The organism is Streptococcus sp. SN-1, assembly GCF_041154385.1.
Taxonomy (GTDB): Bacteria; Bacillota; Bacilli; order Lactobacillales; family Streptococcaceae; genus Streptococcus; species Streptococcus mitis_CT.
This window is the reverse complement of the sequence record NZ_AP028929.1, coordinates 1,440,114-1,497,784: the sequence shown is the minus strand read 5'-3', so window position 1 is coordinate 1,497,784 and position 57,671 is coordinate 1,440,114. Positions and strand designations below refer to the sequence as shown.

The 57,671-nt window shown below is 38.0% G+C and carries 27 protein-coding genes and 1 pseudogene (1 of these 28 only partly in view); 26 read left to right on the top strand and 2 right to left on the bottom strand.

All coding sequences use genetic code 11. The features are described 5' to 3' along the window. Positions 1-152 precede the first annotated feature (152 nt). The 11 genes from vncR (at position 153) to ACAM22_RS06620 (ending at position 17,746) form a co-directional block, all read left to right on the top strand. Entirely contained in the window at positions 153-809 is a 657-nt protein-coding gene (gene vncR, locus ACAM22_RS06670; RefSeq protein ID WP_173267326.1) for a response regulator transcription factor VncR, read from the top strand. Further along, a complete protein-coding gene (gene vncS, locus ACAM22_RS06665; protein WP_261196886.1) occupies positions 806-2,134 on the top strand; it encodes a sensor histidine kinase VncS in 1,329 nt (442 codons plus the stop codon). The genes vncR and vncS overlap by 4 nt, the downstream gene beginning before the upstream one ends. Positions 2,135-2,274: 140 nt before the next feature. Continuing rightward, positions 2,275-3,156, top strand: a complete 882-nt coding sequence (locus ACAM22_RS06660; protein ID WP_261196884.1) for a class II fructose-bisphosphate aldolase — start codon at positions 2,275-2,277, stop codon at positions 3,154-3,156. 260 nt (positions 3,157-3,416) lie between these two features. Continuing rightward, a complete protein-coding gene (locus ACAM22_RS06655; protein WP_261196485.1) occupies positions 3,417-4,397 on the top strand; it encodes an ABC-three component system protein in 981 nt (326 codons plus the stop codon). Beyond that, positions 4,381-4,854 (top strand): hypothetical protein, encoded by a 474-nt coding sequence (locus ACAM22_RS06650; protein WP_261196484.1) that lies wholly within the window; start codon positions 4,381-4,383, stop codon positions 4,852-4,854. Before ACAM22_RS06655 ends, ACAM22_RS06650 begins: the two co-directional genes overlap by 17 nt. Next, positions 4,855-6,741, top strand: coding sequence for an AAA family ATPase (locus tag ACAM22_RS06645; protein WP_261196483.1), 1,887 nt, complete (start codon positions 4,855-4,857; stop codon positions 6,739-6,741). Positions 6,742-7,039: 298 nt separating this feature from the next. Next, positions 7,040-8,032 (top strand): ATP-binding cassette domain-containing protein, encoded by a 993-nt coding sequence (locus ACAM22_RS06640; RefSeq protein ID WP_261196482.1) that lies wholly within the window; start codon positions 7,040-7,042, stop codon positions 8,030-8,032. A 1-nt stretch (position 8,033) separates the two neighbouring features. Continuing rightward, positions 8,034-8,852: an ABC transporter permease gene (locus ACAM22_RS06635; protein WP_369606549.1), complete on the top strand. Its 819-nt coding sequence runs from the start codon at positions 8,034-8,036 to the stop codon at positions 8,850-8,852. Between the two features lies 1 nt (position 8,853). After that, positions 8,854-9,639 (top strand): ABC transporter permease, encoded by a 786-nt coding sequence (locus tag ACAM22_RS06630; protein WP_219967520.1) that lies wholly within the window; start codon positions 8,854-8,856, stop codon positions 9,637-9,639. 741 nt (positions 9,640-10,380) lie between these two features. Next, entirely contained in the window at positions 10,381-16,950 is a 6,570-nt protein-coding gene (locus tag ACAM22_RS06625; protein WP_369606548.1) for a S8 family serine peptidase, read from the top strand. Positions 16,951-17,437: 487 nt separating this feature from the next. After that, complete coding sequence (locus ACAM22_RS06620; RefSeq protein ID WP_261074528.1) at positions 17,438-17,746, top strand: hypothetical protein; 309 nt, start codon at positions 17,438-17,440, stop codon at positions 17,744-17,746. Positions 17,747-17,986: 240 nt separating this feature from the next. Here ACAM22_RS06620 and ACAM22_RS06615 read toward each other — a convergent pair whose 3' ends face one another. Then, a complete protein-coding gene (locus ACAM22_RS06615) occupies positions 17,987-18,346 on the bottom strand; it encodes a DUF3397 domain-containing protein (protein WP_023945634.1) in 360 nt (119 codons plus the stop codon). Positions 18,347-18,437: 91 nt separating this feature from the next. Between ACAM22_RS06615 and ACAM22_RS06610 the strand changes: the two genes are divergently transcribed. From ACAM22_RS06610 to ACAM22_RS06590, 5 genes are read left to right on the top strand one after another with little or no spacing between them, the layout of a single operon-like run. Then, positions 18,438-19,394, top strand: a complete 957-nt coding sequence (locus ACAM22_RS06610; RefSeq protein ID WP_369606547.1) for a TIGR01212 family radical SAM protein — start codon at positions 18,438-18,440, stop codon at positions 19,392-19,394. Further along, on the top strand, positions 19,378-19,935 hold the full coding sequence (locus ACAM22_RS06605) for a class I SAM-dependent methyltransferase (RefSeq protein ID WP_369606546.1): 558 nt from the start codon (positions 19,378-19,380) through the stop codon (positions 19,933-19,935). The genes ACAM22_RS06610 and ACAM22_RS06605 overlap by 17 nt, the downstream gene beginning before the upstream one ends. Further along, positions 19,928-20,182 carry a hypothetical protein gene (locus ACAM22_RS06600; RefSeq protein WP_000361085.1) on the top strand — a complete coding sequence of 85 codons (255 nt, stop codon included), beginning with the start codon at positions 19,928-19,930 and terminating at the stop codon, positions 20,180-20,182. The genes ACAM22_RS06605 and ACAM22_RS06600 overlap by 8 nt, the downstream gene beginning before the upstream one ends. An 11-nt stretch (positions 20,183-20,193) precedes the next feature. Then, positions 20,194-22,248, top strand: coding sequence for a cation:proton antiporter (locus ACAM22_RS06595; RefSeq protein ID WP_369606545.1), 2,055 nt, complete (start codon positions 20,194-20,196; stop codon positions 22,246-22,248). 27 nt (positions 22,249-22,275) lie between these two features. Next, positions 22,276-23,136, top strand: a complete 861-nt coding sequence (locus ACAM22_RS06590; RefSeq protein ID WP_369606544.1) for a YihY/virulence factor BrkB family protein — start codon at positions 22,276-22,278, stop codon at positions 23,134-23,136. Positions 23,137-23,211: 75 nt separating this feature from the next. On the opposite strand, the gene queA is transcribed toward ACAM22_RS06590, so the two are convergent. Further along, positions 23,212-24,240: a tRNA preQ1(34) S-adenosylmethionine ribosyltransferase-isomerase QueA gene (gene queA / locus ACAM22_RS06585; protein ID WP_369607019.1), complete on the bottom strand. Its 1,029-nt coding sequence runs from the start codon at positions 24,238-24,240 to the stop codon at positions 23,212-23,214. A gap of 149 nt (positions 24,241-24,389) precedes the next feature. Here queA and ACAM22_RS06580 point away from each other — a divergent pair, with 149 nt between their 5' ends. The 10 genes and pseudogenes from ACAM22_RS06580 to ACAM22_RS06535 all read left to right on the top strand — a co-directional run. Then, positions 24,390-25,097: a glucosamine-6-phosphate deaminase gene (locus tag ACAM22_RS06580; protein WP_000864592.1), complete on the top strand. Its 708-nt coding sequence runs from the start codon at positions 24,390-24,392 to the stop codon at positions 25,095-25,097. Positions 25,098-25,260: 163 nt separating this feature from the next. After that, entirely contained in the window at positions 25,261-25,437 is a 177-nt protein-coding gene (gene rpsU / locus ACAM22_RS06575; protein ID WP_000048054.1) for a 30S ribosomal protein S21, read from the top strand. Between the two features lie 372 nt (positions 25,438-25,809). Next, on the top strand, positions 25,810-26,745 hold the full coding sequence (gene hprK, locus ACAM22_RS06570) for an HPr(Ser) kinase/phosphatase (RefSeq protein WP_000115148.1): 936 nt from the start codon (positions 25,810-25,812) through the stop codon (positions 26,743-26,745). Beyond that, positions 26,738-27,526 carry a prolipoprotein diacylglyceryl transferase gene (gene lgt, locus ACAM22_RS06565; protein WP_369606543.1) on the top strand — a complete coding sequence of 263 codons (789 nt, stop codon included), beginning with the start codon at positions 26,738-26,740 and terminating at the stop codon, positions 27,524-27,526. Before hprK ends, lgt begins: the two co-directional genes overlap by 8 nt. Beyond that, positions 27,527-27,953, top strand: a pseudogene (locus ACAM22_RS06560) (DUF948 domain-containing protein). Next, on the top strand, positions 27,926-28,321 hold the full coding sequence (locus ACAM22_RS06555; RefSeq protein ID WP_000517368.1) for a YtxH domain-containing protein: 396 nt from the start codon (positions 27,926-27,928) through the stop codon (positions 28,319-28,321). The pseudogene ACAM22_RS06560 and the gene ACAM22_RS06555 overlap by 28 nt, the downstream one beginning before the upstream one ends. Before the next feature lie 503 nt (positions 28,322-28,824). Continuing rightward, complete coding sequence (locus ACAM22_RS06550) at positions 28,825-34,566, top strand: G5 domain-containing protein (protein WP_369606542.1); 5,742 nt, start codon at positions 28,825-28,827, stop codon at positions 34,564-34,566. Between the two features lie 815 nt (positions 34,567-35,381). Then, positions 35,382-46,220 (top strand): YSIRK-type signal peptide-containing protein, encoded by a 10,839-nt coding sequence (locus tag ACAM22_RS06545; protein ID WP_369606541.1) that lies wholly within the window; start codon positions 35,382-35,384, stop codon positions 46,218-46,220. Between the two features lie 487 nt (positions 46,221-46,707). Then, the gene (locus ACAM22_RS06540) at positions 46,708-50,772 is read left to right on the top strand and encodes a YSIRK-type signal peptide-containing protein (protein ID WP_369606540.1); all 4,065 of its coding nucleotides are present in this window, start codon (positions 46,708-46,710) and stop codon (positions 50,770-50,772) included. 371 nt (positions 50,773-51,143) lie between these two features. Next, positions 51,144-57,671, top strand: partial view of a sialoglycan-binding domain-containing protein gene (locus ACAM22_RS06535; RefSeq protein WP_369606539.1) — the 5' portion only. 804 nt of this gene lie beyond the right edge of the window; the window shows 6,528 of its 7,332 coding nt (coding positions 1-6,528); its start codon is at positions 51,144-51,146; its stop codon lies beyond the right edge, outside the window.

The window sequence follows — 57,671 nt, the reverse complement described above, 5'->3', positions numbered from 1 at the left end:
TATTCTAATACTCAATGAAAATCAAAGTGCAAACTAGGAAGCTAGCCGCAGGCTGCTCAATACACTGTTTTGAGGTTGTGGATAAAGCTGACGTGGTTTGAAGAGATTTTCGAAGAGTATAAGAAAAATAAAAAATAGAGAGCAGTTAAAGTATGAAAATTTTAATTGTAGAAGATGAAGAGATGATCCGTGAGGGGATCAGTGACTATTTGACGGATTGTGGCTATGAAACTATTGAGGCGGCAGACGGTCAGGAAGCCTTGGAGCAATTTTCTAGCTATGAGGTAGCTTTGGTTTTACTGGATATCCAAATGCCCAAGCTCAATGGTCTAGAAGTCCTAGCTGAGATTCGTAAAACTAGTCAGGTTCCTGTTTTGATGTTGACTGCCTTTCAGGATGAGGAATACAAGATGAGTGCCTTTGCTTCGCTCGCAGATGGCTATCTGGAAAAACCTTTTTCTCTGTCCCTCTTAAAAGTGAGGGTAGACGCGATTTTCAAGCGCTACTACGATACGGGACGAGTCTTCTCTTATAAGGATGCTAAGGTGGATTTTGAGAGCTACAGTGCAAGCCTCGCGGGTCAAGAAGTGGCCATTAATGCCAAAGAGTTGGAAATACTGGATTATTTGGTAAAAAATGAAGGCCGGGCCTTGACTCGGTCTCAGATAATCGATGCGGTCTGGAAGGCGACAGATGAGGTTCCTTTTGACCGTGTCATTGATGTCTATATCAAGGAACTGCGGAAAAAGCTGGACTTGGACTGCATCCTTACAGTGCGCAATGTTGGTTATAAATTGGAGCGAAAATGAGACGAACAGGTTTATTTACAAAGATATTTATCTATACCTTCTCGATATTTAGTGTTCTGGTTATCTGCCTTCATTTAGCTATTTATTTTCTCTTTCCCTCGACTTATCTTAGTCATCGTCAGGAAAGCATTGGCCAGAAAGCGACAGCTATTGCACAATCACTTGATGGAAAGGATAGAGAAAGGATTGAACAAGTTTTAGAACTCTACTCTCAGACGAGTGATATCAAGGGAGCTGTCAAGGGAGAGATGACCGAGGACAAGTTAGAAGTCAAGGACAGCCTTCCTCTGGATACAGACAGCCAGACCACCTCTCTCTTTATTGAGGAGCGTGAGGTGAAAACGCAAGACGGTGGTACTATGACCCTCCAATTTCTAGCTTCCATGGATTTGCAAAAGGAAGCAGAGCAGATCAGTCTCCAGTTTCTTCCCTATACCTTGCTGGCATCCTTTCTGATTTCCCTCTTGGTGGCCTACATCTATGCTCGGACCATTGTTGCCCCGATTTTGGAAATTAAGCGAATAACCCGTCGGATGATGGAACTGGATTCCCAAGTGCGATTGCGCGTGGATTCTAAGGATGAGATTGGTGATCTCAAGGAACAAATCAATAGCCTCTACCAGCACCTCTTGACTGTCATTGCGGATTTGCATGATAAGAATGAAGCCATTCTCCAGCTGGAAAAGATGAAGGTCGAATTCCTACGTGGAGCTTCTCATGAATTAAAAACACCTCTGGCTAGTTTGAAAATCCTGATCGAAAACATGAAAGAAAATGTCGGTCGCTATAAGGATAGAGACCACTATCTGGGAGTTGCCTTAGGAATTGTGGATGAGCTCAATCACCACGTTCTCCAGATACTCTCTCTCTCGTCTGTGCAGGAATTAAGAGATGATAGGGAACAAATTGACTTATACCAGATAACGCAAAGTCTGGTTGATGATTATGCCTTGCTAGCCAAGGAAAGAGATCTCCAGATAGACAATAGTTTGACTCATCAGCAGGCTTATCTAAACCCATCTGTCATGAAGTTGATTTTGTCTAACCTCATCAGTAATGCTATCAAGCACTCTGTTCCAGGTGGCTTGGTCCGAATTGGAGAAAGAGAAGGGGAGCTCTTTATCGAGAATAGCTGTAGTCCTGAAGAACAAGAAAAACTAGCCCAATCTTTTTCTGATCATGCTAGTCGCAAGGCTAAGGGTTCTGGGATGGGGCTCTTTGTGGTTAAGAGTCTATTAGAACATGAAAAATTATCTTATCGTTTCGAGATGGAGGAGAATCGTTTAACTTTCTTTATAGCTTTTCCAAAAGTAGCCCAAGACTAGGGAGAGAAAGGGTTTACATAGATGGAGCTAGAAGAAATTCAATCGAAACTGCGGGAAAAACTAGCTTTTTTTGTCAAAAAGTGATAAAATGAACAATGTAAATGGGATGACCCATAAAAATATACAGGAGGCCTGATAAAATGGCAATCGTTTCAGCAGAAAAATTTGTCCAAGCAGCTCGTGACAACGGTTATGCAGTTGGTGGATTTAACACAAACAACCTTGAGTGGACTCAAGCTATCTTGCGTGCAGCAGAAGCTAAAAAAGCTCCAGTTTTGATCCAAACTTCAATGGGTGCTGCTAAATACATGGGTGGTTACAAAGTTGCTCGCAACTTGATCGCTAACCTTGTTGAATCAATGGGTATCACTGTACCAGTAGCTATCCACCTTGACCACGGTCACTACGAAGATGCACTTGAGTGTATTCAAGTTGGTTATACTTCAGTTATGTTTGACGGTTCACACCTTCCAGTTGAAGAAAACCTTGAAAAAGCTCGTAAAGTTGTAGAATTTGCGCATGCAAATGGTGTATCAGTAGAAGCTGAAGTTGGTACTATCGGTGGTGAAGAAGACGGAATCATCGGTGATGGTGAATTGGCTCCAATCGAAGATGCTAAAGCAATGGTTGCAACTGGTATCGACTTCTTGGCAGCTGGTATCGGTAACATCCACGGTCCTTACCCAGAAAACTGGAAAGGTCTTCACCTTGATCACTTGCAAAAATTGACTGAAGCTGTACCAGGTTTCCCAATCGTATTGCACGGTGGATCAGGTATTCCTGATGAGCAAATCCAAGCAGCTATCAAACTTGGTGTTGCGAAAGTTAACGTTAACACTGAATGCCAAATCGCATTCGCTAACGCAACTCGTAAATTTGCTCGTGACTACGAAGCAAACGAAGCAGAATACGATAAGAAAAAACTCTTCGACCCACGTAAATTCTTGGCTGACGGTGTAAAAGCTATCCAAGCATCAGTTGAAGAACGTATCGACGTATTCGGTTCAGAAGGTAAAGCATAATCTAGCTGAATAATACATACAGAACCTACCCATTGGGTGGGTTTTTTGGTGTTTTAATAATTTTATGTAAATATTATTTACTAATTATTGATTTTAAAGAAATTTAGATTATAACATTTATTATGGATAATATGCTATTTTTATTGACAAATAAATATTGAGGTTATAATATAGAGTTATGAAGTGAATAAAGTAATAGTACTACTTTTTTATGTTTGATTATTTCTAATTTGAGGATTAATTTTTTAAGGAGTGATTTGATGGAGTATGATTTTAAATATTTAGTCACTAAGTATGAATTAGCAGGAGCAAGGGAAAAATTTGAAAAGATATGTATTGAGGTATTTCAAGAAAAATATGGACCTTCAGCGAAGGAGGCTGCGGTATCACAAGGAGATGATGGCATCGATGTTCTAGTTGGTGACTTAGATAACAGACCATCAATTTATCAGTGTAAATTTTTTATTGATGGGATTGGAGATTCACAGAAACAACAAATTAGAGAATCGTTTAGAAAAGTAATTACCAAGTATCCCAATATTTCTTCTTGGTATTTATGTGTACCAATAGGCCTAAATATAAATGAGCTATTATGGTGGTCAAGATGGAAAAGTAAAATGAAGGCTGAACATAAAATAAAGATAGAGTTGTGTGATGGAGCTTTTTTACTAAAAGAATTTAAGAAATGCAGCAGTTATAAATCAACATTTGATGATGATATCAGAAATGATTTAGAACAGATTAAAATGTCTATTGAAGCCAGTAATAAAAGGGTTTACGAAGAAATATTATATGGAGAAGATGAGATAGAAGAAATCTCAGAAATGTACAATGATACTATATTTATATCAATGTTGAAGAGTGCACAAATAGCCGAAGTTGACGATTTCAAAGTTGATTTTTATAATGCAGAAATTGCTAGACATGAATCTCTTAGCAAAGATGACATCAATGGGAAAAAACAGTATGATAATTTAAGAAAGAAGATACATTCTATTTGGAAGACCCAATATCGTCTATACAAGCAACCTAACGATGGTAATTGTTTAATAAATCAAACTTATCTTAGAATCGAAGATTTAGATTCTAGCACTTTAGGGAGCCCGATAAGTGATTTTAATTTATTAGCTAAAAAGGGCATCTTACATCAGCTTGCTGATGATAAGGAATTAGGTTGGGTTGATAATTTTATAGCAGTGTTGGAAAAATATATGGAGGGAAATGATGTTGGAGATAATTGAGAATATAAGTTTCCAAGAATATTGTTTGACCCGAAATAGGGTTGCGATACTGTTGAATATTTTAGGAAAAGAGCACAAAAAAGATACAACTCAAGAAAAATTGATTATTAGTGATTTTTTTCTAAAATTTCCAGAATTAATATCTGACGAAATAGAGCTTGGAAGATTTGATATAAAGTACTCTTATTTCCATTGGAAACCTAATTATAAACTGTATAATGCAGTTCTTGCGGATCTATTAGCTAGAAATATTATTACATTTAACTCTTTGAATAATAGATATTTCATTACAGATAAAGGAGAGAAATTTGTTATTGAACTATTTAGTGAAGAAGGGATAGATTGGAGCAAGATATTACAGTCTTGTGATTTTATAGTTTCTAAAGTGTTAAATAAAACAGTATCAGCTGGACAGACCATGATACAGAGTAAATTAAATTGTATACGAGGTAATTAAATGAAATTATTGTTAAAGACCCTCAGATTAATAGGTGTGAGAAAAAATTATGAGGTTCATTTTCATAAAGGATTAAATTATATTTCGGGACCAACTTCAACAGGAAAAACTGCAATTTTAGAATTAATAGATTATGCTTTTGGGAAAAAGAATCATAAATCGTATATTGAAATTGGAGAAAGTTGTACGGATGTGGAATTGGAATTTTATATATCAGAGAATCTCTATAAGATTAAAAGACCATTATCAGCTTTTAAAGAACCTGTTCTTTTACAGACTTACGATAGTGTCAAAGAAAAATTTACACAAGCGCGTACCTTGAAAATTGATGTTCCTTCAAATGAAAAATCATTATCTTACTTTTTGTTATCGAAGCTTAATCTAACTAATTTAATCATTAGAGGAGACGATTTTAGTTTTAGAGATTTATTTAAATTTTCATATTTAAAACAGACAAATATTGATAACGAAAACATTCTTAATGAGCAGAACTGGGCGCTTAATGGAAAAGAAAAAGCAACATTTGAGATTATTTTAGATATCTATGATAGTTTACTAGGTGACCTACAACAAAGTCTTAAAATTGAAAAAGAGAACTTAAAGGTAAAAGAAATTAGATACGAAGCTGTAAGAGAATTTCTAAAAACTGCAGAAGTTGAAAATTATGAAACAGTGCAAGTGAAATCTGTTGACATTGATTCTAAATTAGAGGATATTAATTCTAAAATAGAAAACTATAAATCTGATATTCTAAAAACAGAAGTGGGAAATGATGTTAATGAATTGGTAGTACTTATTAGTGACAAAAAAGAAAAGTTAAGTAATCTAAGAAACAAATTTTCAGATCAAGAACAGTATATACAAAAATTACAGTTGTTGGAAAATCAATATTTTGCTGATATTGAAAAAATTAGTGAGCAAATAGCAGGTATTAAAGCTATTAATAAATACGAATATTTATATTGTCCAAATTGCTTACGACCGATTTCACTTCACGAAGAATCAAGTTGCTTATTGTGTCATCAGAATATGGATGATATTGTAATTGAAATCAACGATTTGAAAAAGGAACGAAAAAAACTTACAAAAAAGAAAAATGAGCTTCACACTTATATTGATTCAGAAAAGGAAAAAAATATTAGAGTAGGCCTAGAAATAAATAAGTTACAGGATAATATTAACTCAGATGAAGAGAAATTAGATAATTTAACTAGACAATATATTAATCCGTTAGCTGCAGAAATTAGTTTACTATCAATAAAAAGCGGTCAATTATATGAAGAAAAGAAGTCTTTAAATGAGAGCCTGAAATTTATTGAGGAACTTACAAATTTGGAAATGTTGCTTTCTGAAAAGAGGATAGAAGTTGAGGGGATAGAAGAGCAAATTGAACGCCAAAAACATAAAGCTACCAAAGAGGATAAATTGAAACAACTATCTGAAATATTTTCAACTATATTATTATCTTTTGATTTTCCAAATCTATATGAAGCCTATATTGATACAAAGAGTTACTTACCTCATGTTAGGGGTCGTAAATACAGTGATTTAGGTAGTTTAGGAGCTGTGACTCTGATAACAATGGCATATTACCTATCAATAATGATTTGTTCAGAAGTGAAAACTGGTAACCATTTAGGATTGTTGATGATTGATACTCCTAGGAAAAACTTAGGGGCTTCCTCGACAAGTACAGAGTTTAGAGACGAAAAAATATACGAATCTATAATTAATTATTTTCTTCAGCTTGGAAAAGAATGTAAAAATGATTTTCAGTTAATTATTGTAAATAATGGTTATCCATCAGATTTTTCACCAGATTATATTGTTAAAGAATTTTCTTCTGATGGTCATGATGGGTTGATTGATGATTATGATCGTGTTTAATAGATTTCAGATTGTTAAATTTCAGTCAAATCCCTAGCCTGCCCAATTTGGCAGGTTTTTTGCGTGTTTTAAGGAAACGATTAAACCAGTATTTTTGATTAAAAGTATTATTTTAAGAGAAAAATTTTCAATTTCACAAATTTTAAGCAAACGCTTGCATTCTGGTTTTTATTGAACTATAATAGGTTGGTATAAAGCCTTCTGTAGCAATAAAATGTAGAAGGTGTAGAAAGTAAGGATTTAGAATATTTGTAGTCAAAAATACAATGTTGCTATTCCTTGCGATAGGGAGATAGATATGGCAATGATAGAAGTGGAACATCTTCAGAAAAATTTTGTGAAGACTGTTAAGGAACCGGGCTTGAAGGGGGCTTTGCGTTCCTTTATTCATCCTGAAAAGCAGACCTTTGAAGCGGTCAAGGATTTGACCTTTGAGGTCCCAAAGGGGCAGATTTTAGGTTTTATTGGGGCAAATGGTGCTGGGAAGTCGACAACCATTAAAATGTTGACAGGGATTTTAAAGCCGACATCTGGTTTTTGTCGGATTAACGGCAAGATTCCTCAGGATAATCGCCAAGATTATGTAAAGGATATTGGAGTGGTCTTTGGGCAAAGAACCCAGCTATGGTGGGATTTGGCACTGCAAGAGACCTACACAGTTTTAAAGGAGATTTATGATGTACCAGACTCGCTCTTCCACAAGCGCATGGACTTTTTGAATGAAGTCTTGGATTTGAAGGACTTTATCAAGGACCCCGTGCGGACTCTTTCACTGGGTCAACGGATGCGGGCGGATATTGCGGCGTCCTTGCTCCACAATCCCAAGGTTCTCTTTTTAGATGAGCCGACTATTGGTTTGGACGTTTCGGTCAAGGATAACATTCGTCGGGCTATTACTCAGATCAATCAGGAGGAAGAAACCACCATTCTCTTGACCACTCACGACCTGAGCGACATTGAGCAACTTTGTGATCGAATTTTTATGATTGATAAGGGGCAGGAGATTTTTGATGGAACGGTTAGCCAGCTCAAGGAAACATTTGGCAAGATGAAGACTCTCTCCTTTGAACTGCTACCAGATCAAAATCATCTCGTCTCTCACTATGAAGGATTGCCTGATATGACCGTTGATAGACAAGGGAATAGTCTTAATATTGAATTCGATAGTTCTCGCTACCAGTCAGCTGACATTATCAAGCAAACCCTGTCTGATTTTGAAATCCGCGATTTGAAGATGGTGGATACGGATATTGAGGATATTATCCGTCGCTTCTACCGAAAGGAGCTCTAAGATGGTCAAATTGTGGAGACGTTATAAACCCTTTATCAATGCAGGGGTTCAGGAGTTGATTACCTATCGAGTCAACTTTCTTCTTTACCGGATTGGTGATGTCATGGGGGCCTTCGTTGCTTTCTATCTCTGGAAGGCTGTCTTTGATTCCTCGCAGGAGTCCTTGATTCAGGGCTTCAGCATGGCAGATATTACCCTTTATATCATCATGAGTTTTGTGACTAATCTGTTGACCAAGTCAGATAGCTCTTTTATGATTGGGGAGGAGGTCAAGGATGGCTCTATTATCATGCGTTTGTTGAGACCAGTGCATTTTGCGGCATCTTATCTCTTTACCGAGCTCGGCTCCAAGTGGTTGATCTTTATCTCTGTTGGCTTTCCATTTTTAAGTGTTATTGTCTTGATGAAAATCGTATCTGGACAAGGCATTGTAGAAGTGCTGGGTTTAACTGTCCTTTATCTCTTTAGTCTAACGCTAGCTTATCTGATTAACTTTTTCTTTAATATTTGCTTTGGATTTTCTGCCTTTGTGTTTAAAAATCTTTGGGGTTCCAATCTCCTCAAGACTTCCATAGTGGCCTTTATGTCTGGAAGTTTGATTCCCTTGGCTTTCTTTCCAAAGGTTGTTTCAGATATTCTGTCCTTCTTGCCTTTTTCATCCTTGATTTACACTCCGGTCATGATTATCGTTGGGAAATACGATGCCAGTCAGATGATTCAGGCGCTCGCTTTGCAGTTTTTCTGGCTCTTAGTGATGGTAGGCTTGTCTCAGTTGATTTGGAAACGAGTCCAGTCATTTATCACCATTCAAGGAGGGTAGTATGAAAAAATATCAACGCATGCATCTGATTTTTATCAGACAATACATCAAACAGATCATGGAATACAAGGTGGATTTTGTGGTTGGAGTCCTGGGAGTCTTTCTGACTCAAGGCCTGAACCTATTGTTTCTCAATGTCATCTTTCAACATATCCCCTCGCTAGAAGGATGGTCCTTCCAAGAAATTGCCTTTATATATGGTTTTTCCTTGATTCCTAAGGGATTGGACCATCTCTTTTTTGATAATCTCTGGGCATTGGGACAACGCTTGGTGAGAAAGGGAGAGTTTGACAAGTATCTGACTCGTCCTATCAATCCTCTCTTTCACATCCTAGTTGAAACCTTTCAGATTGATGCCTTGGGCGAACTCTTGGTTGGTGGGATCCTACTAGCGACAACGGTATCTAGCATTGCTTGGACTCTTCCAAAATTCCTGATTTTCCTAGTTTGTATTCCTTTTGCTACCTTGATTTATACTTCCTTGAAAATCGCGACATCTAGTATCGCTTTTTGGACCAAACAGTCAGGCGCCATGATTTACATTTTTTATATGTTTAATGATTTTGCCAAGTATCCCATTTCCATTTACAATTCATTTCTTCGTTGGTTGATTAGCTTTATCGTGCCTTTCGCTTTTACAGCCTATTATCCTGCCAGCTATTTCTTGCAGGACAAGGATGTAATCTTTAACATCGGAGGTTTGATGTTGATTTCTATGGTTTTCTTTGTCATTTCCCTTAAACTTTGGGATAGTGGTTTAGATGCCTACGAAAGTGCGGGTTCTTAGCATAGATGTTATCAAAGCCTTGTCTCAGGACAGGCTTTTTCTAATAAAGATGAAAATTCCTTGACATCTGTTCTCAGAGTGCTATATTGTAAGTGTAATCGCCGATTTAGCTCATACTCTTCGAAAATCTCTTCAAACCACGTCAACGTCGCCTTGCCGTATATATGTGACTGACTTCGTCAGTTCTATCTACAACCTAAAAGCAGTGCTTTTAGCAACCTGCGGCTAGCTTCCTAGTTTGTTTTTTGATTTTCATTGAGTATTAGTTGCTAGAGCAAGACACTCATAAAGCCTAGGTTATAGGTAGATAAACGACTGAAGATTTGAAAAATTAGATATGTAGAAAAATAACCGTTAAGCCAAGTTCTTAGCGGTTTTTTATATTATTTAATAGCGCTGATATTTCATCAATGATGTTTGACTTTGTGATTTTGGTAGTGGTTCAACTTGATTCCTACTATTTTTGATTATGTGAATGTGCTTATAATGTATCCCAGTTAACTACGAATTTTTTTGACTTAACCTTATTTTTAATACGTATTAAAAAATAAATTAATGCATATTAATTTTTCTTGACTTAAATTTTTTTAATTGATATACTATTTTCAGAGAGTTAACAATTATATATAAATGCACTACTCTATTTCCTAGATAATACTTAGTAAAACTTTTTATAACAAAGGCTAGCAAAGTTAAAGTTTTCTATCTATTGGAAGTTAAATAAATATGTAAGGAATTAAAATGAAAAAAAGTACAGTATTGTCATTAACCACAGCTGCAGTTATTTTAGCAGCATATGTCCCTAATGAGGTAATCCTAGCAGATACACCTAGTTCTGAAGATTCTTTAAAAATATCTGATAAAGAAAAAGTAGTAGGTAAACAAAACGAAAACAAAGAAAAACTTGAAGATATTCATAATGCTATAGAAACTTCAAAGGATACTGAAGAGAAGAAAACAACGGTTATTGAGGAAAAAGAAGTTGTTAGTAAAGAATCTGTGAGAGATAATAAAACTAGCAATGAAGAAGAAAAAATCAAAGAAGATTCCAATCAATCCCAAGGAGATAAAGCGGACTCGTCTGCAAGTAAAGACCCAGAAAGTCCCAAAAAAGAGGATAAACTTGTCTATATTGCTGAATTTAAAGATAAAGAATCTGTAGAAAAAGCAATCAAGGAATTATCCAATCTTAAGGATACAAAAGTTTTATATACTTATGATACGGTTTTTAATGGTGTTGCAATAGAAACAACTCCAGATAATTTGGATAAGATTAAACTAATAGAAGGTATCTCATCGGTTGAACGATCACAAAAAGTCCAGCCAATGATGAATCATGCTAGAAAGGAAATTGGAGTTGAAGAGGCAATTGATTACCTAAAGTCTATCAATGCTCCATTTGGTAAAAATTTTGATGGCCGGGGTATGGTCATTTCAAATATCGATACCGGGACAGATTATAGGCATAAGGCCATGAGGATTGATGATGATGCTAAAGGCTCAATGAGATTCAAAAAAGAAGACTTAAAAGGTACTGATAAAAATTTCTGGTTGAGTGATAAAATCCCTCATGCTTTCAATTATTATAATGGTGGTAAAATTACTGTAGAAAAAGCTGATGATGGGAGCGATTATTTTGATCCACATGGGATGCATATTGCAGGGATTCTTGCGGGAAATGATACTGAAAAAGATATTAAAAACTTTAACGGAATAGATGGAATTGCTCCTAATGCACAGATCTTCTCTTATAAAATGTACTCTGACGCAGGATCTGGCTTCGCAGGAGATGAAACAATGTTTCATGCTATTGAAGATTCGATCAAACACAATGTCGATGTTGTTTCGGTATCATCTGGCTTTACAGGAACAGGTCTTGTAGGTGAGAAATATTGGGAAGCTATTAGAGCGTTAAGAAAAGCAGGCATTCCAATGGTTGTAGCTACGGGTAACTATGCGACTTCTGCTTCAAGTTCTTCATGGGATTTAGTGGCAAATAATAATCTGAAAATGACCGACACTGGAAATGTAACACGAACTGCAGCACATGAAGATGCGATAGCAGTCGCATCTGCTAAAAATCAAACAGTTGAGTTTGATAAAGTTAACATAGGTGGAGAAAATTTTAAATACAGAAATATAGGGGCCTTTTTCGATAAGAATAAAATCACAACAAATGAAGATGGATCAAAAGCTCCTAGTAAAGTAAAATTTGTATATATAGGCAAGGGTCAAGACCAAGATTTGATAGGTTTGGATCTTAAGGGCAAAATTGCAGTAATGGATAGAATTTATACAAAGGATTTAAAAAATTCTTTTAAAAGAGCTACGGATAAGGGCGCACGTGGCATTATGGTTGTAAATACTGTAAATTACTACAATAGAGATAATTGGACAGAGCTTCCAGCTATGGGATATGAGGAGGATGAAGGAACTACTAGTCAAGTATTTTCAATTTCAGGAGATGATGGTGTAAAGTTATGGAACATGATTAACCCTGATAAAAAAACTGAAGTTAAAAGAAATAGTAAGGAAGATTTCAAAGATAAATTGGATCAATACTATCCAATTGATATGGCAAGCTATAATTCTAATAAACCGAATGTAGGTGACGAAAAAGAGATTGACTTTAAGTTTGCACCTGACACAGATAAAGAACTCTATAAAGAAGATATCATAGTTCCAGCAGGATCCACATCTTGGGGACCGAGAACAGATTTGCTTTTAAAGCCTGATGTCTCAGCACCAGGTAAAAATATTAAATCTACTCTCAATGTCATTAATGGGAAATCAACTTATGGTTATATGTCAGGGACTAGTATGGCAACTCCAATCGTGGCAGCTTCTACTGTTTTGATTAGACCAAAGTTAAAGGAAATGCTTGAAAGACCTGCCTTGAAAAATCTTAAGGGAGATGACAAAATAGACCTTACAAGTCTTACAAAAATTGCCCTACAAAATACTGCACGGCCTATGATGGACGCAACTTCTTGGAAAGAAAAAAGTCAATACTTTGCATCACCTAGACAACAGGGAGCAGGGCTAATTAATGTTGCCAATGCTTTGAGAAATGAAGTCGTAGCGACTTTCAAAAACAAGGATTCTAAAGGTTTGATAAATTCTTATGGTTCGATTTCTCTTAAAGAAATAAAAGGAGATAAAAAATACTTTACAATTAAGCTTCATAATACATCAAACAGACCTTTAACCTTTAAAGTTTCAGCATCAGCGATAACTACAGATTCTCTAACTGACAGACTAAAACTGGATGAAACATACAAAGATGAAAAATCTCCAGATGGTAAGCAAATTGTTCCAGAAATCCATCCAGAAAAAATCAAAGGAGCAAATATCACATTTGAGCATGACACCTTCACTATAAGCCCAAATTCTAGCTTTGATTTAAATGCGGTTCTAAACGTTGGAGAGGCTAAAAACAAAAATAAATTTGTAGAATCATTTATTCATTTTGAATCAGTGGAAGAAATGGAAGCTCTGAACTCCAACGGGAAGAAAATAAATTTCCAACCATCTTTATCGATGCCTCTAATGGGATTTGCTGGGGATTGGAATAAGGAACCAATCCTTGATAAATGGGCCTGGGAAGAGGGTTCAAAATCAAAAACAATGGAAGGTTATGATGATGATGGTAAACCAAAAATTCCAGGAACTTTAAATAAGGGAATTGGTGGAGAGCATGGTATAGATAAATTTAATCCAGCAGGAGTTATACAAAATAGAAAAGATAAAAATACAACATCTCTAGATCAAAATCCAGAATTATTTGCTTTCAATAACGAAGGGATCAACGCACCATCATCAAGTGGTTCTAATATTGCTAAAATTTATCCTTTAGATTCAAATGGAAATCCTCAAGATGCTCAACTTGAGAGAGGATTAACACCTTCTCCACTTGTATTAAGAAGTGCAGAAGAAGGATTGATTTCAATAGTAAATACAAATAAAGAGGGAGAAAATCAAATCGACTTAAAAGTCATTTCGAGAGAACACTTTATTAAAGGAATTTTAAACTCTAAGAGAAATGATGCAAAGGGAATCAAATCTTCTAAGCTAAAAGTTTGGGGTGACTTGAAATGGGATGGACTCATTTATAACCCTAGAGGTAGAGAAGAAAATGCACCAGAAAGCAAGGATAACCAAGATCCTGCTACTAAGATAAGAGGTCAATTTGAACCAATTGCAGAAGGTCAATATTTCTATAAATTTAAATATAGATTAACTAAAGATTACCCATGGCAGGTTTCCTATATTCCTGTAAAAATTGATAACACAGCCCCTAAGATTGTTTCGGTTGATTTTTCAAATCCTGAAAAAATTAAGCTGATTACAAAGGATACTTATCACAAGGTAAAAGATCAATACAAGAATGAAACCCTATTTGCGAGAGATCAAAAAGAACATCCTGAAAAATTTGACGAGATTGCCAACGAAGTTTGGTATGCTGGCGCCGCTCTTGTTAATGAAGACGGAGAGGTTGAGAAAAATCTTGAAGTAACTTATGCAGGTGAGGGTGAAGGAAGAAATAGAAAACTTGACAAAGATGGAAATACCATTTATGAAATTAATGGTGCAGGAGATTTAAGAGGAAAAATCATTGAAGTCATTGCATTAGATGGCTCTAGCAATTTCACAAAGATTCATAGAATTAAATTTGCTGATCATGCTGATGAAAAGGGGATGATTTCCTATTATCTAGTAGATCCTGATCAAGATTCATCTAAATACCAAAAGCTTGGCGAGATTTCCGAATCTAAATTTAAAAATTTAGAAAATAGAAAAGAGGATAGTCTTAAAAAAGATACAACTGAGGAAGAAAATCATCAAGACAATGAAGAGTCTATCGAAGAAAAATCTAGCTTGACTATTCATAAAACGATTTCAACAATTAGAGAGTTTGAAAGTAAAGACTTGAAGAAACTCATTAAAAAGAAATTTAGAGAAGTTGATGACTTTACAAGTGAAACTGGTAAGAGAACAGAAGAATACGATTATAAATACGATGATAAGGGAAATATCATTGCTTATGACGATGGTAGCGCCTTAGAATATGAAACTGAAAAACTTGATGAAATCAAATCAAAAATTTATGGTGTTCTAAACCCGTCTAAAGATGGACACTTTGAAATTCTTGGAAAGATAAGTAATGTTTCTAAAAATGCCAAGGTATATTATGGAAATAACTATAAATCGATAGAAATCAAAACGACTAAGTATGATTCACATTCAAAAACGATGACATTTGATTTATACGCCAATATTAATGATATTGTGGATGGATTAGCTTTTGCAGGAGATATGAGATTCTTTGTTAAAGATGATGATCAGATAAAAGCTGAAACGAAGATTAGAATGCCTGAAAAAAATAAGGAAACTAAAACAGAATATCCCTATGCATCAAGTTATGGGAATGTAATAGAATTAGGAGAAGGAGATCTTTCAAAGAACAAACCAAATAATTTAACTGAAATGGAATCTGGTAAAATCTATTCTGATTCAGAAAAACAACAATATCTATTAAAGGATAATATCATTCTGAGAAAAGGCTATGCACTAAAAGTGACTACCTACAATCCTGGAAAAACGGATATGTTAGAAGGAAATGGAGTCTATAGCAAGGAAGATATAGCAAAAATACAAAAGGCCAATCCTAATCTAAGAGTCCTTTCAGAAAAAATAATTTATGCTGATAGTAGAAATGTTGAAGATGGAAGAAGTACTCAATCAGTATTAATGTCGGCTTTGGACGGCTTTAACATTGTAAGGTATCAAGTGTTTAGATTTAAAATGAACGCTAAAGGGGAGGCAATCGATAAAGATGGAAATCTTGTAACAGATCCTTCTAAACTTGTATTATTTGGTAAAGATGATAAAGAGTACACTGGAGAGGATAAGTCCAATGTAGAAGCTATAAAAGAAGATGGCTCTACGTTATTTATTGATGCAAAACCAGTAAACCTTTCAATGGACAAGAACTACTTTAATCCGTCTAAATCTAATAAAATTTATGTACGAAATCCAGAATTTTATTTAAGAGGTAAGATTTCTGATAAGGGTGGTTTTAACTGGGAGTTGAGAGTTAATGAATCTGTTGTAGATAATTATTTAATCTACGGAGATTTACACATTGATAACACTAGAGATTTTAACGTTAAGCTTAATGTTAAAGACGGTGACATCATGGACTGGGGAATGAAAGACTATAAAGCAAACGGATTCCCAGATAAGGTAACAGATATGGATGGAAATGTTTATCTTAAAACTGGCTATAGCGATTTGAATGCGAAAGCGGTTGGAGTACACTATCAATTTTTATATGATAATGTCAAACCCGAAGTAAACATTGATCCTAAGGGAAATACTAGTATTGAATATGCTGACGGAAAATCTGTAGTCTTTAACATCAATGATAAAAGAAATAATGGATTCGATGGTGAGATTCAAGACAAACATATTTATGTAAATGGAAAAGAATATAAATCATTTGATGATATTAAACAACTAACAGATAAGACACTAAACATTAAGATTGTTGTAAAAGATTTTGCAAGAAATACGACCGTAAAAGAATTCATTTTAAACAAAGATACGGGAGAGGTGAGCGAATTAAAAGCTCATACGGTGACTGTGACCATTCAAAATGGAAAAGAAATGAGTTCAACGATAGTGTCGGAAGAAGATTTCATTTTACCTGTCTATAAGGGTGAATTAGAAAAAGGCTATCAATTTGATGGCTGGGAAATTTCTGGTGTCGAAGGGAAAAAAGACGTTGGCTATGTTATTAATGTGTCAAAAGATACCCTTATAAAACCTGTATTCAAGAAAATAGAGGAGAAAAAGGAGGAGGAAAATAAACCTACTTTTGATGTATCGAAAAAGAAAGATAAGGTGCAAGCAAATCATAGTCAATTAGATGAAAGTCACAGAAAAGAGGATTTACAAAGAGAAAATCATTCACACAAATCTGATTCAACTAAGGATGTCACAGCTACAGTTCCTGTACAAGTAAATTATAGTCAATTAGATGAAAGTCAAAGATCTGATTCAACTGAGGATGTCAAAGTTACAGTTCCTGATGAAAATGATAAAAACTTTGAAAATAAGAAGGAAGTTTATCTTAATGAACCAGAGAACATAGCTAATAAACATACCAATATTGATAGTAAATCAACTACTAACAATGATAAGTTGCCAAAAACCGGAACAGTTAGCGAAGTCTTCACGTCATTAGTTGCCGGAATAATGTTTACTGTAGGTGCATTTCTTGGATTGAAGAAAAAAGATCAAGATTAAGACAAAAGCTATAGAAAAATGGTTTGTGTACTGAGATTAGATAGTGTGATGATGAAACAATTTTGTGAAAATATCCATTTATAACTCAATTATTTAGTTTACTTTACTATTGATACTCTTTTTGGATTTATTAATAGACTTAGTTTCGACAACTAATGAATTGATTGAAAGGGTTAGTATTGACAATATTGGTCATATTAATTAGAAAATAGAGTCTATCAAAATTTAAAGGTTAATGGAGGTGATGAGACAATTTCAAGGAATTAAGTAGCGTTTGGTTGCTTAATTCCTTTTTATTTGGAAGGAAGTTTTTCACCTGCTTCCTTATTTTATCGCTATTATTCAACCACTTAGACCGATATAGAGACCAGATAGGCAAAAGAACTTGTTCTTGAAGCTGACCTTTGCTATAATGATTTTTGTAAGGGACGTGAAGCGTCACTATCAGATAACTCAAGTTCCTAAAAACGAAATTGGAGATAAAGAAATGAAAAAAATATTGGGGATTGTATTTTTAGTGGCAGCAGCGACAGTATTGTATTTTGGTTCTGTTGGCTGGCCAACTTTGGACATTAACCTCTGGTCATTGATTCCGGTAGGCTTGTTCCTCTATTTCACTCTAGAGAATCTTTTGAAAAAAGACTACAAGGCTAGTCTGATGTGTTTGATTATTGCCTTTATCATTGCCAATGCAATTTTGGACCTGTTACCAATTTCAAGTGGATTGGTAATTGGAGCGGGCGTACTAGCTTGTGTAGGTATTGGATTTATTTTTCCTGATAAAGAAGGGAAATAATACTCTTCGAAAATCTCTTCAAACCACATCTGATTCCATCTGCAACCTCAAAACAGTGTTTTGAGCTGACTTCGTCAGTTCTATCTACAACCTAAAAGCAGTGCTTTTAGCAACCTGTGACTAGCTTCCTAGTTTGCTTTTTGATTTTCATTGAGTATAAGAATTATTAAAAAAGATATAAAGAAAAAACACTTCAATCACTGTATTTCAGTTTGATTGAGGTGTTTTCGATTTAGTTTTCTATTTCTGAGCCATCAATTCAACAATCATCTCGATATACATGACAAGGGTTAATAAGAATCCTGCACGCCAGAAGAATTTGATGAATTTAGGATAGTAAAAGCTGCGTTTTTTCAAAAGGAAGAAAAAAACGAGAATAATGGCTAGGACTGAGAGGGCTAGGCCTAGTCTAGGGAGGAAATTATGGGTAAAGGTTTTAGCTGTGATCAGGTAGTACTCAAATACCAAGACTGGAAAAGCCAAATCCGCAAAGTTTCGTCCTAGTTTTTTTAATCTAAAAAGTTTGGTTATGATAATGCAGACTACCAAGGTCAGTATCAATAATAAAATAGATGCTAATTTCATTAAAATCATACCCATATTGTATCATAAAAAAAGGCTAATGGAAACGAGAAACAGAGGAATTTATAGGAAAGTCAGGCTTTTGAGATTGTGGGTGTTTTTTGTTATAATGAAAATTATGAAATCTTATAATACCTTGAATGATTATTATCGAAAACTCTTTGGAGAAAAGACCTTTAAAGTCCCTATTGATGCGGGATTTGACTGTCCCAATCGTGATGGAACTGTGGCTCATGGGGGCTGTACTTTTTGTACGGTTTCTGGTTCTGGAGATGCCATTGTGGCACCGGATTCGCCTATCCGTGAGCAATTTTATAAGGAAATTGACTTTATGCACCGCAAGTGGCCAGATGTTCAGAAGTATCTGGTTTATTTTCAAAATTTTACCAACACCCATGAAAAGGTGGAAGTCATCCGAGAGCGTTATGAGCAGGCTATCAATGAGCCAGGTGTAGTAGGAATCAATATCGGAACACGGCCAGACTGTTTACCAGATGAAACCATTGAGTATTTGGCTGAGTTGTCGGAACGCATGCATGTGACGGTTGAATTGGGCTTGCAGACCACTTATGAAACAACCTCTGATCTGATTAACCGTGCCCATTCCTATGAGTTGTACGTGGAAACGGTCAAGCGTTTGAGAAAGTATCCCAAGATTGAGATTGTTTCCCATCTTATTAATGGCTTGCCTGGTGAAACCCATGAGATGATGATTGAAAATGTCCGCCGCTGTGTTACGGATAACGATATTCAAGGGATTAAATTGCACTTGCTTCACCTAATGACCAATACGCGTATGCAACGAGATTATCACGAAGGACGTTTGCAATTGATGAGTCAGGAAGAATATATCAAGGTCATCTGTGACCAACTGGAAATCATTCCAAAACATATCGTCATCCATCGAATTACAGGAGATGCACCTAGAGATATGCTGATTGGACCTATGTGGAGCCTCAATAAATGGGAAGTGCTAAATGCTATTGAAACTGAAATGCGACGTCGTGGAAGTGTTCAAGGATGCAAGGCTGTAAAACAGGAGTTTGAAAATGAAAAGACCACTTGAGATGGCACATGATTTTTTGGCTGAGGTAGTGACAAAAGAGGATATCGTAGTGGATGCGACTATGGGAAATGGTCATGACACGCTTTTTCTAGCCAAGCTAGCTAAGCAAGTCTATGCCTTTGATATTCAGGAACAAGCCTTGGAAAAGACCCAAGAGCGTTTGCATCAGGCTGGCCTGACAAATGCCCAGTTAATCTTGCAAGGCCATGAGACACTGGACCAGTTTGTGACAGAAGCAAAGGCAGGGATTTTTAATCTGGGCTATCTGCCGTCAGCTGATAAGTCTGTCATTACCCGACCTCAGACTACCATTGAAGCCTTAGAAAAGCTGTGTAGCTTGCTGGTCAAAGGGGGACGGATTGCTATCATGATCTACTATGGTCATGAAGGAGGCGACATCGAGAGGGATGCTGTCTTGGATTTTGTGAGCCAGTTGAACCAACAAGAGTACACAGCTGCCATTTACCGAACTCTTAATCAAGTTAACAACCCACCATTTTTAGTAATGATTGAAAAATTAGAGAGATATAGACATGGATAAACAATACCTACGTGAAAAGCTGGATGCCATGCGCCAGAATTTTGTTGAATCAACCCACCACGAACGAGCGGTGGGTGTGTTAGACCAAGCACATATGAGCAAAAAAATGCTTAAAATCAAGAAAAAATTAGTTGCTCTTGAAATGGAACGGTGCCAGAGAAAAATTGAGCACAAGGATTGTTCCAAGATTGACCAAAAAATCAAAGAGCAGAAGGAGATATTTGAATCCTGTTGTAAAAAAGATTAAGGAGGTCGTGCGTGGAATTACTGATTTACCTCATCCTATTTTTACTGGTCTTGATTGTCTCAAGTACAACCAATAAGCTCCTGCCCTTTTTGCCTCTTCCTTTGGTGCAAATTCTTTTGGGAATCGTGATTGGTCTCTTTTTACCCAATACTGACTTTCATCTCAATACGGAGTTGTTTTTGGCCCTGGTTATCGGACCCTTGCTTTTCCGAGAGTCGGAAGAAGCAGATATTACGGCTATTTTAAAACACTGGCGAATCATTGTTTATCTCATATTTCCAGTGATTTTCATCTCGACCCTGAGTTTGGGTGGCTTGGCTCATCTTCTTTGGCTCAGCCTTCCCTTGGCAGCTTGTTTGGCTGTTGGGGCGGCCCTTGGACCTACGGACTTGGTGGCCTTTGCCTCTCTTTCGGAGCGCTTTAGCTTTCCTAAGCGCGTGTCCAATATTCTTAAGGGTGAAGGACTCTTGAATGATGCTTCTGGCTTGGTGGCTTTTCAGGTAGCTTTGACAGCCTGGACAACTGGAGTCTTTTCCCTTGGACAAGCGAGTAGTTCGCTCATCTTTTCAATCCTAGGCGGTTTTTTAATTGGCTTTTTAACAGCCATGATCAATCGTTTCCTCCATACCTTCTTATTAAGTGTGCGAGCAACGGATATTGCTAGTGAACTCCTTTTGGAATTGAGTTTGCCCTTGATAACCTTCTTCCTAGCAGAAGAAGTCCACGTTTCAGGGATTATTGCCGTTGTAGTTGCTGGGATTTTAAAGGCAAGCCGTTTTAAGAAAATTACGCTCCTAGAAGCCCAAGTGGATACGGTGACCGAGACGGTCTGGCATACAGTTAACTTTATGCTCAACGGTTCTGTCTTTGTGATTTTAGGGATGGAGCTGGAAATGATAGCAGAGCCTATCTTGACCAATCCAATCTATGATCCCTTACTGTTATTGGTATCTCTTATAGCCCTTACCTTTGTCCTCTTTGCCATTCGTTTTGTCATGATTTATGGCTACTATGCCTATAGGACTAGACGTCTCAAGAAAAAGCTAAATAAGTATATGAAGGACATGCTTCTTTTGACCTTCTCAGGTGTCAAAGGAACGGTGTCGATTGCTACAATCCTTCTGATACCAAGTAATCTAGAACAGAAGTATCCTCTCTTGCTTTTCCTTGTTGCAGGTGTGACGCTTGTAAGCTTTTTAACAGGCCTCGTGGTCTTGCCTCATCTTTCTGACGAACAGGAAGAAAGCAAGGATTATCTCATGCATATCGCCATTTTGAATGAAGTAACGATAGAGTTGGAAAAAGAGTTGGAAGATACCAGAAATAAACTTCCCCTCTATGCGGCTATTGACAATTACCATGGACGAATAGAGAACCTTATCCTGAATCAAGAAAACAAGGGGGCTCAAGAAGACTGGGAGGCCTTGAAACTTCTTATCCTCAGCATTGAAAGTGATGGTTTAGAACAGGCTTACGAAGAGGACAAGATGAGTGAGCGTGCCTATCGAGTCTACCAACGTTATTTGAAAAACATGGAACAAGGTATCAATCGCAAGTTTGCTTCACGATTAACCTATTATTTCCTTGTTTCCTTGCGGCTTCTACGTTTTCTCCTTCACGAAGTCTTTACTCTTGGCAAGACTTTTCGCAGTTGGAAAAATGAAGAATCACAGAAACTCAGAGCCCTTGACTATGATCAAATTGCAGAGCTTTATCTAGAAAATACAGAGATGATTATCGAAAGTCTGGAGAACCTTAAAGGGGTTTATAAGAGTTCCTTGATTAGCTTCATGCAAGATTCTCGCCTCCGAGAAACAGCTATCATCACTAGTGGTGCCTTTGTCGAACGGGTTATCAATCGTGTCAAACCCAACAATATTGATGAAATGCTGAGAGGCTATTATCTGGAGCGCAAGTTGATTTTCGAATACGAAGAAAAACGATTGATTACGACCAAGTATGCCAAGAAGTTACGACAAAATGTCAATAACTTAGAGAACTATTCCTTGAAGGAAGCTGCCAATACCCTCCCTTATGATATGGTGGAATTGGTAAGAAGAAATTAATCAAGATTATAAGTGAAGGAGTGTGACATGAAGAAGTGGTGGAAAGAGCTGACAGACAAGCCTTTAGTAAAAGCTTTTTTGCATTATTATCAAGCATCAGATAGTGAGTTGACCAGTGTCGCAGTAGCCTACTATTGGTTGATTTCGATTTTCCCCCTGCTCTTGGTGGTGGTCAATATCCTTCCTTATTTTCAGATTCCAGTTTCTAATTTTTTAAAAGTCGTCAATGAATTCTTGCCCGATACCATGTATGATGTGGTTGCAAAGATTATTACAGAAGTACTGACCCAACCGTCAACGGGTTTATTGAGTTTTGCGGTTTTGTCAGCTCTCTGGACCTTTTCAAAATCCATGAATTTCCTACAGAAAGCCTTTAATAAAGCTTACGGAGTAGCAAAAAATCGTGGAATGATTTCCCATCAGCTCATGAGTTTGTTTGTCAGTTTTGGTCTGCAGATTCTCTTTGCCTTAGCTCTTTTTCTAAGTGTCTTTGGTCGCATGCTTCTCAAACTTATCAAAAGCTACTGGAAATCGGATAGTCCTCTCTTTGATTATCTGCAAGATCTAACAGGCCCTTTGGTCTATGCCTTGATTTTTGCTATCTTGGTCATGCTTTATTATTTTCTGCCTAATGTTAAGGTCCGACGGATTCGACATGTATTTCCAGGTAGTGCCTTTGTCTTGTTAACCCTGGTCTTACTACTTAATATCTTTTCAGTCTATGTCAACAATTATGTCAATCACCTAGTGGACGTGCGTTTGTTCAGTTCCGTCGTCGTGGTAGTCATGATGTTCTGGTTTATTCTCATCGCTAAGATTTTGATTGTCGGCGCGGTTATCAATGCTAGTGTCCAGAGTTTGAAAGATCCGAGCTTTAGAATAAATTAATTCTTTATCTATTACAAAACGCATACTATCAGTCTTTAAAACCTTGATAATATGCGCTTTTTTTGATTATGAAAATTAATAGATAAACATGGCATCACCGAAACTGAAGAAGCGGTAGTGTTCTTGGATGGCATGGTAGTAGGCATCTAAGACTAATTCACGGCCTGCAAAGGCAGAAACCAACATGACCAGAGTTGATTTTGGCAGGTGGAAATTGGTTGAGAAGGCATCCACCACCTTCCATTCATAGCCAGGTTTGATAAAGATATTGGTCCAGCCAGAATCTGCTTGGATTTGCCCATCAAACTTGGAACCAATAGTTTCCAAGGTGCGGATAGAAGTGGTTCCGACAGCGATGACGCGACCACCATTTTCCTTAACAGAGCGAAGGGTGGCAGCAGCATCCTCAGAAAGTTGGTAGAATTCTGAGTGCATTTCGTGTTCGTCCAGATTGTCAACTGAAACGGGTCTAAAGGTTCCGAGTCCGACATGAAGAGTCAGATAGACTAGATGAACACCCTTAGCTTGGATTTCTGCTAGCAGTTCTTTGGTGAAGTGAAGACCAGCAGTAGGTGCTGCAGCAGAGCCACTTTTCTTGGCGTAGACGGTTTGATAGCGTTCACGGTCATCCAATTTTTCGTGGATATAAGGTGGCAGAGGCATTTCTCCTAGACTTTCCAAAACTTCTAGGAAAATTCCTTGGTATTCAAAGCGGACAATGCGGCCCCCGTGAGTCAATTCTTCCGTAACAACAGCGCTGAGACGGCCATCACCAAATCTGACACGAGTGCCAACCTTGAGGCGTTTGGCAGGTTTTGCCAGAACCTCCCACTCATCTCCAGCAGTATTTTTGAGCAGGAGCAGTTCCACATGACCTCCAGTTTCTTCCTTTTGACCATAAAGGCGGGCAGGGAGAACACGGGTGTCGTTCATAACAAGGGCATCACCGGGTTCCAGCATATCAATAATAGAGTGGAAGTGTTTATCCTGCATTTCTCCAGTTTCACGGTTGACGATGAGGAGTTTAGAGGCATCTCGTTTTTCAAGGGGCGTTTGGGCAATCAATTCCTCTGGCAAGTGGAAGTCAAAATCAGCTGTATTCATATATCTGTTCATTCTTTCTAAGTTCTAATCCTATCCATTATAACATGTTTCAAGTTTGGACGCTCTTTTTTAGAAATTAAATCGTTTTCACTTGACAAAAATTGGTCTATACCATATAATAAATATAGATTAAAACGGAGGATGAAAAGATGAAAGTTATTAAAGTTGAAAACCAAATCGAAGGTGGAAAAGTTGCTTTTGAGATTTTGAAGGAAAAATTGGCCAACGGCGCTCAAACCCTAGGACTTGCAACAGGAAGTAGTCCACTTGAATTTTACAAGGAAATTGTTGAGAGCGACCTTGATTTTTCAAATCTAACCAGTGTCAACCTAGATGAGTATGTAGGGCTTGATGGGGACAACCCACAGTCTTATCGTTACTTCATGCAAGAAAACTTGTTTAACCAAAAACCATTTAAAGAAAGTTTCTTGCCTCGTGGGGTTAAGGACAATGCTGAAGCTGAAGTTGAACGCTACAACCAAATTTTGGCCGACCATCCAGTTGACCTTCAAATCTTGGGAATCGGTCGCAATGGACATATCGGATTTAATGAGCCTGGGACTCCATTTGACAGTCAAACACACCTTGTAGAGCTTGACCAGTCTACTATTGAAGCCAATGCGCGCTTTTTTGACAAGATTGAAGACGTCCCAACCCAAGCCATTTCAATGGGGATTAAAAATATCTTGGATGCCAAGTCAATCCTTCTCTTTGCTTATGGTGAATCAAAAGCAGAAGCCATTGCCGGAACAGTGTCTGGACCAGTGACTGAGAGTCTACCAGCAAGTAGCCTCCAAAATCACCCTGATGTGACTATTATCGCAGATGCTGAAGCGCTCAGCTTACTTGAAAAATAAAAAAATGAACTCTTTCAGTTTCTCTATTTAATTGATGCTTTCAAGACTTGTATAACTTGTATAAATTGAAGAAAAAATCAAAATTAATCCGCATTTTTTCTTGACAATTATTCCTTTTACGTGTAAAATAGAATAGATCTTGAACTTGAAGGGAGTGAAAAAAATGTCTAAAACAGTAGTACGTAAGAATGAATCTCTTGACGACGCACTTCGTCGTTTCAAACGTGCGGTTACTAAAGCTGGTACTCTTCAAGAAACACGCAAACGTGAATTCTATGAAAAACCTTCTGTAAAACGTAAACGTAAATCAGAAGCAGCTCGTAAACGTAAAAAATTCTAATTAGAAATGAAAGGCTAGAGAAATCTAGTCCTTTTTCTTTTAATACTCTTCGAAAATCTCTTCAAACCTCGTCAACGTTGCCTTGCCGTAGATATGGTTACTGACTTCGTCAGTTTCATCTACAACCTCAAAGCAGTGCTTTGAGCTGACTTCGTCAGTTCCATCTACAACCTCAAAACAGTGTTTTGAGCTGACTTCGTCAGTCTTATCTACAACCTCAAAACAGTGTTTTGAGCAACCTGCGGCTAGTTTCCTAGTTTGCTCTTTGATTTTCATTGAGTATAAATAAATACTTCAAAGCCTGCAAAAATCTGAAACTTCTAAGGACAATTTGATATAATAGTAAAAAGAACTCGATTGAAGGAGGAAATGATGTCGGTTTTAGTAAAAGAAGTGATTGAAAAGCTCAGACTAGACATTGTCTATGGCGAACCAGAATTGCTTGAAAAGGAAATCAATACAGCGGATATTACGCGACCTGGTCTTGAAATGACAGGTTATTTTGACTATTATACGCCAGAGCGGATTCAACTTTTGGGGATGAAGGAGTGGTCTTATCTGATCAGCATGCCTTCCAACAGCCGTTATGAAGTTTTGAAAAAAATGTTTCTACCTGAGACACCAGCGGTCATTGTTGCCCGTGGTTTGGTGGTTCCAGAGGAGATGTTAAAAGCTGCTAGAGAATGTAAGATTGCCATTTTAACCAGCCGTACGGCTACTAGTCGTTTGTCTGGAGAGTTATCTAGCTATCTGGATTCACGTTTAGCAGAACGTACCAGTGTTCATGGTGTCTTGATGGATATCTATGGAATGGGTGTCTTGATTCAGGGCGATAGTGGAATCGGTAAGAGTGAGACAGGTCTAGAGCTTGTCAAACGTGGTCACCGCTTGGTAGCTGATGACCGGGTCGATATCTTTGCCAAGGACGAGATTACTCTTTGGGGTGAACCAGCTGAAATCTTGAGACACCTGATTGAAATTCGTGGGGTTGGGATTATCGATGTTATGAGCCTCTACGGTGCCAGTGCTGTCAAGGACTCTTCACAAGTTCAGCTGGCTGTTTATTTGGAAAATTACGATACACATAAAACTTTTGATCGTCTGGGAAACAATGCAGAGGAACTTGAAATTTCTGGCGTATCTATTCCTCGTATTCGTATTCCAGTTAAAACAGGTCGTAATATCTCTGTCGTGATTGAGGCTGCTGCCATGAATTATCGTGCTAAGGAAATGGGCTTTGATGCGACGCGTTTGTTCGAAGAACGTTTGACAAATCTTATTGCTCAAAACGAGGTGCCTAATGCTTGATCCAATTGCTATTCATCTAGGTCCTCTAGCCATTCGTTGGTATGCCTTGTGTATTGTGACAGGCTTAATTCTTGCGGTTTATTTGACCATGAAAGAAGCGCCTAGAAAGAAGATCATACCAGACGATATTTTAGATTTTATCTTGATAGCCTTTCCCTTGGCTATTTTAGGAGCTCGTCTCTATTATGTTATTTTCCGTTTTGATTACTATAGTCAGAACTTGGGAGAAATTTTTGCTATTTGGAATGGTGGTTTGGCCATTTACGGTGGTTTGATAACTGGGGCTATTGTGCTCTATATCTTTGCTGATCGTAAACTTATCAATACTTGGGATTTTCTAGATATTGCGGCGCCTAGCGTCATGATTGCCCAAAGTTTGGGTCGCTGGGGTAATTTCTTTAACCAAGAAGCCTATGGTGCAGCAGTGGATAATCTGGATTATCTACCTGGCTTTATCCGTGACCAGATGTATATTGATGGGAGCTACCGTCAACCGACCTTCCTTTATGAGTCTCTATGGAATTTACTTGGATTTGCCTTGATTTTGATATTCAGACGAAAATGGAAGAGTCTCAGACGAGGTCATATCACTGCTTTCTACTTGATTTGGTATGGTTTTGGTCGTATGGTCATCGAAGGTATGCGGACAGATAGTCTCATGTTCTTTGGCCTTCGAGTGTCTCAATGGCTATCAGTTATCCTTATCGGTCTCGGTATTTTTATCATTCTTTATCAAAATCGAAAGAAGGCCCCTTACTATGTTACAGAGGAGGGAAACTAAATGTTAGAAGTTGCATATATTCTTGTTGCCCTAGCTTTGATTGTCTTTTTAGTCTATCTAATCATTACTGTACAAAAGCTTGGTCGTGTTATCGATGAAACAGAGAAGACGATTAAAACCTTGACTTCAGATGTGGATGTGACCTTGCATCATACCAATGAATTGCTGGCTAAGGTCAATGTCTTGGCAGATGATATCAATGTCAAGGTGGCAACGATTGATCCACTCTTTAATGCTGTCGCAGATTTATCTCTATCTGTTTCAGACCTCAATGACCATGCGCGTGTCTTGAGCAAGAAAGCTTCCTCAGCTGGTTCAAAAACACTCAAGACCGGTGCAAGTTTGTCAGCTCTTCGTCTTGCAAGTAAATTTTTCAAAAAATAAAAAAGGAGAATCCTTATGGGTAAACTATCCTCAATCCTTTTAGGAACCGTTTCAGGTGCAGCTCTTGCCTTGTTTTTAACAAGCGACAAGGGCAAACAAGTTTGCAGTCAGGCTCAAGATTTTCTAGATGATTTGAGAGAAGATCCGGAGTATGCCAAGGAGCAGGTCTGTGAAAAACTGACAGAAGTTAAGGATCAGGCTACAGATTTTGTTCTGAAAACCAAAGAACAGGTAGAGTCAGGTGAAATCACTGTGGACAGTGTACTTGCTCAAGCCAAATCATGTGCTCGTCAAGCAACAGAAGCATCAAAAAATCAATTCAATAACCTCAAGGAGCAATGGCAAGAAAAGGCAGAAATTCTTGACCAAGCAGAAGAGATTGTGATTGATATCAAAGAAGAAAAAATCTAGATTTGACGAGACTGGGCAAAAACTCAATTCTAGGAAAAAAATGAAGTAAATCTTTTTACAATAAAACACATAATATCAAGTTTTTTCAATACTTGATATTATGTGTTTTTTGATTTTAAAGGCTTTTTAATAAACTTTTTTTAAATACATGAGTGTTATGAATTTTTATGGTATAATGGCAGTGTTGGAAGTGAAATATTTATACTCTTCGAAAATCTCTTCAAACTACGTCAGCTTCACCTTGCCGTACTCCAGTACAGCCTGCGGCTAGCTTCCTAGTTTGCTCTTTGATTTTCATTGAGTATTACATTTTTTTATATTTTACTGATATTTTAGTAATATTAAGCAATCCATTTTCTATGATTAGAAATCAATGTGGTAGTTTATGATGAAGTAGAGGAAAAGCTCTAAAATTTTAGTCAAGAAACGATTTAGTATTCTGTCTATGTAAAATATTAGAAGCCTCTATTTTGTAAAAAATAGTTAGAAAGAAAGTTGGTAAAATGAAAGATATTTTTAATAAACGTCAACGTTTTTCGATTCGAAAGTTTTCTGTTGGAGTGGCTTCTGTATTAATAGGAATTGCCTTGTTTACACCATCTCAGGGAGTGCTTGCTTCTACGGAAAATTCCCCATCTTCTGTGGAGAAAAGAGAAGCAGTTCAACCTATACCAGATAATCAAAATAATCCTGCTTCTGAGTTAGATACCAGAGATGTTCCAATAAGATCTACAAGGACTACAGAACTCGGTACATCTGGGGATAAGGAAAATAATAGCTTGATCACAAGGGCTTCCGTGGCGGGTGAAGACAGATCAAGCACTCCAGAGGTGAGAGCAGCATCCAATCCTTCCGAGGTTAAAAAGTATGAATTAACTGATGAGTATGCTAAGCAAATAAAAGCAGGAGTAATCGGTTCAGAAGGTAATAAGCTTGACAGTTTGTTACTAAACGGCCCTAAGTTAAGTCCAGAAGCTTATACAGATGAAGATTACTTGAAGGATAAAGAAGAACTTTATATTTATGAAAAGGACGGAAAAAAGTATGTAGGCTATAATAGTCATCCTATGTTAGAAGATACTGATGGTGATGGTATTATTGACAGTAAAGAAAAGCCAGATGAAAAATTAAAATGGAATGTCAGTGAGCGCGATATGATTATGTTCATGGAATTGTCTTACCGTGATGATGATTATATTGATAAAGTTTTAAATAATAAGAAGCAATTAACAGAGGCGGATTTATACAAAAAGAAAGGCGAAAGTAAACCACGCTATGAATACATGATGATGAATAGGGAATTAGCTCCTTATTGGAAAAGAAAGAAAAGCTATCATACATCCAGTGGACTAGATGCTGTCTTGTATGAAACTAAGAGTGATTTCTTATATTTACCAAATGGAACTGCACAAGTGTTAGCCTTTCGTGGAACAAGTGATGCCAAAGATATTGTGGCTGATGGAGTACTTGGAGTAGGAAGCAATCCTCAGCAAGGGAACGATGCAGAAAATATCATGCGCGAACTAGCTAAAGATAAGAGTATTACCAATCTTTATTTGACAGGACATTCTTTAGGAGGATACTTAGTACAACGGGCAATGGTTGAAGCCTATCAGTTGGCATATTCTGATAGCAGAGTCATGTCTCCTAAAGAACAGCGGGCTTATAGAAACTTTTATAATAATGTATTAAAAAAAGGAACAACATTCAATGCTCCAAAAGTTGTGACAAGTTGGGTTTCCCGTCGTGAATTTTGGCAAAAAGGTTTAGATAGCAAAAAAATAGCTAAGTCTGGTAAAATGACTCATTATATTGTTGATAATGATTCGACAATAAGAAAAGGTGTCAGCAATGATAGTGATGTTGTTATAAATGTTGGACGGACAAGCGGAGGTCATAGTTCACGTTCTTATTTTGAAGCCGATCTGATTAATAGACGATCAGAGTTTATGTCTGGGAAACGAATTTCCTTAGATGGGACAGGTTATCAAGATAAAAAAATTACAACAGTTAAATCTGTAGAAAAAGTTGGAGAAACTACTGTATACAGTAAAAGCGGAGATGACATCATTAAGTCAACAACTGTGAGTATGAAAGATCCTGATACAGGACAGATTACTAAAAATACACTTGATGAAGTGTTTAAGAAAGATGGTGCCAAGGCTAAGGTTGTCGTTACACCACTTGATCCAAGTGTTCGTTATGAAAAAGACGCCACAAGGGCTAAAGAAGAAGCAAAAGTCACAGTATCTGGTACTCCAGGCACTAGTACAGTAACGACAACTTATACAGTAAATCCAAACAATGGAGAAGCTATTGCACATGTAGGACAACCAGTAGTTAAGCAACCGGCAATAGAAACAGTTGTCAAAGTCGCAGCCAAGGATGAAGTAGAATACATTAAAAAAGGAGCCGACGTTGTTAAGAAGACAACAAGCTACACAGTAAACTCAAAAACTGGCAGTCTTACTTCGACTGAGAAGGAAGAAGTAGTCAATAAAGGTGGCGCGAAGGATTTAGTTGAGTATAATTCAGTTGAACCCAAACCAGTTTATTTAAAAGATGAGAACAGTCCAAAAGGTACTGATACCGTTCAATTTCCAGGGAAATCAGGAAAAACTAAAGTCACCACAACCTATAGCGTAAATCCAGTAAATGGAACCCTAACTCCATCAAAAAGCAAACCAGAAGTCGTAACTATACCAATAGCTAGAGTTGTAAAAGTGGGAGCGAAAGATAAAGTAGAAGTAGAGACAATCCCATCCCCAGTAAAATACGAAAAAGATATTAGTCGAGAAAAAGGCCAAGACAATATTACTGTTGCAGGAAAAGACGGAAGTAAAACAACAACAACGACTTATACAGTAAATCCAAACAATGGAGAAGCTATTGCACATGTAGGAAATCCAGTAATAGTAAATCCAACAGAAACAATAGTTAAAGTTGCAGCGAAGGACAAAGTAGTAGAAACCCCGATTGAACCTGAAGTAGAATACGTTAAAGATGTTGAAGAAAACTTCGGTGCAACATCTCAGCGTACTGAGGGTAAAAAAGGTAAAACAGTTACTACAACTACTTACGATGTAGATCCAAAGGACGGTCATATCACAGAGCACGTTGGCAACCCAGTGGTCACCCCAGCTGGTAAAACAATCGTTAAGGTTGGGGCTAAAACTAAGGTTGAGCGTAGCAAGGATGACCAAGGTCGTGAAGTTATCAACACTACAACTTATGAAGTTGATTCAAAGACCGGTAAGGTGACTCCAACAACAGTAACTACTTACGGAACAAGGAAAGAAGCAACGGTTGAGAAGAAGGTAGTACCATCTCCAGTAGTTTACGAAAAAGATGATACAAAAGAAAAAGGTACTGAAGCAATCACTGTTAAAGGTGAAGATGGTGAAGATACAATCACAACAACGTACAAAGTAAATCCAACAACAGGGGAAATTACCCCAAGTGTAGGAAAACCAGTTCGTACGAAAGAACCAACTAATACGATCGTTAAAGTTCCAGCTAAGGATAAAGTAGACGTAGAAACAATCCCATCTCCAGTAAAATACGAAAAAGATACTAGTCGCGAAAAAGGTCAAGATAATATTACTGTCCCAGGAAAAGCTGGAAGTAAGACCACCACAACGACCTACACAGTAAATCCAAATAATGGGGAAGTTACTCCAAATGTAGGAGAGCCGGTAATAGTAAAACCAACGGATACAATTATCAAAGTAGCAGCAAAAGATAAAGTAGTATACTCTAAAGATGGGGATAACATTGTCAAAGAAGTTACTACATATATAGTAAATCCAACCAATGGAAACATCACAGGGCATACAACAAAAGAAACGTTTAAAGAAAACGGATTGAAGGATAAAGTAGAAGTAGAAACAATCCCATCTCCAGTAAAATACGAAAAAGATACTAGTCGCGAAAAAGGTCAAGATAATATTACTGTCCCAGGAAAAGCTGGAAGTAAGACCACCACAACGACTTACACATTAAATCCAAACAGTGGAGAAGCTATTGCACATGTAGGAGAGCCAGTAATAGTAAATCCAACAACTACTATCGTTAAAGTAGCAGCGAAAGATAAAGTAGTAACTTCTAAAGATGGAAATAACATTGTGAAGACAGCAACTTCATATACAGTAAATCCAGATAATGGAAACATAATAGAGCATACAACAAAAGAAACATTTAAAGAAAATGGATTGAAAGATAAAGTAGAAGTAGAAACAATCCCATCTCCAGTAAAATACGAAAAAGATGCTAGTCGTGATAGAGGTCAAGACAATATTACTGTCCCAGGAAAAGACGGAAGTAAGACTACCACAACGACTTATACAGTAAATCCAGACAATGGGGAGGTTACTCCAAATGAAGGAAATCCGGTAATAGTAAATCCAACAGAAACAATAGTTAAAGTCGCGGCTAAGGATAAAGTAGTAGAAACACCAATTGAACCTACAGTGGTTTATGAAAAAGATGATACTCGTGACTTTGGTACACCAGACGAGCGTACTGAGGGAGAAAAAGGTAAAGCAGTTACTACAACTACTTACGATGTAGATCCAAAGGACGGTCATATCACAGAACACGTTGATAACCCAGTGGTCACCCCAGCTGGCAAAACAATCGTTAAGGTTGGGGCTAAAACTAAGGTTGAGCGTAGTAAGGATGACCAAGGTCGTGAAGTTATCAACACTACAACTTATGAAGTTGATTCAAAGACCGGTAAGGTAACTCCTACAACAGTCACTACTTACGGAACAAGGAAAGAAGCAACGATTGAGAAGAAGGTAGTACCATCTCCAGTACGTTACGAAAAAGATAATACGAAAGAAGAAGGTACTGAAACAATCACCGTTAAAGGTGAAGATGGTGAAGATACAATCACCACAACGTACACAGTAGATCCGAAGACTGGTAAGATAACGCCTATAGTTGGTCAACCAGTTCGTACGAAAGAACCAACGAATACGATCGTTAAAGTTCCAGCTAAGGATAAAGTAGTAGAAACCCCGATTGAACCAGAAGTGGAATACGTTAAAGATGTTGAAAAAGACTTCGGTACACCAGATGAGCGTACTGAGGGTGAAAAAGGTAAGACAGTTACTACCACCACTTACGATGTAGATTCAAAGGACGGTCATATTACAGAGCACCTTGGTAACCCAGTCGTCACTCCAGCAGGTAAGACAATCGTTAAAGTAGGAGCTAAACCTAAGGCTGAACACTCTAAAGATCCTGAAGGTCGTGATGTGATTGATACCACTACCTATGAAGTTGATTCAAAAACAGGTAAGATAATTCCAACAACCGTTCGAACTTATGGGAAAACGAAAGAACCAACAGTAGAGTTAGAACAAGATCCTAAGACAGGTGAAGTTACAGTCACACCGAAGAAACCAGATGGCTCAACATACCCACCAGGAACTACGGTAGAAATTCCAGTTAAAGGTGACAAGCCAATCACAGTCACAATCGGTGAAGATGGTAAAGGCAAAGTACCAAACAGTGAATTACCAGAAGGTAAAGTACCAGGTACAGGTAAGATTACTGAACCAGGTAAACCAGCTGTGGAAGTTCCAGTAGAAAATCCAGCTAAGGTAACAGCTGAAAACGGTGAACTGTCTGGTCCAATCACTTTACCAGAAGTAACTATTGAGGTTCGATGGATTGATGAAGATGGGAATGTATTGAAACCATCCCTTAAGACAGGTAGTGAAAAGGATTCTGAACATGGATCAATTCCAGGATATGAATTTGTACGAACTGTGATTGCTGAAAATGAACCAGTAATGATTCACATTTTCAGCAAAGTAAGTGGAACTCCAACTCCAGTCACACCAGAAACTAATGGAGGTTCTGGTCATGATACACCTGCACCAACAACTCTAACTCCAGTTGCGCCAGTCACAACTGATACTAATGGAAATTCTGGTCACGATACACCTGAGCTAACAACTCCAACTCCAATTCCAGTTGGGCCAGTAATACCTGATGTTAATGGAAATTCTGGTCACGATACACCTACACCAACAACTCCAATTCCAGATTCAGTTATTCCGAATGCAGATCAGGTAGATACTAAAACTACTAATGATAATGGAACTAAATCAAAAGATTCTCAAAATGTATTACCAAATACAGGAACAGAATCAAATGCTGCTCTTGCATCTCTAGGACTTCTTGGTATGCTAGGTGGTCTCGGACTTGCTCTTGCAAAGAAAAAAGAAGACTAAAAATGTAGTCAAAATATGAATGGTTCATTGTTAAGTGGACAATAAATAAAAAAATAACAACAGCCTTGTTCCTCATTTCAAGAGGTGCAAGGCTGTTATTGTATTCTCGAAAAAGTATGATAAACTGAATTTGAAATAGTACGTTATAGATTTTAAATTGGTCTTATAAATTGATTTTAATTCAAGAATCAAGTCGTTCATTTCTTATTTCATTTTACTATAGATATCAATAATCGTACTAAGAGATAGTGGGTTGAAATAAAATGTGCACAAATTGATTAGAGGACTTAGATAAATTTCTAAAATGAATTAGAAGTTGTCTTATACTACTTTAGCTTCAATCTACTATACTCATTTGAAATCAAAGTTCCACTTTTGTTGATAGTCTATTCAAGAAATATCGTTGTATAAGGACATACTTTGAAATGATAGGCATAATGAATAAATGATTGGTTTTTTAATTAAAACTATCATATTTTCGTTTATAAGCCGTAAGTTTATGAATTTTATTTTAAAATAGTATAATTTTGTATTTATATGATATATTTGAAGGATGTTCTAAAATTAAGGGTCGGATATCTATTGTTATGGATACTTATTTTTAATTGTTATAGAGGTGTTGGTTTCGTTTTCTTGAAAATTCTTGAAAATAGTCATATTTATACCATTTTGATTGATTGAATATATCAAAAGTGTTATAATTGAACTATGATAGCTGTGATGTCAAATATCCATCATAGTAGTTTTTATTGTTTTATTCCCAGAGGGAATATTGCTTTTTAATTTGAATTTGTGTTTTAACATAAGGAGGAACAATGGAAAATAAATCAAATTCACTCAATAGAATCAAGCGTCATCAACGTGAAAAAGTTTTGCGCTTTTCTATTCGTAAGTATAGTTTCGGTGCGGCTTCAGTAGCTGTAGCAGCACTGATGTTTTTGGGTGCGCATGCCGTTAGTGCGGATGTTGTAGATGCTAAAAACCAACCTGCCATAGGCGCAGCGAATCCAAATGAGGAGAAATCGCCTCTGATAGAGTCTGCTCCAAAATCAAAAAATGAGGAAACCAAGGAAACTGAAAAAGTTGAGGTAGCCAAGGAAACTAAGGAAAGAGAGAAAACATCTGAAAATAAAGAAGCCGTAGAGGCTAATCCTCTAAATAACGGCACATCTACTAGCACCATAACTGTAACTAAAGATGCTAGTGGTGATAAAGTGACGGAGAAACAAACATTAGATAAGTCTCAGTTACAAGCTAGTATTACAAAAGTTCAAGAACTCTTGGATAAAGTCAACAAAGAAAAAGCTCCAGCTTCGACCCTTGCTGCAATTCAAGCAGATTTAGAAAAAGCTAATAGTGTACTTAATAACAATAGTCTTGAGTTGACACAAGCTGAAATTGATGCAGTAGCTAAAAAGCTTAATGAGAAAATTTTTGTATTATCTTCAATGCCGAAGGCTATTACTCCTGAAAAAGTAGTAAAAGAAGGAAAAAATACGATTGCTAATACTGGATCTCATGACTCACGTAATGGTCAAAGAATGGGTGAAGGGGTTAGTTTTAGAGCAAATGATGTACGCGTAGAAGGTGCGTTGTACAATGTTAAAGAGTATATTTCAGAGCCTTCAGGACACGGTTCGACAGCTGTAGGACAACGTACCCGAACAATTGATAAAACGTTCATGACAGCAAGATATAGTAAAGAAAATGGCATGAAATTTATTACTTATGATGTTTACTTCCAAAATGATGGTAAAGCTTTGGATGGATATTATAGAAATGCATTTTGGTTCTACCCACCTCGTGATCTTTTGCCTGATGTTGGTAGAAATTATCCGATAGGAGTTGTTTCTGAGGCTTACTATGAACGTTATCGAAAAAAAGCAGGAGCGACAGGAATACTTTCTGATAATCCTGATAATTTTACTAGAGAAGGTGAAAGATATACAGTCCCATTGGGGAGATTGGCAAGTAATAGTTATCAGGATTCAGACTCACAAAGACTATGGGGAGCTGCAGGTGGTCTTTTTCAGATGAGTGGTGGTCCAAACAGCAATGATCAGAGACAACAAATGTTAAAACAATTGCAATATAATGAGGACCTAAATCGTATTATTAAATTAAAAAATGATCCTAACGGATCTTATCCTGGTGGCTCTTATTCTCATCTATTAACTGTAGGCATTCAACAAGATTTTGCCTACAAATATCACGTTAAGATGCGTTTAAGAGATGATGTTACTGATGCACAAGCCCAAAGAGCGGGTGCAATGGCTGTAACCGCTAAAGAAGGATTTGCTAAAACTGCGCTTGCAGCATATGTGTATGCTGCTACTGGAACGAAATTGGAAAGTAAACCAGATGCACAATTAAACCCAATTCAAGGATTGACTGTTACAAAAACAGTAGGAGACACTTTAGGAAATCCAGATGATCCTGCAAATTCAGGTTACGTTACACATAAAGAGAGCAAACCATTCCCTGCAGGTATGACTTGGAGTTGGGAAAAGGGTGTCAAGCCAGCAAGTACAGCTACTACAGCTGGAGTATTCAAATATAAAGTAATTGCAAGATATCAAGATGGTACAAGTTCAGAAAATCCAGGTTCTGGTTCAGACGGAACAGTTACATTAAATGTTAAGCCTAAAACACCTGTAATTGACAAAAATTCTGTAAATGAAAAAGCGGGCAAAAAAGGGCAAAATGTAGTAGTGGATGTAAAGGAAGGAGTTCCTGATGGTTCTACAGTGACATTATATAGTGGAGATGAAGTTATCGGAACAGGAATAACAAGGGGTCAAAAAGCTACTATTAATGTTTCTAGAGCATTACCGTCAACAGCGATTAAAGCTAAAACAACAGTAAAAAATACTACAGTAGATTCAGAATTTAGTGCACCTGTAATTCCAACGCCTGAACGTGATACACAGCCACCAACTGTGAAAATTGTCTATAAAACAAGTAATAATGCTGAAACAACATTAACGGATGATATTTCAAAAGCACCAACTATTGATGTTTATCGCGGTGCAAATATTGAGTTGCCTTTAAAATATTACGATAACAATGCAGCTGGTAAAGTAAATATTCAGCATGTTTCTGGAATCCCTAAAGGTGTTTGGTTCAATAAAAATGCTTCTGAACATTCTAATGTAACAATTCAAGAATCAGGTAAAACTGAAAATGCTCAAGGAAGTTATACAGTTCGTGGTCGTGTTGATGCTAATGCTCCATTAGGTATTTCAATAGTTAAATTAAAAGTATCTGATGCGGCAGATGGAAATGTTAACCAAGGTAACCATAAAGAAGTGAAATTCCGTGTTCGTGTGTTAGACCTTGACTTTGAACAAGGTGTTTCTGCACAAACAGGCGTTGCTAAAATTTCTAGAGAAGTGGAATTAAACCGACCAGTAGGAGATGCAAATAATTACTTAACAGTAAATGATGGATCACAAAGAAGTGATAGATTATTCCCAAGTGGTATGACGTTCCGCTTTATCAGAGGTACAGAGTATAAGACAAACTTAACGTATACAGATCCTGGTAAATATACTGTAAAAGCAGCCGCATTCTATCCAACAACATATGTACCAACAAACGGTGAATCAGTTACTGCAACAAATGCGACAGGAGATAATGTCAATGAAATCCGTGGACGTGCTTATATTGCTAGAGATATTGAATTCCGAGTGAAACCAACAGCACCAACTGTAACACCTCAAGAAAATGGGGATGTTACAGTAACACCAGTTAATGAAAAGAATGTAAATTCATTTAATTTCACTTATAATGATCCGAATAATTCTTCAAGAAAAATAACAGCAACAAAAACTAAGGATGGATGGACACTGAATAACGCACCAGATGACGGTGTGACGATTGATAAAACTACAGGGAAAGTAACGATTAAAGATAGAGCTATCAAAGATTCTGCTCCAATTACTGCCAAATCCGAAACAAGTGACCATGTAGAAAGCAATCCAGCAACAGTAAATTCAAAAGCAGGGGAAAAAGAACCGCCTAAATTCGCATTTGATGAAAAGAATACTACTGTTGAGAATGGATTCCGTACAGTTTACGTGACTCCAACAGAAAGTAACAACTTTAGATTAGGAACAGTTACAGATGATTCTAACAAGTTAATCGAATCAAGATTATCATCTAAAGATAATAATACGAATGATTTAGATTATGGACTATCTTATGAAGGAAAATTATTGAAAACAAATAATGGCCCAGAACTAACAGCTCCTAAAGATATTATGGTTACTGGAACTCTTGATAAGACAAATAAGTCTGATCATGGTAACAAATGGACTAATGGTAAAGAAATTGTTACAAGATACTATGTAGCAACAGATGCTGCTGGAAATGAATTAAGAAATCAAGATAATGTCGCATCTAATCCAACACGTGTAGTATTTAAAGTGTTAACACAAGCTGAAAAATATGTTCCAAAAGTAGGAACACAACAGCTAGACAAAGATGTAACTGGTAAAGGCGCAAAACTTAGTGATGCAGAATTTAATGCCATGAAGCCTAAGTTAGATCTTAATTTCACAGCAACTCGTGGCGAAGTGAAAATTAATGGTAAGACAAAAGATCTAGAACTTACAATGAAAGACCGTGGGGAAATTAAGAAAAAACCAGACGGGACATATTATATTGGTGCAACAATTAAGTATCCTGACCTTTCGACTGAAGATATTGAAATTCCAATTAGTAAATCAGACACATCAGCTCCAACAGCTACAATGGATGGATTAACATTGACAAATGATATTAATACAACCGCAAAATTTGTAGTATTCAAAGGGGCAACATTTAATCCAACAATTAGAGTTAGTGATGATAAGAGCAATGTGACTAATCTAAGTATATCTGGTATTTCAAATGGAACAAAAATTGAAAAATCAGGAAACTGGTCTAAAGATGGTGCAGATGTAAAAGTAGAATTAGGAAATGCAACAGCTACGAATACGGCTACTTTAGGAGATCATGAAGGTAGTGTAGTTGTAAAAGATGCTTTAAATAATACAAATACGTATAAATTTAAGTATACAGTTGTAGATGTTGAAGTAAAAGAAACTCCGAAAACAGTTCCGCTAAATACACAATTAGGTGATTCACATTACAATGTAAAAGTAGTAGATACTCCAAATGCCGATGGTAATGATAAATACTATCCAACTGGTATGTCATTCAAATGGAAGAAGGGAAATTCTGAAGTTGCTAATGAAACTGAATTGGCAAAACCTGGGGTGATAACTGACTACAAAGCGCTGGTTAAATTCCCTAATGGAGGAGGGGTTAGAAAATCGATTGATGGTAAGGAGGTAAGAATTTACGCACCGGCTACAGTCGAAAGACCTGTAACATTCCACGTTAAACCGGTAGCTCCAACCATTTCACAATGGCAAAATGGAAATGTTAAAGTAACACCACCAACAGATGGGGACAAAGTAACGATTCCATTAACAGATGGAACTGTAACACTAGTGAAGAAAGATTCTGGATGGGAACTTGAAACTCCAAAAGCAGGTCTAGTATTCCACAATGGTTCACTAGAAATTCCTAAAAAATTAGTAGGAACTAGTGTTACTGCCAAAGCAACAAAAGGTACAGGTGGTTCAGCTGTAGATTCTGATAATACGACATATACACCTAAATCTCATACTGTAACTAAGGTTGATATTGTAAAAGAAGCAGGCTCACCACTTTCAAGAGATGATTTATCAGGAAAAACAGGGGTTACTGGATTAGTAGATGGAACTGAAACTAAAGATTTCGCAGCAACGAAGATTAGGAGTGTAGTGGAAAAAACATCACCATTACCAAATGTAACTCCGGATAGTAAGCAGACAATTCCAGTGACGATTACTTATGAAGATGGTTCAACAGAAACAACAGATGTAATTGTTAAAGTGAAACCACAAGCTCCAACAGTTACACCAAAAGAAAACGGAACTGTAGAAATTACACCGATATTAACTGGAGAAGGAACTACAACTATCACATATACAGGTGAAGATAATACGTCTAAAACAGTAACAGTAACAAAAGCTGGAGATGGAACTTGGACAAGTTCTGATCCAACAATTGCTGTTGATGCAAATGGTAAAGTGACAATTCCAGCAGATAAAGTTAAAGATGGTTCACCAATAACAGCTCAAGTAACAAGTAAATTAACAGGACTACCAAGTCAGCCAGCTAAAGCTACTGTAGGTAAACCGTTAGAAGTTGCATTTGGAAAACCAGAAAATGCAAGAGAAAAAGCTAAGTACACAAGTAAAGTAGTAGTAACACCAAATAAATCAAATAGTACAATTACTGCACCAACAGTAAATGGTTTAACGGTGAATAGTGAAGGAAAAGTTACTGGAACACCAGATATTAAAGACTGGGATAGAATAGAAGAACATCGTGATGTAACTATCAAAGTAACTGTAACTCACGAAGGAGATACGCCAGTTACGAAAGATGTTATTGTGAATGTATTAAGAGATACTGATGGGGATGGAGATCCAGACATTACAGATAAAGATGATGATAATGATGGAATTCCAGATGAGGAAGAGAAGAAAAACGGAACAGATCCAAAAGCTCCTACGACTCAAACTCCAACTATAGGAATTACTCGTAAAGAAAATGGTGATGCAATCGTAACGCCAACGAAACCAGGTGGAGGAACATATCCATCAGGAACTAAGGTAGTTATTCCAGGTGATAATAATACAACAATAGAGGTAGAGATTGGAAATGACGGTTCAGGAACAGTTCCAAATGATAAACTTCCAAAAGGAGAAGTATCAGGTAAAGGTATCGTAAAGGAACCAAATAAAGAACCATCGAAACCTGTGAATGTAACAACACCCGCTCGTAAACCATCAACAATAGAGTTAGAACAAGATCCAAAAACAGGAGATGTTTCTGTAACACCTAAGAAACCAGATGGAACATTATATCCAGAAAATACGAAGGTAGAAATACCGGGTAAAGATAAGGATCATCCAATCATAATTACAATCGGAAAAGATGGAACAGGAAAAGTTTCAAATAACGATTTACCTGAAGGGAAAACACCAGGAATAGGTAAAATTACAGAAAAAGGTAAAACCCCTGAAGAAGTTAAAGTAGAAACACCGAAACGCATTGATCCAACTTTACCAGAAACAGAAGCTCCAACAGATATAGCAATTACTCGTAAGGAAAATGGAGATGCTATTGTAACACCTAAGAAACCAGGTGGAGGAATATACCCGCAAGGAACTAAGGTTGAAATCCCAGGAGAAGATGGAAAAACTATTGAAGTAACGATAGGAAAAGATGGTTCTGGAGAAGTTCCAAATGATAAACTTCCAAAAGAAGCTAAACCAGGTCGTGGAACAGTAACAGAACCGAATAAGAAACCATCACGACCAGTAAGTGTAACAACACCAGCCCGTAAGACACCAACGGTAGAATTACAACAAGATCCAGATACAGGAGAAGTAACAGTAACGCCTAAGAAACCAGATGGAACATTATATCCAGAAAATACGAAGGTAGAAATACCGGGTAAAAATGGAACACCAATCGTTGTAATAATTGGAGCAGGCGGTAAAGGAAAAGTACCAAATAAAGATTTACCAGACGGAAAAATATCAGGAACAGGAACAATTACTGAGCCTGGTACAGGAAAAACACCAGAAAAAGTTACTGTAGAAACCCCAGCTCGCTTAACACCAGCCTTAGTATTAGATCAAGATCCAAATACAGGAGACGTTACAGTAACACCTAAGAAACCAGATGGAACATTGTATCCAGAAAATACGAAGGTAGAAATACCGGGTAAAGATAAGGATCATCCAATCACAATTACAATTGGAAAAGATGGAAAAGGTAAAGTACCAAATAGTGAGTTACCAGAAGAAAAAGTACCAGGCACAAGCAAGATTACAGTACCAGGAAAACCATCAGTGGAAGTTCCGAATGTAACGACTCCATCTAAGCTCATCCCAACAGTAGAATTGGACCAAGATCCAGATACTGGTGAAGTTACAGTAACGCCTAAGAAACCAGATGGAAAATTATATCCAGAAAATACGAAGGTAGAAATACCAGGTAAAGATAAGGATCATCCAATTACAATTACAATTGGAAAAGATGGAAAAGGTAAAGTACCAAATAATGAATTGCCAGAAGGAAAAGTACCAGGCACAAGCAAGATTACAGTACCAGGAAAACCATCAGTGGAAGTTCCTAAGGTAACAACACCATCTAAGCTTATCCCAACAGTAGAATTGGACCAAGATCCAGATACTGGTGAAGTTACAGTAACACCGAAGAAACCAGATGGAACATTATATCCAGAAAACACGAAGGTAGAAATACCAGGTAAAGATAAGGATCATCCAATTACAATTACAATCGGAAAAGATGGAAAAGGTAAAGTACCAAATAATGAATTACCAGAAGGAAAAGTACCAGGCACAAGCAAGATTACAGTACCAGGAAAACCATCAGTGGAAGTTCCGAATGTAACGACTCCAGCTAAGATAACACCAGAAACACCAGTAACTGAAAAACCAGGTAAGATTGAGATTACTCAACAACCAAATGGAAATGCGATTGTAACGCCTAAGAAACCAGATGGCACAACCTACCCATCAGGTAGCAAGGTAGAAATTCCAGGTGAAAATGGAACAACAATCACAGTCACAATTGGCAATGACGGTTCAGGAACAGTTCCAAATGACAAACTTCCAAAAGATGCTAAACCGGGAACAGGAACAGTAACCGAACCGAACAAGAAACCATCACAACCAGTGGATGTAACAACACCATCTCGTAAGACACCAACATTAGATGTGGAACGAGATCCTAAGACAGGTGACGTTACAGTAACACCGCAGAGACCAGGAGGAGGAACATATCCACCAGGAACTACAGTAGAAATCCCAGGTGAAGATGGTCCAATCACTGTTGAAATCGGTCAAGATGGAAAAGGTAAAGTACCAAACGACAAACTTCCTAAGAAAGCTGTCCCAGGTACAGGTAAGATTACTGAACCAAATAAACCATCAGTAGAAGTTCCTAATGTAACAACACCAGCTAAGGTAACACCAGAAACACCAGTAACTGAAAAACCAGGTAAGATTGAGATTACTCAACAACCAAATGGAAATGCGATTGTAACGCCTAAGAAACCAGATGGCACAACCTACCCATCAGGTAGCAAGGTAGAAATTCCAGGTGAAAATGGAACAACAATCACAGTCACAATTGGCAATGACGGTTCAGGAACAGTTCCAAATGACAAACTTCCAAAAGATGCTAAACCGGGAACAGGAACAGTAACCGAACCGAACAAGAAACCATCACAACCAGTGGATGTAACAACACCATCTCGTAAGACACCAACATTAGATGTGGAACGAGATCCTAAGACAGGTGACGTTACAGTAACACCGCAGAGACCAGGAGGAGGAACATATCCACCAGGAACTACAGTAGAAATCCCAGGTGAAGATGGTCCAATCACTGTTGAAATCGGTCAAGATGGAAAAGGTAAAGTACCAAACGACAAACTTCCTAAGAAAGCTGTCCCAGGTACAGGTAAGATTACTGAACCAAATAAACCATCAGTAGAAGTTCCTAATGTAACAACACCAGCTAAGGTAACACCAGAAACACCAGTAACTGAAAAACCAGGTAAGATTGAGATTACTCAACAACCAAATGGAAATGCGATTGTAACGCCTAAGAAACCAGATGGCACAACCTACCCATCAGGTAGCAAGGTAGAAATTCCAGGTGAAAATGGAACAACAATCACAGTCACAATTGGCAATGACGGTTCAGGAACAGTTCCAAATGACAAACTTCCAAAAGATGCTAAACCGGGAACAGGAACAGTAACCGAACCGAACAAGAAACCATCACAACCAGTGGATGTAACAACACCATCTCGTAAGACACCAACATTAGATGTGGAACGAGATCCTAAGACAGGTGACGTTACAGTAACACCGCAGAGACCAGGAGGAGGAACATATCCACCAGGAACTACAGTAGAAATCCCAGGTGAAGATGGTCCAATCACTGTTGAAATCGGTCAAGATGGAAAAGGTAAAGTACCAAACGACAAACTTCCTAAGAAAGCTGTCCCAGGTACAGGTAAGATTACTGAACCAAATAAACCATCAGTGGAAGTTCCGAATGTAACGACTCCAGCTAAGATAACACCAGAAACACCAGTAACTGAAAAACCAGGTAAGATTGAGATTACTCAACAACCAAATGGAAATGCGATTGTAACGCCTAAGAAACCAGATGGCACAACCTACCCATCAGGTAGCAAGGTAGAAATTCCAGGTGAAAATGGAACAACAATCACAGTCACAATTGGCAATGACGGTTCAGGAACAGTTCCAAATGACAAACTTCCAAAAGATGCTAAACCGGGAACAGGAACAGTAACCGAACCGAACAAGAAACCATCACAACCAGTGGATGTAACAACACCATCTCGTAAGACACCAACATTAGATGTGGAACGAGATCCTAAGACAGGTGACGTTACAGTAACACCGCAGAGACCAGGAGGAGGAACATATCCACCAGGAACTACAGTAGAAATCCCAGGTGAAGATGGTCCAATCACTGTTGAAATCGGTCAAGATGGAAAAGGTAAAGTACCAAACGACAAACTTCCTAAGAAAGCTGTCCCAGGTACAGGTAAGATTACTGAACCAAATAAACCATCAGTAGAAGTTCCTAATGTAACAACACCAGCTAAGGTAACACCAGAAACACCAGTAACTGAAAAACCAGGTAAGATTGAGATTACTCAACAACCAAATGGAAATGCGATTGTAACGCCTAAGAAACCAGATGGCACAACCTACCCATCAGGTAGCAAGGTAGAAATTCCAGGTGAAAATGGAACAACAATCACAGTCACAATTGGCAATGACGGTTCAGGAACAGTTCCAAATGACAAACTTCCAAAAGATGCTAAACCGGGAACAGGAACAGTAACCGAACCGAACAAGAAACCATCACAACCAGTGGATGTAACAACACCATCTCGTAAGACACCAACATTAGATGTGGAACGAGATCCTAAGACAGGTGACGTTACAGTAACACCGCAGAGACCAGGAGGAGGAACATATCCACCAGGAACTACAGTAGAAATCCCAGGTGAAGATGGTCCAATCACTGTTGAAATCGGTCAAGATGGAAAAGGTAAAGTACCAAACGACAAACTTCCTAAGAAAGCTGTCCCAGGTACAGGTAAGATTACTGAACCAAATAAACCATCAGTAGAAGTTCCTAATGTAACAACACCAGCTAAGGTAACACCAGAAACACCAGTAACTGAAAAACCAGTTGCACCAGTGACACCTGATACGCCAGTTACACCTGATACTAATGGAGGTTCTGGTCAAGATGCACCAGCACCAACAACTCCAGTTCCAGATGCAGTTACTCCGAATGCAGATCAGGTAGATACTAAGACTACTGTTGATAATGGAGCTAAGTCAAATGGTTCTCAAAATGTATTGCCAAATACAGGAACAGAATCAAATGCTACTCTTGCATCTTTCGGACTTCTTGGTATGCTAGGTGGTCTCGGACTTGCTCTTGCAAAGAAAAAAGAAGACTAAAAATGTAGTCAAAATATGTATTGTTCATTGTTAAGTGGACAATGAATAAAAAAATAACAACGGCCTTGTTCCTCGTTTTAAGAGGTGCAAGGCCGTTGTTGTATTTTTGAAAAGTAGATGCTAATATCTGGACCACAATAAATTGAAACTAGAATAGTACACTCTGGTTGTTAAAACATTTCTAGAAATTAATTTGATTTTAAATCTAGACAGTTAGTTTCACTTAAATATATAACATAATAACATTTTTATGGATAATTAAAAATTTTATCCCTATTTTATGTAATAAATCGGTTTTCTCTTGTTTAAATATATTAAAAATGGTATAATTGAGCTGTGATAGCTGTGATAGCTGTGATAGCTGTGATAGCTGTGATGTTATTTGCTAATAGCGATCATCATAGTGATTTTTATAGCTTAACTCTTTTTAAGGGGTTGAAGTTATGAAGATTGCTTTTTCTATATTATATTGCCCTTAGGAGGACAAATGGAACACAAATCGAATTCATATAAAGTAAATCGACAACAACGTGAAAAAGTCTTGCGCTTTTCTATTCGTAAATACAGTTTCGGTGCGGCTTCAGTTGCTGTAGCAGCGCTGATGTTTTTGGGTGCACGCGTTGCGAGTGCGGATAGTGTAAGCGAAACTACTGCACCATCTACTGCGGGTGTAGTAAGTCCTAAAGATGAGGCCAAGTCGCCTCAAGGTATTGCGGAACCTACTGGAAACAAAGTAGATGAAGTAAATAAATCCTTGGAAACTCAAGTGCCTACAGTTGATAAAACTAAGTTGAGAAAAGTAGTTGAAGAACTAAATTCTCTTCTTTCAACTAAATTAAACCTTGACGCTTCAGTAGTCTCACCTGTTAAAGACAGACTTCAAAAAGGGAAAGAAGCCCTAGAAAATTCTGACCTAGCTCAAAAGGATATTGATGAGCTTGTAGAAGTCTTGTCTAAAGATGTGACAGTTTTATCAGCTGCCAAGGAATCAACTGAGGTTCAAGTAGATAAAACTGAGAAGCAGGCTGAAAAACCAGCGAGCCAACCTTCTTCTGAAGTAAGCGCAATCGAAGAGAGTCAAACTGTATCAGCTAAAAAAGAAGCCTTGAAAGTATCTGTAGATCAATTGCAGGCAGCTGTTTTGGAATTGCCTGAGCATGAGACTAGCAAAGAAGTTCTTGAAAAAGCCAATGAACTATTGGGCTTGGCTCAGGATGTTCTTCAGAATACTACAGTCTCTCTAACAGATGTTGAACAAATGAACAAACTTGTGAAGAGAATGTTTATTTCTGTTAAAAATGCTACAACACGTTTGAGTTCAGGATCTCGTGACTCACGTAATGGTCAAAGTATGGGTCAAGGTTCTGGTCTAAGATCGGCAGCCATTGATAAAACGACTATTCGTGGGCAACTTGGAATCGTTATAGCAAATTCTGGATTTATCACAGGATATGCGACACCATCTTCAACAATTGAAATTAAGCAAAATGGAAAAACATTGGTAACTTCAAAGCTTGATGATTCAGGTGCCTTCAAGTTAAATGCTCCTGGGATTAAAGTTGGAAGCACAGTGACATTGGTAGTGAATGGGAAAACTGTTGATACTGTAGTTGTAAGCGAAGCAAATACAGTTTCCTTCAATGATAGTCTAGCCTATGTTAAACAAGTTGATGGATATACAGCAGCGGAATCTGATGTGGAAATCACAGTAGGAGGACGAAAATATAAAACGAAGTCGCAATCTAATGGATATTTCACTGTTGATGTTGATGCTCAACTGATGACAAAAGGTGCGGAAGTCACAGCTGTAGTAACAAAAGATGGGAAAGTAGTTGGTCGTGGAACGAGTATTGTTCGTGAAGCAAAAGTAACAGACTTCGGTGTTGGTTGGACAGAAAACCCTATGATTAACTATTCAGAGCGTGATGTGTTCTCACCAGATACGAAACAGTATGCTTTCGTAAGTAAAGGAAAAGCTAATCAAGCTTATGATAACATTCGTGTGTATCGTGAGATGCGAGTTGAAGATAATGGCAACAAGTATTACTATTGGATGGTAGATTCAGGTCCAGCAGCAAATGCGCAGGCAGGATTGTCTAAAAAAATCTCACTTGCTATTCCGCGTACAGTTGGAGATCCGTATGATTTCACTTATACAAAATATGTAAATGGACAACAGACATCTCATAAAGAATATTCTAGTGCGTCAGCATGGGAGTATGAAAATCCCGCTTATCGAGCATATGTAAAAGATGGTGTCCGACGTTCGGGGGCATCTTATACTGAAAATACAGATGCTTGGATGGATTATATAGAACCATCAAATGGATGGCGTAAGAATATTTATCGAAAAAATAGCGGAGATGGGACAGAGCCTAATGCAGATGCATTCCCTCGAGTCCTAGATATGTTAGGTATCAAGAAGAACGGTCTTGAATACAACCTTGTTAGAGGTGTTATAGAAGATAAACTGAACGTAGTTGCTGGGCAACGTACAATTATGACTTTCAAAACAAAAGTTTTAGAAGGTGATGAATTGGATCAAAGTATTATGTCGGATTGGGTTAATAAAGATAAAAGTAATCCGATGGTATCAGAGATCAAATCCCGCTTAGCGAATGATCCGTATCTTGCCTACGGAGGGTATACATTGGGAGGAAAACCTCGGTATTATTCAGGTCAAAATGCCATCATCGGTACCTTGCCGTTGAGACCAGAAGAAGCAACTAACTTCAATTTCAAACCAGTATCTAAAGAGCAAACTACAAAAGTGGGAGTTATTCCTCCAGCGATTGATAGCATTAAGAATAAGTCAGAAATGCCAGCTGGAACAACCTATCGTTGGTTTAAAGATCCAGATGTGTCCAAAACTACGGCACCAGGGAAACCAGTGTATGGTAAGGTAGAAGTAGTAATCCCCCAACGTGGAACCTACATTGTGGATGTACCAGTTCATGTTGTAGATACCAAAGCTCAAACACCAGTGGCAACAGCTAAGGATAATGGGGATGTAACTGCAAAACCACAAGATTCTAAAAAAGTAGACAAAATCAAAGTAAGCTTTACAGGGGAAGATAATAAACCTAAAACAGCTGAGGGAACTAAAGGAACAAACGGCAAATGGACTGTAAATAACCCAGATGTTCGAATTGATCCAAATACAGGTGAAATCACAATCCCGGCTAATAAAGTTAAAGACTTGACAGAAGTAACAGCAGTTACGAAGAATGGAAATGGTGCGGATTCGGATCCAGCTAAAGCAACTGCAAAAGATGTCCAAAAACCACAAGCTACTTTAAATGGCATTACGCTAACAGAGACAGCCAATACACCAATCTTTACAGTCTATCGTGGTGCTGACTTTAACCCAGAGCTTAAAGTATGGGATAACTCAGGTACCATCTCAAAAGTAACAGTTGGAAATCTTCCTGGCGGAGTAAGTGCTTCTAACTTTACAGCTCAAACAGGTAAAGATGGAAGTTCAGAAGATAAGAAGTATAAAACTCGTTTATCTTCAGGTAGAGTATTAGATACTCAGACATTGGGAGAACATACTGCTACTCTTCACGTAGAAGGAAGTAGTGCTACTGACAGCCGTGACTTGAAATTCAAGTACCGTGTTGTGGATATTGCAACAAAAAATCTTGAAAATGGTGTCGCGAAAGTACCAGTTGGTTCAACATTAAATGTACCAAATAGCCGTACAAATGTTGATGCTCATAATTATCTTAAAGTTGTAGATAGCCAAGATCAAAGCGATCGTGGGAATAGCCACTTGCCTCAAGGTATGACTTGGACGTGGAAAGCTGGAGACAACTTAGATCCAGGTACTACATTAGATAATTCAGGTAAATACACTCGAAATGCTACAGCGCAATTCCCAAGTTCTGTAACAGATAACAATAGTACAACTAGAACAACATTTGCACCGACAGAAATCAAGCGTCCAGTAGTTCTTGCGGTAACGCCGACAGCGCCTAGCGTAGTAGCCAATGAAAATGGTAGTGTAACAGTTACCCCACCAACACGTCCTAATGGTAATACACCGCAAGATATTGATACAATCACACTTACTTATACACCAACAGGTAAGACTACACCAGAAACTGTAACAGTTGCAAAATCAGGAAATAACTGGACAGTCAATGGTAAGACAACCGATAAAGTATCAGTAACTCCAGCAGGTGTTGTAACAATTTCTGATCTTGAAGTTGCGGATGGTAAAGAAGTAACTGCAAAAGTTTCTAAGAGAATTGATAATAATGTAGTTCTTGAAAGTCCAGTAGCTAAAGTAACATCAAAATCTTCTAAACCAGCTAAACCAGTAGCAGTGGCGAAAGATAATGGTGATGTTACAGGTAAACCACAAGATCCAGCAAAAGCAGATAAAATTACTGTAAGCTATACTGGAGAAGATAATCAACCAAAAACAGCTGTTGGAACTAAAGATCCGAAAGGAAAATGGACAGTAAATACTCCAGAAGTACAAATCAATCCAAATACTGGAGAAATCACGATTCCGGAAAATAAAGTAAAAGACGGACAGAAGTAACAGTAGTTACGAAAAATGGAAATGGTACTGATTCAGATCCAGCAAAAGCAACAGCGAAATTTTCTAAGCCAGCTAAACCAGTAGCAACAGCAAAAGACAATGGTGATGTTACAGGTAAACCACAAAATCCAGCAAAAGCAGATAAGATTACTGTAAGCTATACAGGAGAAGATAATCAACCAAAAACAGCTGTTGGAACTAAAGATCCGAAAGGAAAATGGACAGTAAATACTCCAGAAGTACAAATCAATCCAAATACTGGAGAAATCACGATTCCGGAAAATAAAGTAAAAGACGGAACAGAAGTAACAGTAGTTACCAAAAATGGAAATGGTGCTGATTCAGATCCAGCAAAAGTAACTGCAAAAGATGTGCAAAAACCACAAGCTACTTTAAATGGTGTTCCATTAACAGAAACAGCTAATTCACCAATCTTTACAGTCTATCGTGGCGCTACATTTAACCCTGAATTGAAGGTATGGGATAACTCAGGTGTAATTTCTAAAGTAGAAGTTAAGGGAGGACTTCCAAAAGGAGTAACCGCTTCTACATTTACATCTCAAACAGGAAAAACTGAAGCAAATCCATATGCAACTCGCTTGTCTTCAGGTACTGTATTGAATACTGAAACTTTAGGAGAACATGCAGCTACTCTACATGTTGAAGGAAGCAGTGCTACTGATAGCCGTGATTTGAAATTCAAGTATCGAGTGGTTGATATTGAGACTAGAAACCTTGAAAATGGTATCGCAAAAGTACCAGTAGCTTCAACATTGAATGTAGCCAATAGTGGTAAAAATATTGATGCTCATAGATATCTTAAGGTTGTAGATAGTGAAGATAAAGCAGATCGTGGAAACAATTATTTACCAAGTGGTATGACGTGGACATGGAAAGCTGGAGATAAATTAGATTCAGGAACAACACTAGATAACTCAGGTAAATATACTCGAAACGCAACAGCAGTATTCCCAAATGCTAGCAAAAATTCTATTACGGATGTAAATAGTACAACTAGAACAACATTTGCACCTGCAGAAATTAAGCGTCAAGTAGTGTTAGCAGTAACGCCAACAGTGCCTAGCGTAGTTGGACATGAGAATGGTAGTGTGACAATTACCCCACCAACACGCCCTAATAGTACTAATCCACAGGATATTGATACTATCACAATTACTTATGTACCGACAGGTAAGACTACACCAGAAACTGTAACAGTTACAAAATCAGGAAATACTTGGACTGTAAATGGTAAGACAGCTGATAAAGTGTCAGTAACCCCTGCAGGCGTTGTGACAATTTCTGATGCTGAGGTTGCAGATAAAACAGAAATAACTGCAAAAGTTTCTAAGAGAATTGATAATGTAGTTCTTGAGAGTCCAGTAGCTAGAGGAACAGCAAATGGTAGTTTGGGAGCTGAAGTTACTCCACCAGCACCAGTTCTGGAAAAAGAAAAAACTACGCCAGTTACAGTAGTAACACCAAACAAACCAGGTTCAACAATCACCACAGAAACACCAGTAAATGGATTAACAGTAGATGGCGATGGTAACTTAACTGGTACACCAACTGTCACAGATTGGGGACCGAAAGAAGAAGAACGTAAAGTTACGATCCCAGTTAAAGTTAAACATGGTGACGAGGTAGTTCCTGTAAATGTTCCAGTTACTATCCAACGCGATACAGATGGAGATGGAATCCCAGATAAAGTAGACTCAGATGATGACAACGATGGAATTCCAGATACAGAAGATGCAAATCCAAAAGTAGCAGATAAATTAACAGGAGAAAAAACAGGAAAAACTGTAAAAGAAAAAACACCTGTCCCAGCAAATACTAAGGTAGTAACACCAAACAAACCAGGCACAACGATTACAGTAGATAGTCCAGTCAATGGTTTAACAGTGGATAACGGTGGAAATCTAGTAGGTACACCAACTGTCACAGATTGGGGACCAAAAGAAGAAGAACGCACAGTCGAAATTCCAGTTAAACTGAAACGTGGAACGGAAGAGACTGTTGTAAAAATCCCTGTAACTATCCAACGCGATACAGATGGAGATGGAATCCCAGATAAAGTAGACACAGATGATGACAACGATGGAATTCCAGATACAGAAGATGCAAATCCAAAAGTAGCAGATGGATTAACAGGAGAAACAACAGGAAAAACTGTAAAAGAAAAAACACCTGTCCCAGCAAATACTAAGGTAGTAACACCAAACAAACCAGGTACAACGATTACAGTAGATAAACCAGTCAATGGTTTAACAGTGGATAACGGCGGAAATTTAGTAGGAACACCAACTGTCACAGATTGGGGACCAAAAGAAGAAGAGCGTACAGTAGAGATTCCAGTTAAACTGAAACGTGGAACAGAAGAGACTGTTGTAAAAATCCCTGTAACTATCCAACGCGATACAGATGGCGACGGCATTCCAGATGTGACCGATCCAGATGATGACAACGATGGTATTCCAGACAAGGATGATGCAAATCCAAAAGTAGCTGATAAATTAACAGGTACAGTCACAGATCCAGGAAAAGTGAAAGAGAAAGCACCAGTACCGCCAACAAAAGTTGTGACACCAAATAAACCAGGTTCAACAATCACTACAGAAACACCAGTAAATGGTTTAACAGTAGATGGTGATGGTAACTTAACTGGAACACCAACCGTAACAGATTGGGGACCAAAAGAAGAAGAACGTAAAGTTACAATCCCAGTTAAAGTTAAGAATGGTGATGAAGAAGTCGTTGTGGATGTTCCAGTTACAATCCAACGTGATACAGATGGCGACGGCATTCCAGATGTGACCGATCCAGATGATGATAACGATGGAATTCCAGACAAGGATGATGCAAATCCAAAAGTAGCTGATAAATTAACAGGTACAGTCACAGATCCAGGAAAAGTGAAAGAAAAAGCACCAGTACCGCCAACAAAAGTTGTGACACCAAATAAACCAGGTTCAACAATCACTACAGAAACACCAGTAAATGGTTTAACAGTAGATGGCGATGGTAACTTAACTGGAACACCAACCGTAACAGATTGGGGACCAAAAGAAGAAGAACGTAAAGTTACAATCCCAGTTAAAGTTAAGAATGGTGATGAAGAAGTTACTGTGGATGTTCCAGTTACAATTCAACGTGATACAGATGGCGACGGTATCCCAGATGTGACCGATCCAGATGATGATAACGATGGTATTCCAGACAAAGATGAAGAGAAAAATGGAACAGATCCTAAGACACCAACAACTCAAACTCCTACAATCGATATCACACGCAAACCAAATGGTGATGCAGTAATAACACCGAAGAAACCAGATGGCTCAACCTACCCACCAGGAACAGTAGTAGAAATTCCAGGTAAGGATGGTAATCCAATTGTCGTTACAATCGGTGAAGATGGTTCAGGAATAGTTCCAAATGACAAGTTACCTAAAGGTGATTTACCAGGAAAAGGTACAGTAACAGAACCGAATAAAGAACCATCACAACCAGTGCCAGTAACAACACCAGCTCGTAAGAACCCGACAATCAAAATTGAACAAGATCCTAAGACGGGTGATGTTACAGTGACACCGAAGAAACCAGATGGCTCAATCTACCCACCAGGAACAGTAGTAGAAATTCCAGGTAAAGACGGAAACCCAATCACAGTAACAATCGGTGAAGATGGAAAAGGAACAGTACCAAACAGTGATCTGCCAGAAGGAGATATTCCGGGAACAGGTAAGATTATTGAAAAAGGGAAAACACCTGAAGAAGTTCAAGTGAAGACACCTAAAAAATTAGATCCAAATGAACCACAAACAGAGCAACCAGTCTCAATTGATATTACTAGAAAACCAAATGGAGATGCTATTGTAACACCGAAGAAACCTGGAGTGGGAGGAACATATCCACCAGGAACGAAGGTAGTTATTCCGGGTGATAATGATACTCCAATCGAGGTTATCATCGGAGAAGACGGTTCAGGAATAGTACCGAATGATAGTCTTCCAAAAGGAAAAATCGAAGGAGAAGGTACAGTAACAGAACCGAATAAGAGACCATCACAACCAGTGCCAGCAACAACTCCAGCACGTAAGACTCCAACCGTAGACTTGGAACAAGATCCTAAGACTGGTGATGTTACAGTAACACCTAAGAGACCAGATGGCTCAACATTCCCACCAGGAACAGTAGTAGAAATTCCAGGTAAAGGTGACAAGCCAATCACAGTAACAATCGGAGAAGATGGTAAAGGTAAAGTACCAAACAGTGAATTACCAGACGGTGAGGTTACAAAACCAGGTAAGATTACCGAACCAGGCAAACCATCTGTTGAAGTTCCTGAGGTCACAACCCCAGCTAAAGTAACTCCAACAGTAGACTTGGAACAAGATCCTAAGACTGGTGATGTTACAGTGACACCTAAGAGACCAGATGGCTCAATCTACCCACCAGGAACAGTAGTAGAAATTCCAGGTAAAGATAAGGATCACCCAATCACAGTTACAATCGGTGAAGACGGTAAAGGTAAAGTACCAAACAGTGATCTACCAGAAGGTAAAGCACCAGGAACAGGTAAGATTACCGAACCAGGTAAACCAGCTGTTGAAGTTCCTAATGTAACAACACCAGCTCATAAGACACCAACACTAGATGTGAAACGAGATCCTGAGACAGGTGACGTTACATTAACACCGAAGAGACCAGATGGAACAACATATCCACCAGGAACTACGGTAGAAATCCCAGGTAAAGATGGCAAGCCAATCACAGTCACAATCGGTGAAGACGGTAAAGGTAAAGTACCAAACAGTGATCTACCAGATGTAGAAACACCAGGTACAGGTAAGATTACCGAACCAGGTAAACCAGCTGTTGAAGTTCCTAATGTAACAACACCAGCTAAAGTAACTCCAACCGTAGACTTGGAACAAGATCCTAAGACTGGTGATGTTACAGTGACACCGAAGAAACCAGATGGGTCAACATACCCACCAGGAACTAAGGTAGAAATTCCAGGTAAAGATAAGGATCACCCAATCACAGTAACAATCGGAGAAGATGGTAAAGGTAAAGTACCAAACAGTGAATTACCAGACGGTAAGGTTACAAAACCAGGTAAGATTACAGAACCAGGCAAACCAGCTGTTGAAGTTCCTGAGGTCACAACCCCAGCTAAAGTAACTCCAACCGTAGACTTGGAACAAGATCCTAAGACTGGTGATGTTACAGTGACACCGAAGAAACCAGATGGCTCAATCTACCCACCAGGAACAGTAGTAGAAATTCCAGGTAAAGGTGACAAGCCAATCACAGTAACAATCGGAGAAGATGGTAAAGGTAAAGTACCAAACAGTGAATTACCAGATGGTAAGGTTACAAAACCAGGTAAGATTACAGAACCAGGCAAACCATCAGTGGAAGTTCCTGAGGTCACAACCCCAGCTAAAGTAACTCCAACCGTAGATTTGGAACAAGATCCTAAGACTGGTGATGTTACAGTGACACCGAAGAAACCAGATGGCTCAATCTACCCACCAGGAACAGTAGTAGAAATTCCAGGTAAAGGTGACAAGCCAATCACAGTAACAATCGGAGAAGATGGTAAAGGTAAAGTACCAAACAGTGAATTACCAGATGGTAAGGTTACAAAACCAGGTAAGATTACAGAACCAGGCAAACCATCAGTGGAAGTTCCTGAGGTCACAACCCCAGCTAAAGTAACTCCAACCGTAGACTTGGAACAAGATCCTAAGACTGGTGATGTTACAGTGACACCGAAGAAACCAGATGGGTCAACATACCCACCAGGAACTAAGGTAGAAATTCCAGGTAAAGATAAGGATCACCCAATCACAGTTACAATCGGTGAAGACGGTAAAGGTAAAGTACCAAACAGTGATCTACCAGAAGGTAAAGCACCAGGAACAAGTAAGATTACAGAACCAGGTAAACCAGCTGTTGAAGTTCCTAATGTAACAACACCAGCTCATAAGACACCAACACTAGATGTGAAACGAGATCCTGAGACAGGTGACGTTACATTAACACCGAAGAAACCAGATGGAACAACATATCCACCAGGAACTACGGTAGAAATCCCAGGTAAAGATGGCAAGCCAATCACAGTCACAATCGGTGAAGACGGTAAAGGTAAAGTACCAAACAGTGATCTACCAGACGTAGAAACACCAGGTACAGGTAAGATTACAGAACCAGGTAAACCAGCTGTTGAAGTTCCTAATGTAACAACACCAGCTAAATTCACACCAGAAACACCAGTAACTGAAAAACCAGGTAAGATTGAAATTACTCAACAACCAAATGGAAATGCGATTGTAACGCCTAAGAAACCAGATGGAACAACTTACCCATCAGGTAGCAGGGTAGAAATTCCAGGAGAAAATGGAACAACAATCACAGTAACAATTGGTGAAAATGGTTCAGGTGAAGTACCAAATGACAACCTTCCTAAGACAAATGTCCCAGGTACAGGAACAGTAACAGAACCTAACAAGAAACCATCACAACCAGTGGATGTAACAACACCAGCTCGTAAGACACCAACACTAGATGTGAAACGAGATCCTGAAACAGGTGACGTTACAGTAACACCGAAGAAACCAGACGGCTCAACCTACCCACCAGGAACTACGGTAGAAATTCCAGGTAAAGGTGGCAAGCCAATCACAGTCACAATCGGTGAAGACGGTAAAGGTAAAGTACCAAACAGTGATCTACCAGATGTAGAAACACCAGGTACAGGTAAGATTACAGAACCAGGTAAACCAGCTGTTGAAGTTCCTAATGTAACAACACCAGCTAAATTCACACCAGAAACACCAGTAACTGAAAAACCAGGTAAGATTGAAATTACTCAACAACCAAATGGAAAT

Excerpts from the sequence above, each read along its gene's own strand:
- ACAM22_RS06625 (WP_369606548.1), top strand. The coding sequence starts at position 10,381 with ATGAAAAAAAGTACAGTATTGTCATTAACCACAGCTGCAGTTATTTTA.
- ACAM22_RS06600 (WP_000361085.1), top strand. The coding sequence starts at position 19,928 with ATGGATAAACAATACCTACGTGAAAAGCTGGATGCCATGCGCCAGAAT.
- hprK (WP_000115148.1), top strand. The coding sequence starts at position 25,810 with ATGTCGGTTTTAGTAAAAGAAGTGATTGAAAAGCTCAGACTAGACATT.
- ACAM22_RS06650 (WP_261196484.1), top strand. The coding sequence starts at position 4,381 with ATGTTGGAGATAATTGAGAATATAAGTTTCCAAGAATATTGTTTGACC.
- vncS (WP_261196886.1), top strand. The coding sequence starts at position 806 with ATGAGACGAACAGGTTTATTTACAAAGATATTTATCTATACCTTCTCG.
- ACAM22_RS06640 (WP_261196482.1), top strand. The coding sequence starts at position 7,040 with ATGGCAATGATAGAAGTGGAACATCTTCAGAAAAATTTTGTGAAGACT.
- rpsU (WP_000048054.1), top strand. The coding sequence starts at position 25,261 with ATGTCTAAAACAGTAGTACGTAAGAATGAATCTCTTGACGACGCACTT.
- ACAM22_RS06580 (WP_000864592.1), top strand. The coding sequence starts at position 24,390 with ATGAAAGTTATTAAAGTTGAAAACCAAATCGAAGGTGGAAAAGTTGCT.
- ACAM22_RS06550 (WP_369606542.1), top strand. The coding sequence starts at position 28,825 with ATGAAAGATATTTTTAATAAACGTCAACGTTTTTCGATTCGAAAGTTT.
- vncR (WP_173267326.1), top strand. The coding sequence starts at position 153 with ATGAAAATTTTAATTGTAGAAGATGAAGAGATGATCCGTGAGGGGATC.
- ACAM22_RS06605 (WP_369606546.1), top strand. The coding sequence starts at position 19,378 with ATGAAAAGACCACTTGAGATGGCACATGATTTTTTGGCTGAGGTAGTG.
- ACAM22_RS06545 (WP_369606541.1), top strand. The coding sequence starts at position 35,382 with ATGGAAAATAAATCAAATTCACTCAATAGAATCAAGCGTCATCAACGT.
- ACAM22_RS06660 (WP_261196884.1), top strand. The coding sequence starts at position 2,275 with ATGGCAATCGTTTCAGCAGAAAAATTTGTCCAAGCAGCTCGTGACAAC.
- ACAM22_RS06615 (WP_023945634.1), bottom strand. The coding sequence starts at position 18,346 with ATGGGTATGATTTTAATGAAATTAGCATCTATTTTATTATTGATACTG.
- ACAM22_RS06540 (WP_369606540.1), top strand. The coding sequence starts at position 46,708 with ATGGAACACAAATCGAATTCATATAAAGTAAATCGACAACAACGTGAA.
- ACAM22_RS06655 (WP_261196485.1), top strand. The coding sequence starts at position 3,417 with ATGGAGTATGATTTTAAATATTTAGTCACTAAGTATGAATTAGCAGGA.
- ACAM22_RS06635 (WP_369606549.1), top strand. The coding sequence starts at position 8,034 with ATGGTCAAATTGTGGAGACGTTATAAACCCTTTATCAATGCAGGGGTT.
- queA (WP_369607019.1), bottom strand. The coding sequence starts at position 24,240 with ATGAATACAGCTGATTTTGACTTCCACTTGCCAGAGGAATTGATTGCC.
- lgt (WP_369606543.1), top strand. The coding sequence starts at position 26,738 with ATGCTTGATCCAATTGCTATTCATCTAGGTCCTCTAGCCATTCGTTGG.
- ACAM22_RS06610 (WP_369606547.1), top strand. The coding sequence starts at position 18,438 with ATGAAAATTATGAAATCTTATAATACCTTGAATGATTATTATCGAAAA.
- ACAM22_RS06620 (WP_261074528.1), top strand. The coding sequence starts at position 17,438 with ATGAAAAAAATATTGGGGATTGTATTTTTAGTGGCAGCAGCGACAGTA.
- ACAM22_RS06630 (WP_219967520.1), top strand. The coding sequence starts at position 8,854 with ATGAAAAAATATCAACGCATGCATCTGATTTTTATCAGACAATACATC.
- ACAM22_RS06590 (WP_369606544.1), top strand. The coding sequence starts at position 22,276 with ATGAAGAAGTGGTGGAAAGAGCTGACAGACAAGCCTTTAGTAAAAGCT.
- ACAM22_RS06645 (WP_261196483.1), top strand. The coding sequence starts at position 4,855 with ATGAAATTATTGTTAAAGACCCTCAGATTAATAGGTGTGAGAAAAAAT.
- ACAM22_RS06555 (WP_000517368.1), top strand. The coding sequence starts at position 27,926 with ATGGGTAAACTATCCTCAATCCTTTTAGGAACCGTTTCAGGTGCAGCT.